The sequence below is a fragment of the Flaviramulus basaltis genome (assembly GCF_900114265.1).
GTDB lineage: Bacteria > Bacteroidota > Bacteroidia > Flavobacteriales > Flavobacteriaceae > Flaviramulus > Flaviramulus basaltis.
In genome coordinates, this window is the sequence record NZ_FPKV01000001.1 from 692,055 (window position 1) to 749,725 (window position 57,671).

The 57,671-nt window shown below is 31.0% G+C and carries 57 protein-coding genes and 1 pseudogene (2 of these 58 cut by a window edge); 27 read left to right on the forward strand and 31 right to left on the reverse strand.

What is annotated here, in order from left to right:
• Both BT151_RS03165 and BT151_RS03170 read right to left on the reverse strand, forming a co-directional pair.
• Positions 1–901, reverse strand: the 5' portion of a protein-coding gene (locus tag BT151_RS03165; RefSeq protein ID WP_072400299.1) for a PA0069 family radical SAM protein. It extends 173 nt beyond the left edge of the window; only the first 901 of its 1,074 coding nucleotides appear in the window; its start codon is at positions 899–901; the stop codon falls past the left edge of the window.
• Between the two features lie 196 nt (positions 902–1,097).
• A complete protein-coding gene (locus tag BT151_RS03170; protein WP_072400300.1) occupies positions 1,098–2,231 on the reverse strand; it encodes a protein involved in meta-pathway of phenol degradation in 1,134 nt (377 codons plus the stop codon).
• A gap of 172 nt (positions 2,232–2,403) precedes the next feature.
• Between BT151_RS03170 and BT151_RS03175 the strand changes: the two genes are divergently transcribed.
• The 4 genes and pseudogenes from BT151_RS03175 to BT151_RS18395 all read left to right on the forward strand — a co-directional run bounded on the left by BT151_RS03175 (position 2,404) and on the right by BT151_RS18395 (position 5,751).
• A complete protein-coding gene (locus tag BT151_RS03175; protein ID WP_072400301.1) occupies positions 2,404–3,675 on the forward strand; it encodes a sensor histidine kinase in 1,272 nt (423 codons plus the stop codon).
• A complete protein-coding gene (locus BT151_RS03180; RefSeq protein ID WP_072400302.1) occupies positions 3,665–4,366 on the forward strand; it encodes a response regulator transcription factor in 702 nt (233 codons plus the stop codon). The genes BT151_RS03175 and BT151_RS03180 overlap by 11 nt, the downstream gene beginning before the upstream one ends.
• A gap of 289 nt (positions 4,367–4,655) precedes the next feature.
• Positions 4,656–4,889: a hypothetical protein gene (locus tag BT151_RS18775; RefSeq protein ID WP_072400303.1), complete on the forward strand. Its 234-nt coding sequence runs from the start codon at positions 4,656–4,658 to the stop codon at positions 4,887–4,889.
• Positions 4,890–4,915: 26 nt separating this feature from the next.
• A pseudogene (locus tag BT151_RS18395) lies at positions 4,916–5,751 on the forward strand (pyridoxal phosphate-dependent decarboxylase family protein).
• A 284-nt stretch (positions 5,752–6,035) separates the two neighbouring features.
• Here BT151_RS18395 and BT151_RS03200 read toward each other — a convergent pair.
• A complete protein-coding gene (locus BT151_RS03200; protein ID WP_072400306.1) occupies positions 6,036–6,395 on the reverse strand; it encodes a winged helix-turn-helix transcriptional regulator in 360 nt (119 codons plus the stop codon).
• Positions 6,396–6,505: 110 nt separating this feature from the next.
• On the opposite strand from BT151_RS03200, the gene BT151_RS03205 reads away from it, so the two are divergent.
• The 3 genes from BT151_RS03205 (at position 6,506) to ygiD (ending at position 8,969) form a co-directional block, all read left to right on the forward strand.
• Entirely contained in the window at positions 6,506–7,138 is a 633-nt protein-coding gene (locus BT151_RS03205; protein WP_072400307.1) for a nitroreductase family protein, read from the forward strand.
• 2 nt (positions 7,139–7,140) lie between these two features.
• On the forward strand, positions 7,141–8,028 hold the full coding sequence (locus tag BT151_RS03210; protein ID WP_072400308.1) for an SDR family oxidoreductase: 888 nt from the start codon (positions 7,141–7,143) through the stop codon (positions 8,026–8,028).
• 110 nt (positions 8,029–8,138) lie between these two features.
• Positions 8,139–8,969, forward strand: coding sequence for a 4,5-DOPA-extradiol-dioxygenase (gene ygiD, locus BT151_RS03215; RefSeq protein ID WP_072400309.1), 831 nt, complete (start codon positions 8,139–8,141; stop codon positions 8,967–8,969).
• A gap of 126 nt (positions 8,970–9,095) precedes the next feature.
• Here the strand turns inward: ygiD and BT151_RS03220 are convergent, their stop codons facing one another.
• From BT151_RS03220 to BT151_RS03260, 10 genes are all read right to left on the reverse strand, one after another.
• Entirely contained in the window at positions 9,096–9,878 is a 783-nt protein-coding gene (locus tag BT151_RS03220; RefSeq protein WP_072400310.1) for an enoyl-CoA hydratase/isomerase family protein, read from the reverse strand.
• Positions 9,879–9,892: 14 nt separating this feature from the next.
• Positions 9,893–10,315, reverse strand: coding sequence for a copper resistance protein NlpE N-terminal domain-containing protein (locus tag BT151_RS03225; RefSeq protein ID WP_143144244.1), 423 nt, complete (start codon positions 10,313–10,315; stop codon positions 9,893–9,895).
• A 3-nt stretch (positions 10,316–10,318) separates the two neighbouring features.
• Positions 10,319–11,776, reverse strand: a complete 1,458-nt coding sequence (locus tag BT151_RS03230) for a sensor histidine kinase (RefSeq protein WP_072400312.1) — start codon at positions 11,774–11,776, stop codon at positions 10,319–10,321.
• Positions 11,777–11,974: 198 nt separating this feature from the next.
• Entirely contained in the window at positions 11,975–12,523 is a 549-nt protein-coding gene (locus BT151_RS03235; RefSeq protein ID WP_072400313.1) for a CopD family protein, read from the reverse strand.
• A 3-nt stretch (positions 12,524–12,526) separates the two neighbouring features.
• Entirely contained in the window at positions 12,527–13,876 is a 1,350-nt protein-coding gene (locus BT151_RS03240) for an MATE family efflux transporter (protein ID WP_072400314.1), read from the reverse strand.
• Positions 13,876–14,910, reverse strand: coding sequence for a ferrochelatase (hemH, locus tag BT151_RS03245; RefSeq protein WP_072400315.1), 1,035 nt, complete (start codon positions 14,908–14,910; stop codon positions 13,876–13,878). The genes BT151_RS03240 and hemH overlap by 1 nt, the downstream gene beginning before the upstream one ends.
• 22 nt (positions 14,911–14,932) lie before the next feature.
• The gene (locus BT151_RS03250) at positions 14,933–15,442 is read right to left on the reverse strand and encodes a hypothetical protein (protein ID WP_072400316.1); all 510 of its coding nucleotides are present in this window, start codon (positions 15,440–15,442) and stop codon (positions 14,933–14,935) included.
• 26 nt (positions 15,443–15,468) lie between these two features.
• Entirely contained in the window at positions 15,469–16,173 is a 705-nt protein-coding gene (locus tag BT151_RS03255; RefSeq protein ID WP_072400317.1) for a ThuA domain-containing protein, read from the reverse strand.
• A 4-nt stretch (positions 16,174–16,177) separates the two neighbouring features.
• The gene (locus BT151_RS18560) at positions 16,178–16,342 is read right to left on the reverse strand and encodes a hypothetical protein (protein WP_171946602.1); all 165 of its coding nucleotides are present in this window, start codon (positions 16,340–16,342) and stop codon (positions 16,178–16,180) included.
• A gap of 23 nt (positions 16,343–16,365) precedes the next feature.
• Positions 16,366–17,265: a helix-turn-helix transcriptional regulator gene (locus tag BT151_RS03260; protein WP_072400318.1), complete on the reverse strand. Its 900-nt coding sequence runs from the start codon at positions 17,263–17,265 to the stop codon at positions 16,366–16,368.
• A 188-nt stretch (positions 17,266–17,453) separates the two neighbouring features.
• Between BT151_RS03260 and hemA the strand changes: the two genes are divergently transcribed.
• The 8 genes from hemA to hemB all read left to right on the forward strand — a co-directional run bounded on the left by hemA (position 17,454) and on the right by hemB (position 25,010).
• The gene (gene hemA, locus BT151_RS03265; RefSeq protein ID WP_072400319.1) at positions 17,454–18,716 is read left to right on the forward strand and encodes a glutamyl-tRNA reductase; all 1,263 of its coding nucleotides are present in this window, start codon (positions 17,454–17,456) and stop codon (positions 18,714–18,716) included.
• Positions 18,709–20,286 carry a hydroxymethylbilane synthase gene (gene hemC, locus BT151_RS03270; protein ID WP_072400320.1) on the forward strand — a complete coding sequence of 526 codons (1,578 nt, stop codon included), beginning with the start codon at positions 18,709–18,711 and terminating at the stop codon, positions 20,284–20,286. Before hemA ends, hemC begins: the two co-directional genes overlap by 8 nt.
• Before the next feature lie 104 nt (positions 20,287–20,390).
• Positions 20,391–21,416, forward strand: a complete 1,026-nt coding sequence (gene hemE / locus BT151_RS03275; RefSeq protein WP_072400321.1) for a uroporphyrinogen decarboxylase — start codon at positions 20,391–20,393, stop codon at positions 21,414–21,416.
• Positions 21,409–22,173: an EI24 domain-containing protein gene (locus tag BT151_RS03280; protein ID WP_072400322.1), complete on the forward strand. Its 765-nt coding sequence runs from the start codon at positions 21,409–21,411 to the stop codon at positions 22,171–22,173. Before hemE ends, BT151_RS03280 begins: the two co-directional genes overlap by 8 nt.
• Complete coding sequence (locus tag BT151_RS03285; RefSeq protein WP_072400323.1) at positions 22,166–22,705, forward strand: GNAT family N-acetyltransferase; 540 nt, start codon at positions 22,166–22,168, stop codon at positions 22,703–22,705. The genes BT151_RS03280 and BT151_RS03285 overlap by 8 nt, the downstream gene beginning before the upstream one ends.
• Before the next feature lie 8 nt (positions 22,706–22,713).
• Positions 22,714–23,616: an oxygen-dependent coproporphyrinogen oxidase gene (gene hemF, locus BT151_RS03290; protein ID WP_072400324.1), complete on the forward strand. Its 903-nt coding sequence runs from the start codon at positions 22,714–22,716 to the stop codon at positions 23,614–23,616.
• Positions 23,617–23,625: 9 nt separating this feature from the next.
• Positions 23,626–24,015: a YchJ family protein gene (locus tag BT151_RS03295; RefSeq protein WP_072400325.1), complete on the forward strand. Its 390-nt coding sequence runs from the start codon at positions 23,626–23,628 to the stop codon at positions 24,013–24,015.
• A 5-nt stretch (positions 24,016–24,020) separates the two neighbouring features.
• On the forward strand, positions 24,021–25,010 hold the full coding sequence (hemB, locus tag BT151_RS03300; RefSeq protein WP_072400326.1) for a porphobilinogen synthase: 990 nt from the start codon (positions 24,021–24,023) through the stop codon (positions 25,008–25,010).
• Between the two features lie 64 nt (positions 25,011–25,074).
• Here hemB and BT151_RS03305 read toward each other — a convergent pair whose 3' ends face one another.
• On the reverse strand, positions 25,075–25,809 hold the full coding sequence (locus BT151_RS03305; protein WP_072400327.1) for a GLPGLI family protein: 735 nt from the start codon (positions 25,807–25,809) through the stop codon (positions 25,075–25,077).
• Between the two features lie 122 nt (positions 25,810–25,931).
• Here BT151_RS03305 and BT151_RS03310 point away from each other — a divergent pair, with 122 nt between their 5' ends.
• Genes BT151_RS03310 through BT151_RS03330 form a run of 5 tightly spaced genes read left to right on the forward strand, consistent with a single transcriptional unit; the run spans position 25,932 to position 29,916 of the window.
• On the forward strand, positions 25,932–27,017 hold the full coding sequence (locus BT151_RS03310) for a CNNM domain-containing protein (protein WP_072400328.1): 1,086 nt from the start codon (positions 25,932–25,934) through the stop codon (positions 27,015–27,017).
• Positions 27,017–27,490, forward strand: a complete 474-nt coding sequence (locus BT151_RS03315; RefSeq protein WP_072400329.1) for a methylated-DNA--[protein]-cysteine S-methyltransferase — start codon at positions 27,017–27,019, stop codon at positions 27,488–27,490. Before BT151_RS03310 ends, BT151_RS03315 begins: the two co-directional genes overlap by 1 nt.
• Positions 27,491–28,021, forward strand: coding sequence for a DUF4442 domain-containing protein (locus tag BT151_RS03320; protein ID WP_072400330.1), 531 nt, complete (start codon positions 27,491–27,493; stop codon positions 28,019–28,021). It abuts the gene before it with no gap.
• Positions 28,022–28,054: 33 nt separating this feature from the next.
• Complete coding sequence (locus BT151_RS03325) at positions 28,055–29,206, forward strand: serine hydrolase domain-containing protein (RefSeq protein WP_171946603.1); 1,152 nt, start codon at positions 28,055–28,057, stop codon at positions 29,204–29,206.
• Positions 29,203–29,916, forward strand: a complete 714-nt coding sequence (locus BT151_RS03330) for a 3'-5' exonuclease (RefSeq protein WP_072400331.1) — start codon at positions 29,203–29,205, stop codon at positions 29,914–29,916. The genes BT151_RS03325 and BT151_RS03330 overlap by 4 nt, the downstream gene beginning before the upstream one ends.
• A 54-nt stretch (positions 29,917–29,970) precedes the next feature.
• On the opposite strand, the gene BT151_RS03335 is transcribed toward BT151_RS03330, so the two are convergent.
• Entirely contained in the window at positions 29,971–33,375 is a 3,405-nt protein-coding gene (locus tag BT151_RS03335; RefSeq protein ID WP_072400332.1) for a M4 family metallopeptidase, read from the reverse strand.
• Positions 33,376–33,681: 306 nt separating this feature from the next.
• Here BT151_RS03335 and BT151_RS03340 point away from each other — a divergent pair, with 306 nt between their 5' ends.
• Complete coding sequence (locus tag BT151_RS03340; protein ID WP_072400333.1) at positions 33,682–35,355, forward strand: ABC transporter ATP-binding protein; 1,674 nt, start codon at positions 33,682–33,684, stop codon at positions 35,353–35,355.
• Positions 35,356–35,683: 328 nt separating this feature from the next.
• Here BT151_RS03340 and BT151_RS03350 read toward each other — a convergent pair whose 3' ends face one another.
• The 14 genes from BT151_RS03350 to trhO form a co-directional block, all read right to left on the reverse strand.
• The gene (locus tag BT151_RS03350) at positions 35,684–36,337 is read right to left on the reverse strand and encodes a CoA transferase subunit B (RefSeq protein WP_072400335.1); all 654 of its coding nucleotides are present in this window, start codon (positions 36,335–36,337) and stop codon (positions 35,684–35,686) included.
• Between the two features lie 3 nt (positions 36,338–36,340).
• A complete protein-coding gene (locus tag BT151_RS03355; protein ID WP_072400336.1) occupies positions 36,341–37,042 on the reverse strand; it encodes a CoA transferase subunit A in 702 nt (233 codons plus the stop codon).
• A gap of 90 nt (positions 37,043–37,132) precedes the next feature.
• A complete protein-coding gene (locus tag BT151_RS03360; RefSeq protein ID WP_245794709.1) occupies positions 37,133–39,847 on the reverse strand; it encodes a carboxypeptidase-like regulatory domain-containing protein in 2,715 nt (904 codons plus the stop codon).
• On the reverse strand, positions 39,828–40,529 hold the full coding sequence (locus BT151_RS03365) for a GLPGLI family protein (protein WP_072400337.1): 702 nt from the start codon (positions 40,527–40,529) through the stop codon (positions 39,828–39,830). Before BT151_RS03365 ends, BT151_RS03360 begins: the two co-directional genes overlap by 20 nt.
• 114 nt (positions 40,530–40,643) lie before the next feature.
• On the reverse strand, positions 40,644–40,859 hold the full coding sequence (locus BT151_RS18460) for a hypothetical protein (protein WP_143144245.1): 216 nt from the start codon (positions 40,857–40,859) through the stop codon (positions 40,644–40,646).
• Positions 40,860–40,927: 68 nt separating this feature from the next.
• Positions 40,928–41,683, reverse strand: coding sequence for a GLPGLI family protein (locus BT151_RS03370; RefSeq protein WP_072400338.1), 756 nt, complete (start codon positions 41,681–41,683; stop codon positions 40,928–40,930).
• A 118-nt stretch (positions 41,684–41,801) separates the two neighbouring features.
• Positions 41,802–41,969 carry a hypothetical protein gene (locus BT151_RS18565; protein WP_171946604.1) on the reverse strand — a complete coding sequence of 56 codons (168 nt, stop codon included), beginning with the start codon at positions 41,967–41,969 and terminating at the stop codon, positions 41,802–41,804.
• A gap of 396 nt (positions 41,970–42,365) precedes the next feature.
• On the reverse strand, positions 42,366–42,602 hold the full coding sequence (locus BT151_RS03375) for a hypothetical protein (RefSeq protein ID WP_072400339.1): 237 nt from the start codon (positions 42,600–42,602) through the stop codon (positions 42,366–42,368).
• Positions 42,556–43,215: a GLPGLI family protein gene (locus BT151_RS03380; protein WP_171946605.1), complete on the reverse strand. Its 660-nt coding sequence runs from the start codon at positions 43,213–43,215 to the stop codon at positions 42,556–42,558. The genes BT151_RS03375 and BT151_RS03380 overlap by 47 nt, the downstream gene beginning before the upstream one ends.
• 31 nt (positions 43,216–43,246) lie before the next feature.
• Positions 43,247–43,981 carry a GLPGLI family protein gene (locus tag BT151_RS03385; protein ID WP_072400341.1) on the reverse strand — a complete coding sequence of 245 codons (735 nt, stop codon included), beginning with the start codon at positions 43,979–43,981 and terminating at the stop codon, positions 43,247–43,249.
• Positions 43,982–44,741: 760 nt separating this feature from the next.
• Positions 44,742–47,078, reverse strand: a complete 2,337-nt coding sequence (locus BT151_RS03390; protein WP_072400342.1) for a transglycosylase domain-containing protein — start codon at positions 47,076–47,078, stop codon at positions 44,742–44,744.
• Positions 47,079–47,120: 42 nt separating this feature from the next.
• The gene (locus BT151_RS03395) at positions 47,121–47,615 is read right to left on the reverse strand and encodes a gliding motility lipoprotein GldH (protein WP_072400343.1); all 495 of its coding nucleotides are present in this window, start codon (positions 47,613–47,615) and stop codon (positions 47,121–47,123) included.
• Positions 47,602–48,843, reverse strand: coding sequence for a PSP1 domain-containing protein (locus tag BT151_RS03400; RefSeq protein ID WP_072400344.1), 1,242 nt, complete (start codon positions 48,841–48,843; stop codon positions 47,602–47,604). Before BT151_RS03400 ends, BT151_RS03395 begins: the two co-directional genes overlap by 14 nt.
• A 106-nt stretch (positions 48,844–48,949) precedes the next feature.
• Positions 48,950–50,023: an oxygen-dependent tRNA uridine(34) hydroxylase TrhO gene (trhO, locus tag BT151_RS03405; protein WP_072400345.1), complete on the reverse strand. Its 1,074-nt coding sequence runs from the start codon at positions 50,021–50,023 to the stop codon at positions 48,950–48,952.
• Positions 50,024–50,419: 396 nt separating this feature from the next.
• Here trhO and recA point away from each other — a divergent pair, with 396 nt between their 5' ends.
• From recA to BT151_RS03425, 4 genes are all read left to right on the forward strand, one after another.
• Complete coding sequence (gene recA, locus BT151_RS03410; protein ID WP_072400988.1) at positions 50,420–51,421, forward strand: recombinase RecA; 1,002 nt, start codon at positions 50,420–50,422, stop codon at positions 51,419–51,421.
• 103 nt (positions 51,422–51,524) lie between these two features.
• The gene (locus tag BT151_RS03415) at positions 51,525–51,935 is read left to right on the forward strand and encodes a hypothetical protein (RefSeq protein WP_072400989.1); all 411 of its coding nucleotides are present in this window, start codon (positions 51,525–51,527) and stop codon (positions 51,933–51,935) included.
• A gap of 29 nt (positions 51,936–51,964) precedes the next feature.
• Positions 51,965–52,507, forward strand: coding sequence for an RNA polymerase sigma factor (locus BT151_RS03420; protein ID WP_072400346.1), 543 nt, complete (start codon positions 51,965–51,967; stop codon positions 52,505–52,507).
• The gene (locus BT151_RS03425; protein WP_072400347.1) at positions 52,507–54,099 is read left to right on the forward strand and encodes a hypothetical protein; all 1,593 of its coding nucleotides are present in this window, start codon (positions 52,507–52,509) and stop codon (positions 54,097–54,099) included. The genes BT151_RS03420 and BT151_RS03425 overlap by 1 nt, the downstream gene beginning before the upstream one ends.
• A gap of 85 nt (positions 54,100–54,184) precedes the next feature.
• On the opposite strand, the gene BT151_RS03430 is transcribed toward BT151_RS03425, so the two are convergent.
• Positions 54,185–54,922, reverse strand: a complete 738-nt coding sequence (locus BT151_RS03430) for a lysophospholipid acyltransferase family protein (RefSeq protein ID WP_072400348.1) — start codon at positions 54,920–54,922, stop codon at positions 54,185–54,187.
• Positions 54,923–55,038: 116 nt separating this feature from the next.
• Here BT151_RS03430 and trpS point away from each other — a divergent pair, with 116 nt between their 5' ends.
• On the forward strand, positions 55,039–56,007 hold the full coding sequence (gene trpS / locus BT151_RS03435; protein WP_072400349.1) for a tryptophan--tRNA ligase: 969 nt from the start codon (positions 55,039–55,041) through the stop codon (positions 56,005–56,007).
• Here the strand turns inward: trpS and dprA are convergent.
• A complete protein-coding gene (gene dprA, locus BT151_RS03440) occupies positions 56,004–57,107 on the reverse strand; it encodes a DNA-processing protein DprA (RefSeq protein WP_072400350.1) in 1,104 nt (367 codons plus the stop codon). The two genes, trpS and dprA, sit on opposite strands and share 4 nt — an antisense overlap.
• A 104-nt stretch (positions 57,108–57,211) precedes the next feature.
• On the opposite strand from dprA, the gene BT151_RS03445 reads away from it, so the two are divergent.
• On the forward strand, positions 57,212–57,671 hold the beginning of the coding sequence (locus BT151_RS03445; protein WP_072400351.1) for an HU domain-containing protein. It continues 476 nt past the right edge of the window; the window shows 460 of its 936 coding nt (coding positions 1–460); the start codon lies at positions 57,212–57,214; its stop codon lies off the right edge, out of view.

Genomic DNA, 57,671 nt, shown 5'->3' on the forward strand with positions numbered 1-57,671 from the left:
TACCACCGTGACAACTTTCTATTTGATGCAATACTTTATCAGCTCTATCAGGCATTGTTTTTTTAATCCAATCAGAAAAAATTTCACCAATTGCACCATTAAGTCTAACAATAGTATGGCCTATTGATAACGCACCATTATCTGAAGCTGCTTTTGCTAATGGTAAAATTTCATGACTATTAATTGATGGAATTATAGGTGCCAACATCACATTTACTGGAATTTTATTTTCACTCAAAACCTTTACAGTTTCCAAACGTTTTTTTATTGAAGCTGTTCTTGGTTCTAAAATACGTCTGGTATTTTCAGACAATGAGGTAATAGATATATTTACACTTATTAAACTGTCTTTTGTTAAGGCTTCTAAAAGATCTAAATCTCTAAGAATTAATGCGTTTTTTGTAATTATAGAAACTGGATGTTTATACTTTAAAAAAACCTCCAAACATTGTCGAGTAATTTCAAATTCTTTTTCGGCGGGTTGATAGCAATCTGTATTTCCAGACATCACTATTGGATGTGCTTTCCAACTTTTCTTTTTTAATAAAGCTTCTAATAGTTTTGGCGAATCTTTTTTTACTAAAATGCGACGTTCAAAATCTAAACCAGCACTGTAACCCCAATATTCATGGGTGTTTCTAGCATAGCAATAAATACACCCGTGTTCGCAACCTTGATAAGAATTCATTGAGTATTGCATGCCAACATCTGGGCTTTCAACTTTATTGACAATTGTTTTTGGAAAAACAGGTAAATAAAGTGTTTTGTTTTTATCGACTTGCTCGTCTTCTTTTTGACAGAATTCTAAAAAATCGTCACGCATTTCATGACTTAATTGAAAGAAACGATTATGCACATTAAGTTGTGCTCCTCGTCCTTTTATGGTAGATTTTGGGTTCATTACAGTAAAACTAAAGGTTTTTGCTTTTGAGTAGCTCTTTAAAATTACTTATAATTTGCTTTTAAAAATGTTAAAATCAAAATGGGTTATTAACAAAAATCTGAATTATAAAAAAATGCCAAATAGTTTATATTTGGCATTTTTACTCAATATGAAAAAGAATTTACACCTCGCTACCACCCGAGGCTTAATATTTTTAATTAAGATTAATTATTGAAATATCTTCTTTTTTACTTTTATTTTTAAATCTATATGTAATACCAAAATTGATTAAATAATCTGCAAAAGCAGCATCTCCTTGTCTTTCTGTTCCTGTTTGCTGTTCGGTTTCAATATCTGTAACACTTTGTGGCCTCTCTCTTCTAACAGCTATTGGAACATTTAAGTTTAATGATATATTATCTTTCATAAAGGCAATTCCTGGGTCAATAGAAAGCACGTTTCCTGGTCTTCTAAATCCATCACTTTTTCCAATAACATCTTCTACAGGAATACCTTCAAACCTACCACCTAATGAAGCTGATAATGTTTGAGAAAGTGAATAGCTAAAACCACCACGCACTGAAAACTGATCGGTTACAGACATTATTGATTCGTTTTCTAGAATTGGACTTAATGTTTCCCTAAATGTTCTTATTCCATTTTTATTTCTTGGGTTAAATAAATAGAATCCACTTAAATAAGAATATAGCCCAGTGCTTACTTTTTGGTAAAATTGAAAATCTAGTGTAAAACCAAATCCGCCATCACCTGGTTGTATTGATTGGTCCACAGGGCGAATTTGAGGCTCACCGTTTGTTCCAACATTGTAAAATATATCCGTAGCGTTAAAATTTCCAGTTGGTAATTTAAGACCAAAGCCCATTGCTAAATTTCCGTTCATATGAGTTTCTGAATTAAAAAGCCAATAGCCTACACCCAATCTTACATCTCCAATACCTCTAGAAAACGATAAATGCCTTTCTGTTCTACCATGCTCATATAAAGAAGATCTAGTATTTATAACTGATGGAATCGTTATTCCTGCATACAATCGATCGGTTATACCATAATTTAATGTAAAGTCCCATGAATGAGAGTTATTTATAACTTCAGTGTTATTTGACACTCTATCAGGCTCTTCTTCTGTTCCTCTAAAGTGTCTAAAGGATTTAAAATATCGATAATTCATGCCTAACTGAAAATCGCCAGGTTGAAGCAGATTACTATCTAAATTATTACCTACACTACAAGAAAAATGTCTGATTGCTACACAACCTTGAGCCAGCATACTGTTTGTTGTTAAACAAAACAATATTAAAATTGCAACTCTTATTAAATGTATTCTCATATTTAGTTTTGCCTCTATATTGAACAAGAAGCATATTGCTAAAGTAGTTGAACACCTTATTGGTTTGTTTCAACAAAAAGTTAAAAACATTAATGAAAGATTAAGAAAATTAATAAAGTATTAATATGAGTTTAGAAGGAGTTTTTTTAGTATTATAGTATGATATTTAGAAATGAAAAGAAGATCTGTTTATATAGTCATATTTATTGTAGCCATTCTTGGTTTGTTTTTTATTCAATATAAATACCTGAAAATTGGCGTTAGTTTGGCTACTGTTCAATTTAAAAAAAACATAGATGTTGCAAGTAAAAATATTAAAAATGATTTGGCAGATGAAAATCAATTAACTTTTTTAGTTGGGAAAGCCATAACAAATGATGATACTAATTTTAAATTAAGTATTGATAGTATTCAAGATGCTTCAAAATACTTTCTTAAAGATTTTATAAGCTACAGACTAAAACTTAATGGAATTGACACTGATTTTTCATATAGATTAATTGCTAAAGACAGTAGCTTTTCACTAAAATCGCCTAATCAATTTAACACTAGCGAAAACCTACTTACGTTCCCAATACAATTGAAAGGTTACTTACCAGAAACAGCAGGTAAAGACACCCTTTTAGAACTACAATTCAAAAATATAAACTCATATCTTTTATCTCAATTAAATGGGCTCACCATACCAAGTTTGCTGTTTATGCTTATTATTATAATTATTTTTATTTGGTTTTTAAGATCTATTTACTGGCAAAGACAAGTAATTACAACAACAAACTCTTTTATAAATAACCTAACACATGAGCTTAAAACCCCTGTGTTTTCAATAAATCTAGCATCAAAGATGTTAGAAAAAGATTTAGACACAACAAAAAAACCTCTTTTAAAAATTATTAGGCAACAAACAGAGCGATTAAACAAACATATTGATAAGGTTTTAGAATTAGGGAAACTGGAGTTTCAGCCAAAATTGTTTAATTTAAAAAAAACAGACTTCAAACCTAATTTAATTGAAATTTGCCAAAATTTTGAAACACTTTCTAACCTCAACAATATTACGTTTACTTATAACTTAGAAGAGGGTAGTTTCTTAATTAAATCTGAAATTAATCATTTAGAAAATGCTATCAGTAATATTTTAGATAACGCTCAAAAATACTCAGAAAACCCAATTATAAAGTTAAATGCTTCTAAACATAAAAATCAATTACTAATTAGTATTTCAGATAACGGCGTTGGTATAAATAAAAAAGATAAGGATCTCATATTTAAAAAATATTACAGAGTTTCTAACGAAGATGTACACAAGGTAAAAGGTTATGGACTTGGTTTAAGCTACGTAAAAGAAGTCGTAAAAAAACATAAAGGAAAAGTAAAAATAGATAGCAACGTTGGAGTTGGCACAATTGTTACTATTTTTATTCCGTTAATTCATGAAAAATAATAAGCAAAATATAATCCTTATTGAAGATGACCCAACTTTGGGTTATTTACTTACTGAGTATTTAAAAATGAACAATTTTGAAATATCTTGGGCAAAAACTGGTGTTGATTGTTTAAAAATGTTAGAAATGAACATTTACGATTTAGCCATTTTAGATGTTATGCTCCCAGATACAAATGGATTTGATTTAGCCACAAAAATTAAAAACTTACACCCTAATTTACCATTTATATTTTTAACTGCCAGATCGTTAAAAATTGATGTTTTAAAAGGTTTTTCAGCAGGTGCAATTGATTATTTAAAAAAACCGATTGATGAAGAAGAATTGGTTGTTAGAATTAAAACTCTACTTTTTAGATTAGAAAGTCCAAAACAAAAAACAGATAATGATGACACCTATAAATTAGGCACTTATGTGTTTAACACATTAAAACAAGAGCTTATTTATAATGACCAAAAAACGGATTTAACAAACAGAGAAACCCAGTTATTATTATACTTAGTAAATCATAAAAATAACCTTTGCACTCACAAAGATATTTTAACAACTTTATGGGGTGAAAATGATTACTTCAACAAAAAAAGCCTGAATGTTTTTATAACGCATTTGCGTAAATATTTAAAAAACGACTCTTCTCTAAAAATAGAAAACATTCACAACCGTGGGTTTATATTAAGAATTGACGATTAGTGATTTGTGTTTAGTGTTAAACTTGACTTTACCATAAAAAAACGATAACTTCGTTAAACACTTGTGATACAGAATGTTAAAACAATTCTTTATTAATTAGTTGTTGTAACATATTAAAAAAGCAACAATATGTCAAAAATCAGGAAATCATCCCTAGAAATAGGTAAAGAAGAATTTTAAAAAATTGGATATCAATTAATTGATGATATTTCTGATTTTATTGAATCAATAGATCGAAAACCTGTTATTCCAAATGAAAGCCCGAGCCAATTACAGCAGCTATTAGGTAATGCTTCCACCTGCTACTGAGCTAATTACTAAAGCAACTGATTTATTATTCAATCATTCCTTACTTAATGGACATCCTAAATTTTTTGGGTATATTACTTCTTCAGCGGCTCCGATTGGCACATTGGCAGATTTACTGGCGTCATCAGTCAATCCAAATGTTGGCGCACATATTTTAAGCCCAATAGCTACTGAAATTGAAAAAAAACCATTAAATGGTTATCTGAATTTATAGGTGTCTCACCAAACCATGGAGGCATATTGGTTAGTGGTGGTAATATGGCAAATTTCACTGCATTTTTAGCCGCCAGAACAGCGAAAGCACCTAAGAATATTAAAGAAGATGGGATTTCAAACTATTCAGAAAAACTTACTATTTATTGTCCCAAATCGACACATTCCTGGATTGAAAAAGCTGCCATTCTATTTGGATTAGGCACAAAGTCTGTAAGTTGGAAACCACAATAAAAAAAGATCTAAAAAATAACTGCAAACCAATAATGGTAATTGGCACAGCAGGTGATGTAAGCACGGGAGCTGTTGATGATTTGAATGCTATAGCAAGTATTTGCAAAAAATACGATTTGTGGTTTCATATTGATGGTGCTTATGGCACTCCTGCCGCTGTTATTCCAAAACTCAGTTATTTATTTGATGGCATTAAAGAAGCCGATTCTATTGCTCTAGATCCACACAAATGGTTATACAGCCCAATTGAAGCAGGTTGTACATTAGTAAAAAACCTTCAACATTTAATTGATACTTATAGCTCACATCCAGAATATTATAACTTTAGTAACACTGAAGACGAGATAGCTCTAAATTTTTATGAATATGGATTTCAAAACTCACGAGGTTTTAGGGCTTTAAAAGTATGGCTAACATTACAACAAATAGGAAGAAGTGGCTACGAAAAATTAATTAGTGAAGACATAGAACTCTCAGAAATGTTATATAACCTAGCTAAAAAACATCCTGAATTGGAAGCTATTTTTCAAAATTTAAGCATTACTACTTTTAGATATATTCCTTTAGACACCACTAAAAGTAAAGATTTTATAAATGAATTAAATAAAAATTTATTGAATATGCTTTAGACTGGAGGAGAAGTTTTTTTGTCAAATGCCATTGTTTCTGAAAAGTATTGCTGGAAAGCTTGTATAGTGAATTTTAGAACTTCCCAAAAAGATATTGAAGAAATTATTGAAATAATAATAAGAGAGGGAAGAAAAGTTTATTTAAAACTTTCTCAGAAATTAAAATAGATAATTAGTCAAATGTATTTAATATTAAACTTCTCTTTATAAAAATTAAGACATTTATATAAATGCAGTTAGACGAAATTTGAACAAAAAACACTGAGTTTAATAACTAATTTAGTTTACAACTCTAAAGTTCTTTCTCTATGTTCAACAGCCCATTCTACCATAACATCTAAAACACTGTGAAATGTTTTTCCAGATTCTGTTAATTCATATTCAACAGTAACTGGAGTTGTATTATAAACTGTGCGTTCAACAACACCATTGTTCTCCAAATCTTTCAACTCCTTAGATAGCATTCTTGGAGAAATTTTATCAATATTTCGTTCTAATTCTTTAAAACGTTTTTTTCCATACATTAAACTTCCAATTATAGGTAGTTTCCATTTTCCGTTAATTACATTTAATGTGTCATTAAGAGCCAGAACATATTGTACTGAACATCTTTTTACTTCATCTATTTGATTTATTATTTCCATATGTTTTTATTTACACTATACTTTTGTATACTACTATACAAAGGTATAATACTTACTTATGTATATCAAATATATGTATTTTTGTTTTACAATTCTAAAAATATATAAAAATGAGTTTAATAGAAGATCTAAATTGGCGTTATGCTACAAAAAAAATGAATGGGAATATTGTTCCTCAAGAAAAATTAGAATACATATTAGAAGCCGCTAGATTAGCACCCTCATCGTCAGGATTACAACCATATCAAATATTTGTAATATCTAATAAAGATTTACAAGAAAAAATAAAACCTATAGCTTTCGACCAAAGTCAAATTATTGATGCTTCGCATATAATGATATTTGCCGCTTGGGATGGTTATACATTAGAAAAAATAGAAAAAGTATTCAATAAAACTATGGAAGAAAGAGGCCTTCCAAATGATACAATGGATGCATACAAAAATCAACTTTGGAGTATGTATGAGCCGCTAGGACAGGAATGGCAAGCAAACCACGCCGCAAAACAAACTTACATTTCTTTAGGAATGGCAATGGCTGCAGCTGCAGAACAAAAAGTTGACGCAACTCCTATGGAAGGATTTATACCACCACAATTAGATCAATTGTTAGGTTTAGATAAACTTGGTCTAAAGAGTAGCTTAATACTTGCCTTAGGTTATAGAGAAGAAGCTAATGATTGGCTAGTTAAAATGAAGAAAGTACGCACGCCAAAAGAGGAATTTATAACTGAAATTAAATAATCGTGAAAGGAAATATATTAATTACTGGAGCAACAGGTAGTTTAGGGAAATCTGTTTTAAACAATTTATTAAAAGATTTTCCTTCAGATAAACTATCTGTGTTGGTAAGAGATGATAATAAAACAACCGAGTTTAAAAACAAAGGAGTAACAACATTTGTTGGCGATTATGATAATTACAATAGTTTAGTTTCTGCATTTAAAACCATTGATAGTTTATATTTTGTATCAGGTAGTGACATTGCTAACAGAACAAAACAGCACGAAAATGTTATAAACGCAGCAAAAGAAGCAGGAGTGAAACATATAGTTTACACAAGTTTTGTTCGTGAAAATGAAACACAAAACTCTCCTATTGCTACAGTGGCTGAAGCACATTTAAAAACTGAAAAATGGTTAAAAAACTCAGGTATTGATTATACTATTTTAAAGCATACAATTTACATGGATTTTATTCCAATGTTTTTGGGTGAGCAAATGTTAGATACTGGCGTTGCATATTTACCTGCTGGTGATGGAAAAAATTCTTTTGTCACCCGTAATGATATGGCAGAAGTTGGCGCAAAAATTCTTACTTCATTAGAAGATCACAAGAATAAAGAATACGATATTATTAATGAAAACACTATTGGTTTTAAAGATATAGCATCTCAAATATCAGAAATTACTGGAAAACAAATTCAATACGTTTCACCAAGTCAAAAAGAATATATAGAAACATTAACAAAAGCAGGAGTTCCACAAGAGTATATTGGTGTTTTTGCTGGTTTTTCTGAAGCTTTTAAACAAGAAGAATTTATTAAAACAGGAACTACGATAAAAGCATTAATAGGTAGAAAACCAACAAATATAAAAGAATTTTTAACTCAAGCATATTCAAAAAAACAATAAAGAGTTAGAATGTTTTGAAAAACTTAAGGAATTTAGATTAACCATAATTTTAGCAGAATGAAGTATTATAAGTTTTAATTTTATAAGAATTAGCTTTTACTAATCCAAATATGAATTCATTAAACGATTTAAAAAAAATATCAGATACCCTACCTCTTTCTCAAAGAATGCCTGTTCTATTTTTAGGCCATGGGAGTCCAATGAATGGTATTGAAGAAAATCAATTCACTAAAGGTTTTCAAAACATTTCAAAGACATTGCCAACACCTAGTGCTATAGTTTGTATTTCTGCACATTGGTATACAAAAGGAACAAAAGTTACTGCTATGGAATTGCCTAAAACCATTCATGATTTTGGTGGATTTCCGCAAGAATTATATGAACAACAATATCCCGCAAAAGGGAATCCTGATTTAGCAAAAGAAACTAAAAACCTGCTAAAACCAACACTTGTAGAATTAGATGAAAAATGGGGCTTAGATCACGGAACTTGGACAGTTTTAAAGCATTTATTTCCAAAAGCAGATATTCCTGTAATACAGTTAAGTATAGATTACACAAAAGATCCAGTTTATCATTTTGAACTAGCAAAACAATTAAATTCTTTAAGAAACAAAGGTGTTTTAATTATTGGAAGTGGAAATATTATTCACAATTTAAGATTGGTAGATTGGAAAAATTTTAATGAAGATAATTATGGCTACGATTGGGCTATTGAAGCTAGAGAAACCATTAACAATTATTTACTTGAAGGTAATTATAAACCTTTACTTAATTATGAAAAACAATCAAAAGCATTGCAATTAGCCATTCCGTCCCCAGATCATTATCTCCCTTTAATTTACACCTTAGGTTTGCAACAAAAAAATGAAAATAGTATACTTTTTAATGACAAATTACTTGCGGGTTCTTTAAGTATGACATCATTAAAAATAGGTTAAAAATTTCACTTAACTTAAGGCATGTTAGATTGAATTAATGGGTTTTGGTATTTAGTAAAATCCGATAAATCCTAAACCTATTCGATAGCCATTTTATTAATTAAACCTCTATCATCTATCTGTCCTTTATTCCCCAGGAAAGTCGGCTTTTCTCTTTTGTAAAAAAGCTGTTGTGCCTTCTTTAAAATCTTCGGTACCAAAGCATTTTCCAAACTGTTTTATTTCTGCTTTATAACCATCTACACCATCTTTATAATTAGCATTTATAGCTTTTATGGCGCCTTTTATAGCTACTGAAGAATTACGCATAATCTTTTCTGCAATTTTCTCACAAAAAGGTAATAACTCTTCTAGAGCAACAACATGATTTACTAGTCCATAATTTAATGCTTTGCTGGCATCAATCATTCCTGCTGTCATAATCAATTCCATAGCACGCCCTTTACCAATTAATTGTGGCAAACGTTGTGTACCACCATATCCTGGTATAACACCTAATGATACTTCTGGTAAACCTAATTTAGCATTTTCGCTAGCTACTCTAAAATGACAAGCCATAGCTAATTCTAAACCACCACCCAGCGCAAAACCATTAACAGCTGCAATTACTGGCGTTGATAAATTTTCTATAAAATTAAATAGCAAATCTTGACCTTTTTCGGCTAGTTTTGCGCCTTCTTTTATGTTGAAATTTGCAAATTCACTAATATCTGCTCCTGCAACAAAAGCTTTTTCACCACTTCCTGTTACAATAATAACCTTAGTATTTTTATCCTCATTAGCTTTATTAAAAGCATCATGCAATTCTTCAATAGTCTCCTTATTTAAAGCATTTAATTTACTTGGTCGGTTAATAGTGATAGTTGTTAAACTGCTGTTTTTTTCTGATAAAATATTATTGTAACTCATGATTTTTATAAATTTTAAATATCTTTTTTAAATAGTTCCAATCCTGTGATTTCAGACAGTTCTGAATCATAAAATCTTATAGATGTTTTTACAACTCTATCCGATTTATCTCTTGGTGATTTACTTGTAATTCTGGCTTTAGAATTATTTAAGTTTTTAGTGTATTTGCCATCAAAATCTTTTGATTTATTAGCAAAAAAATAAACTAATTTCCCTTTGGATTCCCATGTTCCTTTTCCATAAAAATTTTCTTCAGGGTTTCTCTCTCCTACAATATCTCTAAAAAAATGATATATAAATGTTCCATCAGAATTTAATGAAAGTGTCCATTTTATTTTTGTTCCATCTGTGTTTTGAGGCTCTAATGTATATACTCCTGTTTGAGCAAATAAACTCAAACTAAACATAAAGATTAATATAAAAAATGTGTGTTTCATAATTTATCCTTTAGGAAAAACTACTTTAAATGTTGTGCCTTTATCTTTTTCTGAAACAAATGTAATAGTTCCTTTATAGGTTTCTACTATATTTTTCACCATAGCCAAACCAAGCCCCATACCACTACTTTTGGTCGTAAACTTGGGCTCGAATACTTTTTCTATATTTTCTTCTAAAATCCCTGAACCATTATCTGCAACTGTTATAACAATTACCTCATCATCAGTTTTAACATTAACACCAATTTTGGGTGTTCGGTTATCTGGAATTGACTGGATACTATTTTTAACTAAATTAGTAACAACACGTATAAGTTGAGTTCTATCAAGTTTAGCAATAATTTCTTCTTTCTCAGCCGTAAAAACTATATAATCTTCATTAAAAATATCAAGCGCTAACTTAACAATTTTAACCACATTAAGCATTTCATTTTGTTGCGCTGGCATTTTTGCAAAGTTTGAAAATGCTGAGGCTATGGAACTCATCGTATCTATTTGCTGAATGAGTGTTTTACTATATTCATCAACTTTTGAGTGTATATTTTCATCATTAGGATCGAATTTACGTTGAAAGTTTTGCACCGTTAAACGCATAGGCGTTAACGGGTTTTTTATCTCGTGAGCTACTTGTTTTGCCATTTCTCGCCATGCCTGTTCGCGCTCGCTTCTGGCAAGTTGTATGGCACTTTCTTCCAACTCGTCAATCATACTATTATAAGAGTTTACTAAAGTTGAAATCTCTTCGCTAGTATCATTAATTTCTATTTTCTGATTTCGCTTTTCTAAACGTGTCGTATTAATTTTATCGCTAATGGTTTTTAATGATTTTGTAATGTATTTAGACAACAAAAACGAAATACTTATCGCCATTAATAGCACTAACATAAAGGCATATCTTAACCGCTCTAAAAACTCTTCCAACTCTTTAGCAAGAAAATCGTCTTTTTCTAAATATGGTAGATTTAAAATAGCTAGAGGCTTAGATTTTTGATCTGTAATATATATGTATGACGATTGAAATATTTCTCCATTCTCTTCATGTTTATCAACATATCTATGGTCAACCGTATGCGAAATAGCATTTAATATTTCGGCATCAATACACCTTTCGGCTTGGTCTGGTTTTAAATTAGCTTTTGAAGAAATAAGCATCGTGCCTTCTAAATCGTATAAATTGATTTGAAGTTTATGAATGTGAGCAATTCTATAAATTTCGTCTTTAAAAATTAACGGAATATTTTCGGTTTTAACCTCCCAAGTATTTTGTCGTCCATTTAAAACCGTAGTGATATGGGTTTTAATGTTCTCTTCTTTACGATTTAAACGCCCAGTGTGATAGTCTTCACTTTGCTCTTTATATTGATAAATAGCAACTAGAGATATTAGCACTGAAGCTAATAATACCAGAAGTATCATTGAAATAAAAATACGAATACGTAAAGAGAGGTTTCTTAATTTCATCTAATATTATAATCGACTAAATATAACAATAATCGAACCAAAGACGCTAATGGCTATTTAAAAATAAACCTCTTCGTTAAAAGTTGATTATTATAGTTGCTACCTGCGTTAGGGATAGAAAAGGAAATCCTTTTTGAAAGGCACGAGCAAAAAGATTGTATTGGATAGCCCGACCCTTTTGGGAAACGCCCAAATAACTTAAGCTTCTGGATTTTTATCTCTAATGTTCTTATAAATTTTAAAACCTAGCATAATAAGAACCCCTAAAACTATAATTCCAACAACACCCCAAACCCAGTTAATGGCACTTTTTAAAACCACTAAAAAAACTACTACAAAAAGAATAAACGTAGCGCCTTCATTCCAAATACGCATAAAACTTGAGGTTTTTTTAACCACATCGTTTTGTAATTGTTTAAAATATTGATGCGTTTTTAAGTGATAAATAATGAGTAAAACTACAAACGCTAACTTAACATGCATCCAAGGTTGTTGCAACCAATAAGGTTGTAAAATAAGCAACCAAACAGCAAAAAGAGTTGCTAAAATAGCTGATGGCCAAGTAATGATATACCATAGCCGTTTTGCCATAAGTTTAAGCTGTTTACCAAGAATTTCCTTGTCTGGCGATGGTTTATGAAATGCTTCAATTTGATATACAAACAACCGAGGAATGTAAAACAACCCCGCAAACCATGTTATTACAAAAATGAGATGAAACGATTTTATATAATTGTAATATTCCATAGCCTAACTATTTGTAACTAAATTACGTTTTACTTCTCTATTTAAAAAATAGGCTGTTATTATGGTTGCTAACGTATCAGAAATTGGGAAAGACATCCAAACACCTAATTCTCCATAAAATTTTGGAAGAATTAAAATGAGTGGAATAAAGATAAAACCTTGTCTTGTTAGTGTTAATAAAAGTGCGGGTATAGCTTTACCAATAGCCTGAAAATAAGCAGCACCAATAAGTTGAATAGCTACAATTGGTGTTGCTGCAAATACCCATCGCATATCGCTTGGTGTTTGTTTTATAACCTCAACATCTGTAGTAAATAATCTTGTAATAGCTTCTGGAAATAACATAAGCATAATAAATACTAAAGTTGCTAAACCTGAGGCATATTTTAATGCTGTAAAAATAGTTTTTTTAACACGTTGATATTCTTGTGCGCCATAATTAAAACCTGCAATAGGCAAAAAGCCTTGTGTAACACCAAAAACTGGAAATAATGCAAACATTAGCATACGACCAACAATAGCATAAGCGGTGACAGATGTTTCGCCTCCTAAGTTGTATAAAATATTATTCATGAATAAATAAGTTATACTTACGACTGCTTGTCTTGCAAGAGTAACAAACCCCAAAGAACTTATTTCTGAAACTATAGATTTGTTTAAACCAAAGTGTGAGATATCTATTTTTAATTCAGAGTTTTTTGATAAGAAAAACCACAAAATGAATGCAAAACAGAAAAGGTAGGATATCGTAGTTGCCCAAGCGGCGCCTTCCATTCCAAAATCTAAAACGTTTATAAAAATATAATCCAAAACTAAATTCCCAACGGATGGAATCATCATCGCATACATTGCAAATTTAGGTTTCCCTTCCGCACGTATTACAGTATTTCCCATCATACAAAGTGCTAGAAAAGGCACGCCATATAAAACAATTCTGTAATAAATTTTAGCAGGTTCAAAAATGGCACCTTTACCTCCAAATGCAGGAATAATATCATTAATATAAAGCAATCCAAAAAACACCATGGTTATAGTTAATAACAACGTAAGTGTTATTTGATTACCAAAAGTTTTTAAGGCTTTTATATTGTTATTTGCACCTAATGCTCTTGAAATTATAGAAGAACCTCCAATACCAATACTCATTCCTAAAGCGGCAATAAAAAAAGATACTGGAAGCACAACATTTATGGCTGCTATAGCTGTTGAACCTATCCAGTGTCCAACAAAAATAGTATCTATAAGTATATTAAGCGACATTACTAATATTCCTATAGATGCTGGAACAGCTTGTTTTATAAGTAGTTTACCTATGGGTTGCGTACCTAAGTCTTGGGATGATATTTTTGCCATTATGCTAAAATGGATTCAGATGTTGCCCATTTTTTTACCCATTTTGAAAGCAATGCTACCCATTCGTCATCGTCATTTAAACAAGGTACTGTGGTGAAATATTTACCGCCAACTTCATGAAAAATTTCTTCGCCTTCCATAGCTATTTCTTCTAAAGTTTCCAAACAATCACTCACAAAAGCAGGTGTTACAATAGCCATGTTTTTAATGCCTTGTTTACCTAAACGCTCAATAGTTCTATCTGTATAAGGTTGTAACCATGGATCGAAACCTAATCGTGATTGAAAGGATGTTGAAAATGAACCTTCTTCTAACTTCAATTTTTCTCCAACCAATCTGGTGACTTCTTTACATTGATGTCTGTAGCAAAACTCATGCGCTTTGCTAGCAGTTGCACAACAACTACCATCTATTTTACAATGTGATTTTGTGATATCACTTTTTCTAATATGACGTTCTGGAACACCATGATATGAAAACAATAAATGCTCGTAATTTTTCCCTTGTAAATGCCTTTTAATAGAATTTGAAAGTACTTCAATATAGTCTGGTTTATTATAAAATGCTGGAACAGACTCTATATTTAAGTTTGGAAAGTATTCTTGCTGAATTTCTTCGGCTAAAACTATAATAGTCTCTGTTGTAGCCATAGCAAATTGTGGATATAATGGAAATAACAAAACCTCTTCTACACCTTTATCTACTAATTCTTGAAGACCTTTTTTAATAGTCATACTTCCATAACGCATGGCTAAAGCCACTGGCTGTTCAACTTGTTTTTGTAATTTATTTTGAAGTCTTTCTGACAATACAATTAAAGGCGAACCTTCTTCCCACCATATTTTTTTATATGCTGCTGCAGAAGCTTTTGGGCGCGTATTTAAAATAATACCTTTTACCAATAAATTTCTTGCCCAAAGCGGAACGTCAATTACCCTTTCGTCCATTAAAAATTCGCCTAAATATTTTTTCACATCTTTTGGTTCTGGACTGTCTGGCGAACCAAGATTAACAAGTAAAATTCCTTTTTTCATTAATTTTTATTCCTTAATTAATTTAAAACTCTTTAAAGTAAAAGCAGTTTGCGGTAAAATAAAATTTGCTTCCGCTTGTTAGCTTATTTGCATAATCAAATTTATGTGTCATCGCTTCCTTAAGTACGGCTAGAATTTCTGAACCGCTTAAAAAAACCTGTTCTTTTGGAAAATAAAGCGCACAAGAAAATACTTTATCACCCGTTTCATCAATATTATATACTATTTTAAGATTTATACTTCTTTCTGCTTTAAAAATATTTTCTTTTTTTTCTGAGAGTACAATTTTAAAAAACGTATCACTAAAACCACTTCCTTTTCTATATTTTGCTTTTATATGAGCATCAGCGATTCTTATTTTTAAACTTTTAGACTGACTTTCAATTTTACTTAAAAAGTCTTTATGATCGTTAGTCATAAAAACTATATAACCATCTTCTTCTGCGACTTCAACTTGTATGTCTTGAGCAATAATTAATTTGGGTATGGTTATTAAAAAAACAAAACAAATACATGTTTTCAATGCTCTCATTCTCTTTTATAAACTTCTAAATAAAATTATCTTTTCAAACAATACAGTATTCCACCAACTAAATGTTTTTTAAATTCTGGCTCAGAATACGATTCGTTGGTGTGACCCAATCCTGTGTAAAACATGCGTCCTCCATCAAATTCTTGATACCAGGCAATAGGATGAATCTCACCATTTTTTCCGCCTTTATAGGTTGATTCATCTAAAGTTAACAATACATTAATAGCATTACTTATAGATTTAAAATTATACCATTCATCATGTCTAATCCATTCTTCCGACAAATGTTTTGTAGATTGATGGTTATTGTTAATTGTTTTTACGGTAGCTTTACTCTGTTCTGGGTGACCATCAAAATAAGCGCCTACAAGTTTATTGTACCATGGCCAATCATATTCAGTATCTGTAGCCGAATGAATTCCCATAAAGCTTCCTCCATTTTCAATAAAAGTTTTAAAAGCTTTTTCTTGATCATCATTTAAAACATTACCTGTTGTGTTTAAGAAGATAACCAAATGGTATTGCTTTAAATTTTCATCTGTAAAAACCTCAGAATTTTCAGTGTGAGTAACTTCAAAATCATTTTCTTCTCCTAGCTTCTTAATAGTTTCAATACCTGTTTCGATAGATTGATGTCTGTAACCTTCTGTTTTAGAAAATACCAAAACCTTATCTGAAGCTTCAGAAAAATTTGTTATAAACACAAATAGGACTATTAAAATTGCTTTCATAAAACTAGTCTTTAATGTTTTCTGAGTTTTGTTGATGATATAATTTAGGCCTTTCTTCATTGTAATTACAATCTTGAAAAATACCACAAGAAATATTAGACCGAACTAAAGATTTAGCATTGTCAGCATTTTTGGATAAAGCTTCAATTTCTGGAGTTAAATGTTTCATATTATTAGAGTTTAATATGTGATCTAATTTAAAGAAACTACGTATTTTTTTGGTGTTGTACCGTACTTCTTTTTAAAGGCTGCTATAAAATGACTAGATGTGCTGTACCCTACTTTTAACCCTACTTCATTTACATTATCATTTCCTGCTTCTAGTAGTTTTCGTGCAACTTCCATCTTGTAATCAAATAAAAAACTAAAAACTGAATCGCCATAAATTTGCTTAAAGCCTTCTTTTAGCTTTTTTAAATTTAATCCAATTTCATCAGATAGTTCTTGTAAACCTGGTGGCTCTGCCATTCGAGAAATAATAATATCCTTGGCTTTTCTTATTTTAATAACATTAGTTTCATCTACTAAAAAGGGGCATTGCTCCACATCTGCATCTTCACTTCTATTAAAATACAAGCTTAAAAGCTCATAAGCTTTACCTTTAAAATATAGGCTTTTTATAGATTGATTTAAATTATAATTTATAAGCTGATTAAGCACAATGGCCATTGATGGAGAAATAGCACCATCTTTATAGTATTTTTTGTCCTTATTATCATCACTCAAAAACGTAATGTAACCAGCTTCTTGCGAAAACAAACCATGAAACTTTTTAATAGAAATTAAAACTGAAACAATCCAAGAATTTGGGTCTGTTTTAAGGTTTATTGGGAGGTCGCGTTGTGGATTGTATAGCAATAAAGAGTTTTCCTCTAAGATGTTTAAAGTGTAACGGCCATCGTTAAAAATAAATTCACACGATCCTTTTAAACAAAAATGAAATTGAATGTAATCGCTATTTATTTCTTTAACAATGCTTTGCGTTTCACTTTTATCATTCTTATAAGTTAAAATTAAAAAACCATCATCTACTTGGGTTTCTTTAAATGAACTTTGAGCGACATTTTTTTGCGAACTTTCTGCGTTATTCATAGAGCCTTTATTTAGATTGGTTCTAAATAGATTTAATCAAAACACTTGATTCTACTGCAAAAATATGATATTTATCATTCATTTAAACAAAAACACATTAAAAAACTTGAAACGATACTAAAAGTTCTTTGAGCGTTACTTTTTTTATAAGTATCAATATACTTTTGCTTCACATTTCAGGTATAAGCATGCAGAAGTACAATATTTCTAGAAGTAATTACTTTTATGCCATTGGTTTAAGTTACAAAAAAGCCGATGCGGATATAAGAGGTCGTTTTAGTTTGGATGAAAATTCTAAACAATCACTATTGAATCAAGCCAAAGAAAATGATATTGAAAGCTTGATAGTAACTTCTACTTGCAACAGAACTGAAATTTATGGTTTTGCACAACACCCTTTTCAACTAATACAATTGCTTTGCGATAATACTCGTGGCACCGTTGAAGAATTTCAAGAAGTAGCTTACATTTATAAAAATAACGATGCCATTGCTCACATGTTTCGTGTAGGTTCTGGTTTAGATAGCCAAATTCTTGGTGATTTCGAAATTATTAGTCAGTTAAAAACAAGTGCTAAAATTTCGAAAAAGCATAATTTACTTAACCATTTTACAGAGCGGTTAATTAATGCTGTTATTCAAGCTAGTAAACGTATTAAAACAGAAACCGATATTTCATCAGGTGCAACTTCAGTATCGTTTGCATCGGTTCAATATATTTTCAATTCTGTTGAAGATATTTCTAATAAAAATATTTTACTATTCGGAACGGGAAAAATTGGTAGAAATACTTGTGAAAACTTAGTAAAACATACCAAAAACGAGCATATTACTTTAATTAATAGAACTAAAGATAAAGCAGAACAAATTGCTGGGAAATTTAATTTATTAGTTAAAGATTACGCTAATTTACAAGAAGAAATAAGCACCTCTGATATTTTAATAGTAGCAACAGGCGCCCAACGCCCAACTATTGATAAACATATTATTCAATCTAAAAAACCGCTTTTAATATTAGATTTATCTATTCCTAAAAATGTTAATGAGAATGTTAAAGAGCTTGACAATGTATCGCTTGTTCATTTAGATGATTTATCTAAAATTACCGATCAAACTTTAGAAGCTCGAAAAAAACACATTCCATTTGCAGAAGCTATTATTGAAGAAGTAAAAGCAGAATTTAATAGTTGGTTAGAAACTAGAAAATTTGCACCAACAATAAAAGCCTTAAAGCATAAGTTAAATGGTTTTGCTTCTGCTGAATTAGATGTGCAACGCAAAAAACTAACTGATTTTAACGAGGCACAAGCCGAATTAATCAGCAATAATATCATCCAAAAAATAACCAATCATTTTGCACATCATTTAAAAGATGATAACATTTCTACAGACGAAAGTCTTGAACTTATTAAAAAAGTGTTCCAGTTAGAACCTTCCAAAAAAAATGTCTAAAATTATAAGAATTGGTACTCGCGATAGTGAATTAGCACTATGGCAAGCCAAAATAGTACAAAGTCAACTTGAAAATTTAGGTCATAAAACCGAACTCGTTCCTATAAAATCTACAGGCGATTTGGTTTTAGACAAACCACTTTATGAGTTAGGAATTACCGGTATTTTTACTCGCACTCTAGATATAGCCATGTTAAATCATGATATCGATATTGCTGTACATTCGCTTAAAGATGTCCCAACAGTTTTGCCAAAAGGTATTGTACAAACTGCTGTTTTAAAACGAGGCAATGTTAATGACACACTTATTTTTAATGACAATGAGGAGTTTTTAGGATCTAAAGAAGCCGTAATTGCAACAGGAAGTTTACGAAGAAGAGCACAATGGCTTAACAGATTTCCAACGCACACTATTGTAGATTTAAGAGGTAACGTAAATTCTCGTTTACAAAAACTTGAAGAAAGTGAAACTTGGAACGGTGCTATTTTTGCTGCCGCTGGTATTGGTAGAATTGGATTAAGACCAGAAGAAGCTATTAATTTAGACTGGATGATTCCTGCGCCCGCACAAGGTGCAATTATGATTACAGCACTAGAAGATGATGAATTTGTTAGAACTGCTTGTGCTGAATTAAATCACGAGGAAACCGAAATTTGCACCACTATTGAGCGCGAATTTTTAAATAAACTAGAAGGCGGTTGTACTGCGCCAATTGGTGCTTTAGCTTATATTAAAGATGGTGACATCAACTTTAAAGGTGTTTTATTAAGTCCAGATGGTACAAAAAGAATTGATGTTACTCGAGTTAAAAAACTTGGTGAGCATAACGATATGGCTCAATATTGTGCCGATTTTATTATTGAACGTGGCGGGAAACGCTTAATGGATAACATTAAAAACTCAACTAGAAAAACAAATGTATTTTCTACGAAATCTTTTACCGAAGACCAACGTTTATTATTTCATGAAAAAGTAGTTGCAGACAGCAGCGATTTTATCAAAATAAGTTTGAATAGAATTCATCCACGTTTCTTAAGAAATGAAATTCAAAATGTTATTATCACCAGTAAAAATGCTGTGGAATCGTTAACAACAAACTATTCAGCAACCGAATTACAATTTAAAAATATTTACTGTGTTGGTCGCAGAACAAAACGCCTCATTGAAAAAAAGATTGGCAAAGTAAAACACATTGAAAAAAATGCTGAAAAGCTTGCTAACTATTTAGTTGAATATATGGAAGGCGCAGAAGCAACATATTTCTGTAGTGATATTAGGTTAGATGTGCTACCAACAGTTTTAGCAGAAAACAATATAAAAGTTAATGAAGTTGAAGCCTACCAAACAAAATATGATGGTGTAAAAATTGATGATTCTGTTGAAGGCGTCATGTTTTATAGCCCATCAACTGTTGAAAGTTTTGTTCAAAAAAACAAAGCAGAAATTATTGCGTTTTGTATAGGAGAAACAACAGCTACAGAAGCTAAAAAACACTTTAATGATGTTAGAGTAGCAAAAGTGCCAACTGTTGAAAGTGTGATTGAGTTGGTTAATGAGTATTATATTTAATATTTTAAACGTCATTACGAGGAACACAGATACGCGATAATCTATTGATAATAAGAAGATTGTCCCAAAAAACAAATTTACTTCCTAATGACAAATAAAAAGGCATGATAAAAAACGATTTATTTTTAAGAGCATTAAAAGGAGAAACTGTAAATCGCCCACCAGTTTGGATGATGCGTCAAGCAGGACGTTATTTACCAGAATTTATAGCAATACGTGAGAAATACGATTTCTTTACGCGTTGTCGTACTCCGGAATTAGCAAGCGAAATTACCGTGCAACCTATTCGTCGTTACGGAATGGATGCTGCTATTTTATTTAGTGACATCTTAGTCATTCCTCAGGCCATGAATATTGAAGTGCAAATGAAACCAAATTTTGGACCTTATTTACCAAATCCTGTACGCACTCAAAAAGATGTAGATAATGTTATTGTTCCAGATGTTACAGTAGAATTAGATTATGTTTATCAAGCTATAAAAGCAACCAAAGAGTTGTTAAATGACGACATTCCTTTAATTGGTTTTGCGGGATCACCTTGGACTATTCTATGTTACTGTGTGCAAGGTCAAGGCAGTAAAACCTTTGATAAAGCTAAAGAATTCTGTTTTACAAATCCTTTAGCAGCACATCAATTACTGCAAAAAATAACGGATACTACAATTGCATATTTAAAAGAAAAAGTAAAAGCTGGTGTTAACGCCGTTCAGATTTTCGATTCTTGGGGAGGTATGTTATCACCTGTTGATTATCAAGAATTCTCATGGCAATATATCAACCAAATTATTGAAGCTTTAAAAGATGATGCGCCAGTAATTGCCTTTGGAAAAGGGTGTTGGTTTGCACTTGGTGATATGGCAAAAAGTAACGCATCTGCATTAGGTATAGATTGGACATGTTCTGCTAGAAATGCGCGTTATTTAACTGGAGGAAACATAACACTTCAAGGTAATTTTGATCCGTCTCGCTTGTTATCACCGCCATCAGATATTAAAAAAATGGTACACCAAATGATTAATGAATTTGGTAAAGATAAATACATTGTAAATTTGGGTCATGGTATTTTACCTAACATCCCACTAGATCATGCAAAGGCATTTATTGATGCCGTAAAAGAGTATAATGCTTAAAAACATTTCCATAGGAATCAAAGCATATTTCGGAGCTTTTAGTTTAATCTCTAAACTTAAACTCTGGAAATTCTTTGTGATTCCTATGCTAATCAGTTTTGTAACTGCTACTTTTTTTATTTGGATTGCTTTTACTTATTCGGATAATATTGTTGACTATATCACAAGCCTAATTCCTGGATGGAATACTACTATCAATATTGGTTGGGTTTCTAAAATTTTTTATTTTTTATTTGCTATAGTAATTTTAGGAGTTGGGATTATTCTTTATAAACACATTATAATGGCATTATCAGCGCCATTTATGAGTCCTGTTTCCGAAAAAATCGAAGTTCATTTAACAGGAAACACAGCGCATTCACATAGAAACACAAGTTTTATTGAACAACTTTGGCGAGGTATTCGAATAAATGGTAGAAACTTAATCATGGAATTGTTATTAACCATTCCCATTTTACTTTTAAAATTTATCCCAATCGTCAACATTTTTTCAACCATTTTACTATTTTTAGTACAAGCCTATTATGCAGGTTTTGGTAATATGGATTACACGCTAGAACGTCATTTTAAATATAAAGAAAGCGTTAAATTTGTTCAAAAAAACCGAGGTTTAGCCATTGGAAATGGTATAGTTTTTATTCTATTTTTATTAATTCCAATTGTTGGTGTTATATTAGTGCTACCATTATCGGTAACTGCGGCAACGTTAAAAACCGTGGAGGCTTTAGAATTAAAATCTGATATTAAAAATGTTTAGTTTTAGTAACTATAATATTGAACCTATTCAACTTCAAGACGCTTGGAGTATATGTGATTTCATGATTGCTAACGAAGACCGTTTAAAAAGATATTTCCCTAAAACTTTAGAAGAAAATCTCTCTCCAGATTTATCAAAAATTTTCACTGAAAAAAAAGTAAAACAATTCGAATTAAAAGAAGAGCTTCTTTTCACTATAAAGGAAAAGGAAGAAAATAAATTAATAGGCTTAGTTTATATAAAAGAACTCGATTGGACTAAAAAACAAGGCGAATTGGCTTATTGTATTGGCTATGAGTTTGAAGGAAAAGGCATAACAACAAATGCCATACATATTTTATCTGATTTTGCTTTTGAAAACATCGAATTAAAAACGTTACAAATTATAGCTCACAAGAGTAATATTGCTAGCATAAAAGTAGCCGAAAACTGTAATTTCATTTGGATTAAAACCCTTAAAAATGAACATACGCCTCCTGGAGAATCCCCTTTAGACATGGAATTATACGAATTGTATAAAGAATTTGAATAGACAATATAATGAAAGATACATTTTTCAACTATATACATAAATTGCAAGATACCATCACTTCTAAACTTGAAGAAATTGATGGAAAATCGAAATTTAAAGAAGATGTTTGGGAACGACCTGAAGGTGGTGGTGGACGCACGCGTGTTATTGAAAACGGAAATGTATTTGAAAAAGGTGGTGTAAATATTTCTGGAGTTCATGGTAAATTACCAAAATCGATGCAAAACTATTTTAAAGTAGGTGAAGTTGATTTTTTTGCATGCGGTTTAAGTTTGGTACTGCACCCTAAAAACCCAATGGTGCCAACCGTTCATGCTAATTGGCGTTATTTTGAAATGTATGATGATAAAGGAAAAATAATTGATAGCTGGTTTGGTGGCGGACAAGATTTAACACCTTATTACCTATTTGATGAAGATGCAAAACACTTTCATCAAACCTGTAAAACAGCTTGCGATAATCATAATCCTGAGTTTTACCCAAAATATAAAGCACGTTGTGATGCCTATTTCTACAACACACACCGAAACGAAGGTAGAGGCATTGGCGGTTTGTTTTTCGATTATTGTAAAGCTTCAGAAACCATGAACATGCAAAATTGGTATAATTTTGTTTCCGAAGTTGGTAATAGCTTCTTAGAAGCCTATGTTCCTATTGTTGAAAAACGAAAAGATTTACCATATACTGAAGCACAACGTAATTGGCAGGAAATTCGTCGCGGTCGTTATGTAGAGTTTAATTTAGTACACGATAAAGGCACCCTTTTCGGATTAAAAACTAACGGACGAATAGAAAGCATTTTAATGAGTTTGCCACCTCATGTACAATGGGTTTACGATCATCATCCTGAAAAAGAAAGTGAAGAAGAACGTTTAATTAAAATATTACAAAACCCTATAGATTGGGTTTAATTAAACACTATGAATTGCTACTGCGGAAACCAAAAAACCTATTCCAACTGCTGCGAAAAAGCACATAAAAACATGGGCGAAGCTGAAACTGCAGAACAACTTATGCGTTCTAGATATAGTGCTTTCGTATTAGCTAATGGCGATTATTTAATGCAAAGCCACCATACATCTACACGACCTTTAAAAGAGAAAAAAACTATCGTAAAATGGGCAAAATCTGTGCAATGGATTAAACTTGAAGTGACAGAAAAAGTTAAAGGAACAGAAAACGATACTGAAGGAACCGTAACTTTTAATGCTTACTTTTATGAAAAAGGAAAGGTAGAAATGATTCACGAAAAATCAACATTTGTAAAAGAAAACAACACGTGGTATTATTTAGGTTATGCCAAAAATTAAAAAATATGTATCCATTAAGAAGAAATAGAAGACTAAGAACTAACGAAGCTATTCGTTCATTAGTTCGTGAAACCATAATATCTCCAAACGATTTTTTAGTACCTCTTTTTGTGGTTGAAGGCAAAGGCATAAAGGATGAAATTCCATCTATGCCAAACTACTTTCGTTATAGTTTAGATTTATTAGAAAACGAGGTTAAAGAACTTTGGAAACTAGGCTTAAAATCTGTGTTGCTTTTCGTTAAAGTTCCCGATAATTTAAAAGATAATAAAGGTACAGAAGCTTTAAATCCAAACGGATTAATGCAACGCGCCATTAAAACCGTTAAAAATGTGTGTCCAGATATGTTAGTAATGACAGATGTGGCATTAGACCCATACTCAGCTTACGGACATGATGGCATTATAGAAGACGGACAAATTCTAAATGACCAAACTGCTGATGTTTTAGCAGAAATGAGTGTTTCGCATGCACAAGCAGGCGCCAATTTTGTTGCGCCTAGCGATATGATGGATGGGCGTATTTTAACCATTCGTGAAGCATTGGAAGAAGAAGGTTTTATAAATACAGGCATTATGAGTTATTCCGCAAAATATGCCTCTGCTTTTTATGGTCCTTTTCGTGATGCATTAGATTCTGCTCCGGTAGATTTAATTGACATTCCTAAAGACAAAAAAACATACCAAATGGATTATGCAAATCGACTTGAAGCCATTCGTGAAACCGAAATGGATATTGACGAAGGCGCAGATATTGTGATGGTAAAACCAGGATTATGTTACTTAGATATTGTTCGTGAAATAAAAAATGAGGTTGATGTACCATTAGCGGTTTATCAAGTTTCTGGAGAGTATGCTATGCTAAAAGCTGCTGCCGAAAAAGGTTGGTTAGATCACGATGCTGTTATGATGGAACAAATAACAGCTATAAAACGTGCTGGAGCAGACATCATTGCAAGTTATTTTGCTAAGGATGTTGTGAAATTAATTTCTTAAGTCAAGAAAAATAGTCAAAAAAAAGTAAAATTAATGCTTTCTATAATTTTGTGGAATTCTTTAATTATAACCTAAGTATGGATTTGCCCCATTTTTTAAATTCTTCTTCAGTTATGATCTCGCCTTCAATTGGTTCTTCAATATCTTCTACTTCAGAAGTATTAAAATCAATTTTATCCACTTTCCAATTATACTTTGCTTTTTGTCCTCTTTCAATTTCAAGAATCAAACCCGGAAGTCCGTTAAATCCTTTTGGACCATGTTTAACAGGGATTTTTGGTGTATACCATGCTTTAATTTTTTCATCATTCTTTTGAAAGGCCAAATAACATAAATATCCATTTACTACCTTTGTCTCTTCTGTAATAGTCCATTCTTTAGGCTCTCCTTTAATTTTTTTGGTAGAACCCATAACATCGGTTTGATTAATAGTATAATTTCTAGTCCAATCTGTATAATAAATCGACTTTCCGCCTGCCATAATCCATGTTAAATTTACACCACTAGGTGTTAATATAATTTTCCCGTTTGTATTATTCCACTCAGGAGTTTCTGTATTCTTCTCAACCATGTAAGTAGATATGCTATCATTAAATATAAGATACGCTTCAACGGGTGAAGCATTTTGAATTAAATATAAAACCTTGTTTTTCTCTTTAGTATTTAATGGATTATCATGAGGTTTTTCTATGCTATCTTTTTCTATAGTAACTATATAAGTTACTTTCCCTTTTGTTTGAGAAAACAAGGTTAAAGTTAATAGTAAACTAAAAATAAGTGTGCAAAATATTTTTTTCATTCTTAAATTTATGAAAATTATTTTATTTAATACAATTTTAAAAATACCTTTATTAGGAATCTAAATGCTTTAGTTGTTTAAGTATGCATTTTGTAACTTAGCATTTAACAAAATCCAATTTAATGAGCACATTAATTTTTTGGGCAACCATTTCGATTTTCTTTTCTTTTTTATGTTCTATTCTTGAAGCCGTTTTGTTAAGCGTTACGCCAACGTTTATAAATGTTAAAAAACAGGAAGGCAAAGAATATGCTTTAACCTTAGAAACTCTTAAAAAAGATGTAGACAAACCATTAATTGCAATTCTTACTCTTAACACTATCGCACATACTTTAGGCGCGATGATGGTAGGTATTGAAGCCGAAAGTTTACCTTATAAAATTGAACTTTGGGGTATAAATACTGTTGGGGTAGTTTCAGCAATTATGACATTTTTAATTTTAGTAGCCTCTGAAATTATACCAAAAACTATTGGTGCTACTCATTGGAAAAAGCTGGCTAATTTCACTTCAAAAGCGTTAACCGTTTTAATATTTCCATTAAAATGGTCAGGTATTTTATGGCTCCTTCAATTAACAACAAAACTTATTGGTGGCAAAGGTCATGGTAGTGTTTTAAGTCGTGAAACTTTTATGGTAATGACCGATATGGCTCATAAAGAAGGTGTTTTTCAAGAAAATGAAAGTAAAATAATAAAGAATTTATTAACCTTTAGAGAGATTTTTGCTAAAAACGTAATGACGCCACGAACCGTAATGCAAACTGAAAATCAAAATACTACTGTTGAAGATTTTTTCAATAGAAATTTAAACCTTCGTTTTTCAAGAATCCCTATTTACGAGGATAACCCAGACAACATAAAAGGACTCGTTTTAAAAGATGAGATTTTTAAAGAAATGGCACTTGATAATGGCTCCAAAAAATTATCAGAATTAAAGCGAAATATTATTATTGTTGACAGAGATTTACCTATTCCAAGTCTTTTTGAGCAACTTGTTGAAACTCGAAACCATATGGCTTTGGTTGTTGATGAATACGGCTCTGTTAGTGGTTTAGTAACTATGGAAGATGTTATTGAAACACTTTTAGGGTTGGAAATTATGGATGAAAGCGATAATGTTTCAGACCTTCAACATTTAGCTAGAAAAAGCTGGGAATCACGTGCTAAAAAACTAGGTATTTTTGAAGACAAAGCTCCTGAAAACTAATGGAAACTTGTATTATCAAATCGCCCTTGGGGTTCACTAAAATTACTGGTGATGAAGATGGCGTTGCATCGGTTACCGTTTTAAATTCTGAAGAAAAAATAACTGATGTTATTCCTGTCGAATTAGAAGACTGCATCATTCAACTTAATGAATATTTTGAAGGAAATCGCAAACAATTTGATCTTAAGCTAAATCCACAGGGAACCGATTTTCAAAAGAAAGTATGGGATGAACTCCTTAATATTCCTCATGGAAAAACAACATCCTACCTAGAACTTTCAAAACAATTGGGTGATGTAAAAGCTATTCGTGCAGTTGCTAATGCTAATGGTAAAAACCCTATTTGGATTATTGTGCCTTGCCACCGAGTTATTGGTAGCGACGGTAGTTTAACTGGTTACGCTGGTGGTTTACATAGAAAACAATGGTTATTAGAACACGAAAGCCCATATAAACAACAATCACTTTTTTAAATGTATAGAACCCTTACCAATATTGCAAAACGTTTCTTTACCAATGCTCAAGTTTATAAATATGGTTTTAATTGGTCGCCAATGTACAGGCGTTCTACAGGAAAATTAATTGAGGTTTCAGAAGATTTGTTATACGTTAAAATAAAAATTCCGTTAAGTATAAAAAACAGAAATTTTGTTGGTTCTATTTTTGGAGGTAGTTTATTTTCTGCAACCGATCCTATTTATATGATTCAGCTTATGGATATTTTAGGAGACAATTATGTGGTTTGGGATAAAGACGCTACCATAAAGTATAAACGTCCAGCAAAAGAAACAGTTTATACTGAATTTGTTTTCACCAAAGATGAAATTGAAAGTATTAAAAATGAGGTTTCTAAAAATGGTGAATTTAATTTAGTAAAAACACCTAATATTGTAAACAAAGATGGCATTGCTATAGCAGAAATTAGTAAAACTATTTATGTTGCAGATAAAGCTTTCTATAAAGAAAAACGCAAACAAAAAGAAACAAATAAATCTTCTATTTAATTACTATATTTATTTTCTACTAAACTTAACTTTATGAAATTCATAAAAAAACTCCTTAAATGGATTGTTGTTCTTTTCGGATTATTAATTATAATCCTTTATATTACAGATACAGACTACCTTATTAAAGCCGTAAGAACTATATATCTTCAAGGTTACACTACTGCTTATTTAGAAGATTACAAGAAATTTGATAATCAGCCTATTGAAAATGGAACACCTCAACCTTGGCCAAATCATAAAGATTATAACTCTGTAAAAGAGACTGAAGGCCTTAATGAAATAAATAAAGCTAATGGAACCATTGCCTATGTTATTATCAAAAACGATAGTATTTGGTTTGAAAATTACTATGATGGTTTTAATGAAAACTCTAAATCTAACTCTTTTTCAATGGCGAAAAGCTATGTCTCTGGTCTCATGGGAAAAGCTATTAAAGATGGTTATATTAAAAGCTTAGACCAACCCGTTAGTGATTTTTTACCAACATTTAGTGAAGGTTTAGCTGCTAAAATGACTGTTGGTGATTTATCAAGTATGTCCTCTGGAACAAATTGGGATGAAGCTTATTATTCTCCATTGTCAATTACTACACGAGCTTATTTTGATGATGATTTAGAAAAAGTAATGCTTGGTCTAAAAGTAGTTGATGAACCTGGAACCAAATACAAATATGCTAGTGGAGATACTCAGCTTTTAGCTATGGTTATAGAAAAAGCAACTGGTAAAAAAATGTATAACTATTTAACCGAGAGTTTTTGGAATCCATTAGGATGCGAAAACCCCACTCTTTGGCAAGTAGATAGTAAGGAACATGATTTAGTTAAAGCTTATTGCTGTATAGCTAGTAACGCAAAAGATTTTGCCCGATTCGGAAAATTATATAAAGACCATGGAAAATGGAACGGAAAACAAATTTTAGATTCTGCTTTTGTTGCAAAATCCTTAAAACCGCGCTTTCCAATAAGTCCAGAATATGGTTATGGTTGGTGGTTAAAAAAGCAAAATGATAAAGAATTTTTTATGATGCGAGGACATCTTGGACAATATGTTATTGTAGAACCTACCGATAATATTATCATCGTACGTTTGGGGCACTCTAAAGGACCAACAGATAAAATTGCAACATTCACAGACGATATCTCTGTATATATAGAAGAAGCCTATAAAATGTTAGAAAAATGATAAGCAAGCTAAATCTTGAAAATATTTTATTCCTGGATATTGAAACGGTTCCAGAAATGCAAAATTTCTCTGATTTGGATGAAACCAAACAAGCCTTATGGGAACACAAATCGCAATACCAGCGTAAAGATGATTTTACTGCAGAAGAATTTTATGATCGGGCAGGAATTTGGGCAGAATTTGGAAAAGTAGTTTGTATTTCGGTTGGTTATTTTACATTTCAAGGAGGCTTAAGAAAATTTAGAGTGACTTCCTTTTATGGTGATGAAATTAAAATTTTAAAAGACTTTAAAAATCTTCTTATTTCTCATTTTAGTCAAACAAAACATTTGCTTTGTGCTCATAATGGAAAAGAATTTGACTTTCCATACATTGCTAGACGCATGATTATAAATAATATTGAATTACCACATAAGTTAAACCTTTTTGGAAAAAAACCTTGGGAAGTTCCGCATTTAGACACCTTGGAATTATGGAAATTTGGTGATTATAAAACATACACATCATTAAAATTATTAACTAACGTTTTAGGCATTCCATCACCTAAAGATGATATAGATGGCAGCGAAGTTTATCGGGTTTTCTACAAAGAGAATGAAATTGATAGAATTGTTATCTATTGCGAAAAGGACACGATTGCGGTTGCTCAAATATTTTTAAGACTTCGTGGCGATTCCATTTTAACTGATGATGAAATTATTCATATATAAAAAAGCCCAGATAAATATATCTGGGCTTTTTCTATTAGAATATTAAATGTTTCTTTATTCTTTAATGAATCTTTTAGTCATTATTTCATCTCCATCATTAACCTCAATAATATACATGCCTAATTGTAAATTAGATATATTTATTTCTTTTTCAGTTAATTGACCTTGTTTTACTGTTTGTCCTAGTAAATTAACAATTCTATAGGCTATCAATTCTTCACCTGCTACTTGAATATTTAAAATATTTTTTGTAGGATTTGGATATAATCTAAAATCACCTTCAAAATTATCAGGTTCAACTGAAAATGATGCAAATCCTGAATTACCACTTCCTAGAGGTGATATAGAGTTTGGAGCAAATCCAGAACCAATTATACCCTTAATCGTTACTTGATCTATATAAATATAATCTGAATTATTTGAGGCATCACATTGAAATCTAAATTGAGCATTGCTTGCAAAATTATAGTTTGTAGCATCTAAAGTTACTGTAGCAGTATAGAACGTATTGTTATTAAAACTTGTTCCACTAGCATATGCAGCAACTGTTGTCCAAGTTGAACCATTGTAATAACGCAACCAGAAGTCTTCACCATTTTCCATACTATACGCATAGAAATAAAACTGAACTTCAACAGTATCATACTGTGTTAAATTAAACGATTGAGACGTCATTGCAGAAGCAGTACCAGAATTATCTCTTAACTGTATAGAATAGCTACCTTCATAAGAACGCGAACCTGAGTAACGAGCAACATCACTTCCTCCGTCAGACCAACCATCCCATCCAGATTCAAAGAAACCTTCGTGTAATACTGTTGTAGATCCAGAAGAAGCCTCGTTAACAACTATTGTTCTATTTGCAGATGCTAAATTTCCTGCTGCATCACTTACAGAATATGTTACTGTATATGTTCCTTCTGAATTTGTATTTACAGTTCCTGAAGTTACAATACTAGAAGTTAAGTTTCCATCAACATTATCTGTTGCTGTTGCTCCTAATTCTGTATAAGTATCGCCAACAGTTAAAATAATTGTTGATGCACCATTTAAAGTAATAACTGGTGGCGTTGTGTCTGGCGTTGGAGTTCCATCACCTAAATTAACTGTATAATCTTCTACTTCACCATAGTTAAACGTTTCGCAAGATGTTGGCACTCCATTATACTTCATTGAAACACGCATTCTTGTTGTACCATTAATTGCAGAAGATGACACCGTAAAAGTTCCACTTACTGGTGTTGTTGATGTAGCAGATTGAGACCAAACTTGTTCTCCAGAATCTCCAAAATCACCATCTTGATTATAATCTATCCAAACAGAATAACCTTCGTTATATACTGTGCCTGTCCATGTTGGTGTAACTGTGATAGTATAAGCATCTCCTTTTGTAAGGTCTGTGGATATACTTGTGAAGTCTGAATAAAATTGACCAGAAGAAGCATTATTTATAGTTCCTAATTGTACTCTTCCAATATATTCGTCATTAATATTTGTACTTGCTGAATCACAATATGATAAAGGAGCCGTGCCTGTAGTTGTAACGCTAATAGAACTTGATGTTCCACTTCCTCCTGTCGAACAGTTAGCTACAACAGAAACTGAATAGGTAGTTCCTGGCAATAATCCTGAAGAAGTATAAGAGGTTCCTGAAACCGTTGTAGTTGTTCCTCCTATTGTGATGTTGTATGCTACTGCTCCTGAGACAGCAGTCCAATTTGCTGTTAAACTATTATCAGAAATAGATGAAGCTGCTAAACTAGTTGGCGCATTCAATGCACAAGTTTGTACAAATTCTGATCCAATACCTACAGCATAAAATGCATTTGTTGTAGCTATAACTTCAGCACTATTTATACCATATAAATCTTCTGCAGCTTGTATCCCACTTGTTCTTGCATTTGAATATTGTGAATTTGATGATAAATACACACTTTCTAATCGGTAAGCTATAGCTGCTGCTTTATCAATTCCAATACCAACAACACTGTAAGAATCACTATTGTCATTAGTGCCATTTTTACCCACAGTTAGTATATAAAACCAATGGTTTAAAACACCACTATTATAATGTACACCTCCACTATCACCAGAACCTGTATACCAATTTGTCCCTAAATAAGTATCCGGTTGACCATGAGCTTTTGGATTTGATAATGAACGGATTGGGCCTCCAATTTCTTCACCTAAAACCCAAGTGCTTTTAGTTGGGTCTGCATAGTATTCTACAGATGCTGCCCAAATATCTGAAAACCCTTCATTCATGGCTCCAGACTGGTAAGAATAAACTAAGTTCGCCGTGTTTTCACAAACGGCATGACCTATTTCATGAGCAGCAATATCAATTGAAGTTAATGGGTCAAAACTTGTGCCATCTCCATAAGTCATTACACTCCCGTTCCAAAATGCATTATCTTGATTTGAATAGCCATATTCAACTAAATCAAAATGAACATAACTCTTAATAGCAGCTCCATTATTATCGTAGCTATTTCTATTAAAAGTTTGCATGAAATAATCATATGTTTTTTCTGCTCCCCAATGCGCATCTAAAGCTGCATTATCTTTATCTGCATTATTATGTTCAGCCGCTGTCCAGTTATTATCATTGTCAGTAAAATCTATTGCAGAATTATAATTTATTCGCATTTCCATATTATAAGTTTCAATTCCATTTCCTCTAGAACTTCCTCTTAATACATAATTTCCGCCACTTGATGTTGTTTCTATAGCTTGTGATCCACTGTAACGCGTAGCTGCAGTTCCTGTAGCAAATACATCTTCTATTGAAACTGTTTTTTTAGATGCCTTTTTTAAATTATTCCCTTCAAACTTATCTAAATGTTTAATTATAGGATTTTTGAAAACAACTTCTCCTGAGTGAGCATCTACATATATATAATCTCTGCTTATTGGTTTTGTAGCATACATATCAAATTTATATACTAATCGCGCTTTATTTTGTTGGATTATTTCACCAGGGAAAATTAAAAGCTCTCCAGATGGCTTTTTATAATTATCCATAATTTTAGCCTCTTTTGGACTTTCCCACAAATACTTTTGTGCACCAATATAATTTAAAGCTTTATTAAAGGCAGCCACATTAGACAATTTTGGAGACAAATCTAATTTCCCTGCAGAAAATAATTCCCCTGTCATTGTTTTTATTTTGCCATTCTTTGCGTGAACCGTATAAGTTGCAAATTCAACTTTAACACCTTTAATATATTGTTGATATTTTTCGTGTGTAATGCCTAGTTTATCTGTTTCAGATTGTATTTTAGTTAAATCATTATCTGATGATAATTTAAGTTGGTTTTTAATAACTTGCTTGGCATCAGATAATCTATAATTTGAAGACTCTTCAAATTTTAAATTTTTAATTTTATTAGGTTGTTGGGCAATAGCTACTATTGAAAATAGTGCAAATGCAATTAGAAAGGTAATTTTTTTGTTCATTCTAAAATGGTTAAGGTTAGTAATAAAATATTTATAGTATTTGTAAAAAATTTAATATTAAAATCATAAGTAAATATTTATATTTTGATATTTAACGAAAAGCATTTAAACAAATAGATTTTATGAAAATATTATTAATAAAGTTAATTTCAAGTATAATTTTTAGTGTTTTCGACGAAATACTGATTATTTTTAAATTTCTGTGGTTTTCCAGTAATTTATTTGAGGAATTGGACTACACTTTAAATTAGTTTAAATTTTAAATCTATTAAATTCAATATCTTTGAAACTATTACCTAAAAAATTATGTCTCATATCTTAAAAATCAAAAATTTATCTATTTCATTTGGTGAAAACGAAGTGATTCATAACATTTCTTACGAACTAAATAAAAATGAAATATTAGGTATTGTTGGTGAATCGGGTTCTGGAAAATCGGTTTCTTCATTAGCCATTTTAGGATTACTTCCAAAAAAAATATCAAGAATTACATCGGGCTCAATTAATTACAATGATGAAGATTTAACGCTATTTTCACCAAAAGCATTACAAACAGTTCGCGGTAGTAAAATAGCTATGATTTTTCAAGAACCTATGAGTTCTTTAAATCCATCAATGACATGCGGAAAACAGGTTCAAGAAATATTATTACAACATACAAACCTATCTAAAAAAGACTCAAAAAATGAAACCATTTCACTATTTGAAAAGGTAAAACTTCCTAGCCCAGAAAGAGTTTATGACGCTTATCCGCATGAAATATCGGGCGGACAAAAACAACGTGTTATGATTGCCATGGCAATAGCTTGTAAACCCGATGTGTTAATTGCAGATGAACCAACAACAGCATTAGATGTAACCGTTCAAAAAGATATTATTAAACTCTTAAAAACGCTTCAGGTTGAAACTAGAATGAGTGTTATTTTTATTACGCACGATTTATCTTTAATTTCAGAAATTGCCGATAGAGTTTTAGTCATGTACAAAGGAGATATTGTTGAGCAAGGAAAAACATCAACTATTTTCAAAACACCTCAACACATTTATACCAAAGCTCTAATAAATTCGCGTCCATCCTTAGAAACAAGATTAAAAGTATTACCAACCATTCAAGATTATTTAAATAACACAACAAATAATGATATTATAACTGGTGAAGAACGCCTAAAAAGACACTCAAAATTGTATAATAAACCAGCATTATTAGAAATAATAAATGTTGAAAAAGAATATGTTTCTAAAAGCGGATGGTTTAGTAAGCCTAAAACATTTAAAGCTGTAAATAATGTGAGTTTTAAATTATATGAAGGTGAAACTTTAGGTTTGGTAGGTGAATCTGGTTGCGGAAAAAGCACCTTAGGAAATGCTATCCTTCAATTAGATAAAGCTACTGCTGGTAAAATATTATATCAAGGTGTAGATATCACCAAGCTTCCTAATTCTGAAATAAAAAAACTCCGAAAGGATATTCAAATTATATTTCAAGACCCTTATTCCTCATTAAACCCTCGAATTCCAGTAGGTGAAGCTATTATGGAACCTATGAAAGTCCATAAGCTTTATAATTCTGATAAAGAAAGAAAAGAAAAAGTGATTGATATTTTAAATCGTGTTGGTTTATCTGAAGATTATTTTAATAGATATTCTCATGAATTTTCTGGTGGGCAAAGACAGCGCATTGGTATAGCCAGAACCATTGCTTTACAGCCAAAACTTATTGTTTGCGACGAATCGGTTTCTGCTTTAGATATTTCTGTTCAGGCACAAGTTTTAAATCTTTTAAATGAATTAAAAGAAGACTTTGGTTTTACATACATATTTATTTCGCACGATTTAGCTGTAGTAAAATATATGTCTGATCAACTACTTGTAATGAATAACGGTAAAATTGAAGAATTAGATGATGCTGATGTTATCTATAATAATCCAAAAAAAGATTACACAAAAAAATTAATTCATGCTATACCCAAAGGGTTATAGCATGAATATTTTTTTTGTTAGATAAAACAAACTTTTTAAAAATTGTAAATTCTCATTTACAGTTTCTTTGAATTTGCTTTCATCATTAGTAGGTAATTCAGGTAGATTTGTTGCAATATTCATAATTCTAAATTTTTGGTAGATTTGGGGGAAATCTATTAATCTGTTTTGGTTTCTTTGGGCTCTGCTAATATCAAATTTATTTTCAGTTAATCGGTTAAAAAACATAAAAATTCGATGAAATACATTTTTATTTAACATTTGTCAAGTTTTTATTATAGTAAACTTGATTTTTAGATAGCTATTTAATTTGAAAGTAGAATAAATATTAAATGTCCATTTCTGGAATATCCCCATTAATAGTTAAATGTCCTTCAGTCGCATTTTTAATATCTTCTACTGATACGCCTGGAGCACGTTCTAAGAGTTTAAAACCTCTATCTGTTACTTCAACTACTGCAAGATTAGTTACTATTTTCTTAACACAACCAACACCGGTAAGTGGTAATGAGCATCTTTTTAATAATTTAGATTCTCCGTGTTTATTTGTATGCATCATAGCCACAATAATATTTTCTGCACTTGCAACTAAATCCATAGCGCCTCCCATACCTTTAACCATTTTTCCAGGTATTTTCCAATTGGCTATATCTCCATTTTCAGAAACTTCCATAGCACCTAAAATGGTTAAATCTACATGCTGTCCTCTTATCATTGAAAAACTTAACGCTGAATCAAAAAAACTTGCTCCAGGTAAAGTTGTTATGGTTTGTTTACCCGCATTAATTATGTCTGCATCTTCATCTCCTTCAAAAGGAAAAGGTCCCATACCTAGAACTCCATTTTCACTTTGAAACTCTACTTCAATATCATCTCTAACATAATTAGCAACCAAAGTTGGAATACCAATACCTAGATTAACATAGTAACCATCTTGAACTTCTTTTGCAATACGTTTTGCAATACCGTTTTTATCTAGCATAATTTAACTTCTTTGTCTTACTGTACGTTGCTCAATTCGTTTTTCATATCGTTCACCCTGAAAAATACGTTGTACAAAAATTCCGGGAATATGAATTTTATTGGGATCCAAAATACCAAGAGGTACTAATTCTTCAACCTCAGCAACTGTTATTTTTGCTGCACCACACATATTAGGATTGAAATTTCTAGCTGTTCCTTTAAAAATTAAATTTCCAGCAGCATCTCCTTTCCATGCTTTTACAAAAGCAAAATCGGCTTTAAAAGCATGTTCTAAAACATACATTTTTCCATCAAACTCACGTGTTTCTTTACCTTCTGCAACTTCAGTTCCATAACCTGCAGGTGTATAAATAGCTGGAAAACCTGCTTGAGCTGCTCTACAACGTTCGGCTAATGTACCTTGAGGAATAAGTTCCACATCTAACTCACCAGAAAGCATTTGGCGTTCAAACTCATCATTTTCGCCCACATAAGACGAGATCATTTTTTTTATTTGTTTATGTTGAAGTAGTAAGCCTAAACCAAAATCATCAACGCCAGCGTTATTTGAAATACACGTTAGTCCATTAACACCAAGCTTTACCAATTCAGCAATAGCATTTTCAGGAATACCACTAAGTCCAAAACCACCAAGCATAAAGGTCATATTACTAGTAACCCCTTTTAAGGCATCTTGAACATTAGATACTTTTTTATTAATCATTATTAATCAGTTTTTGCTTTATAAAATTACGAATAATTGAATGATTTGATGAAAATAATCACAAATAAAAAATAGTGAGAAATGAAGTGATCAAAGTTTGTAAATTAATTTAAACATGATGAATCTTGGTAGAATAAATGTTTTGTTATCACTTATTAAAAAACTATTGAAAGAGTTTTGCTGTTTGAATTTTACATTAAGAAGATTGGTAGCATTTACTTCAAAACCCCAAGGACTGTCTTCTTTTTGGTAAAATAAAGAAGCGTTCGCCGTATCAAAGGTATTTGTTATGCCATTGTTTTTATTTTTATAAGCATCAAAACTATAATCAGCTTTAAAAATAAAATCTTTTAAAAAATCGTATTCTAGGTTTATAAAGTATTTATCGTTTTCGAAATTATTGATATTGCTTAATGAACGATAATTACTAAAATCCTTGACATAACCCAGCTCAATATTAGGATGATTTTTAAAAAAGGTTTCGACACTAAATGTAGAAGAGACAGATTTTGAAATATTTAAATGGGTTTCATCGTTTAAAATTTGGTAAAAATCACTGTAGTTGAAACTGCTTCGCAAATTATATCTTATTTTATTTATTTTCTTAGAAATCCCTCCTCTAACAGACCAATTGTATTCTGGGTTATCAAATAAAATTTGAGTAGTAAACTGATTAATTCCATCTAACTGAGTCACATTTTTAAAATGCTTCACTTTTTTATTAAAACTCATGTTTAGATTAATGTTTAAGTTTTTAAACAGGCTGAACTTATAGTAGTTTAAACTAACGGAATGATACAATTGATTTTCTAAAGTGGTATCACCTTTAAATACACTATTAAAACTAGACAATATAAAATTATTTGCTAAACGCTCGATACTAGGGAAACGGGCATTTAAAGCATATTTGAAATTTATTTTTTCGCTATTGTTGAACTCAATTTTAGTAGTAAATTGCGGTAGAAGTAACGCTTTATTATTTGAATATTTATCATCAAATTGCTTTGTATTCCAGTTGTAAAAATGATAATAAAGCATGGGTTTAAAGGCTGCAATACCTATTTGAAACTTATATTCTAAACCCACAAACGTATCTATGAAATTATAACCAAAGTCATTGCCAAAATCATTACTGTTAAAATTATTAATACTGCCATTGGTTAGTTGTTGGACATCTTGGTTATAAAAAGTACTAAAAACACTACTAAACCCAACGCTTGTATATATATGGTTAAAATTGTTTAGCACCCAATAATCTTTTATAATGGTATTAAAACTATGTGAATTCGATTTTTTGGTTTGATTGATATTGTAAAAAGTATCATCAACCAAAGGAATAAAGCCTTGCAAAATTTGTCTATTGGTTAGCCATTCTGTAATGGGTTTGTCGTTTTGGTAACTGTAAGTAGCCTCTAAAGTGGTGGTATGGTCTTTTGATAATTTTCGGCTATAACTTACATTTTGTTTTAAGTTTATTCCTGTAACATCCGTAAATGTAGTAATGCTATTATCTTGAGTTGGGTTTAAAGTGGTGATTAAACCATTACTATCATTGTTGGTAAGCTTTACAAAAATATCATAAGTTAAGTCTTCTTCAAAACTTGGATTATATTCTAAAGTAATTTTACCAATGGTGAAAAAATTATTCAAACTGTTGGTAACGGTTCTATCTTCTTTAAACGGCGTATCAAAATTTAAGTAGTCGTTTAGGGTATTGCTTTCCGTTTCGGTTTTGCTTTTGGAAGCAATAACGTAACCACTAATATCAGTTGCAGTATTAACAGATTGCCTAATGTTTAACGCCCCAAATTGGTTGGTATTGGCCGTATAATCTTTATTGTTTAAATATTGAGCAAAATCGCTGTTAAATAAGCTAAAATAACTGCCGGCATCATTCATTAGTTTACCAAAACCACCTTCAAACTCTAAATAATCCCGAAAGCTAAAACTTTTAATACCTTGGTTGTTTAGGTCGCCAATAAAATTCACATTGGTTTTTGGGCTGTAATAAAATAGGTTGGGATGAAATAAATAACGGTCTTTAATGCCTGCACCCACCTCAACATCGCCAAAGGCAAATTTCTTTTTGTCTTCTTTTAGCTTAATGTTCATGGCCATGTCCTCACTATCTTGGAGGCCTTTTAACATAGCCACATCATTATAATTATCAAGAATTTCAACCTTATCAACCGCATCGGCAGGTATGTTATTTACAGCTAGTTTACTGTTACCCGTAAAAAAAGTTTTGTCTTCAACCAGTACTTTGGTTACTTTTTTACCCTGTACTGTTACATTACCCAATTTATCAACTTCTACACCAGGAAGTTTTTTAAGTACCTCTCGCAGTTTACGTTCTTCGCCTGTTGCAAAAGCATCCACTTTATAAGTAATGGTGTCTTTTTTAACGGTTATGGGTGGTGTATAGTTTAGGGTAACCTCATCTAACTGGTCTGGGTTTTCCAGTAATATAAAATCTTTAATGAGGTCTTGATTGGATGTGGTTATGCTAACAACTTGCTGTTTAAAACCTAAATAGCTTACCGTTACTTTATAGCTTTGGTTTTTACTCAAGCCTAATTTGTAAGTGCCGTTTTCTTGGGTTATAGCAAAGGTAATAACTTCATTATCGCTTTCTGGAATTGCGAAGATGTTCGCATAACTTAATGGGGTTTGTAAAGAATCTGTTATTTTGCCAAAAACTTTGATTTGTTGGGAGTAAGCTTTGTGAAAACCCCAAATTAAAGCTATAAAAAATAAAATAGTTTTTAAAACAAAATGAATCTTATTACCCTTTTCTGTTTTCAAATTTTTCTGAGACTATTTCATTATACTCATCTTCTGTAACTTCCTTCCCCTTTGAAGGGTAACTAATTTTTATGATTTTATCATTAAAAAAATTTATTTTACTAACAGTGGTTAAAATACCATTATTTTCTAATTGAAGTATTAATCCAGGTAATCCACAATACCCATCTGGTCCATATAACAATGGTATATTTGGAGTATACCATGCAGTGACTAGTAACTTGTGTATGCCCTCTGAGTTTTTTATTGTTCGTAAAGTTGTCGCTTTATAACATAAATAATTGTCAATTCTTAAAGTATCACTAGTTAGTGTCCATTTTATGGTTTTCTTATGAATTAAAAAAGAACTTCCTGAAAATTCTTTTTTATGAATAGTAGTTTTTTTTATTGGGTTATGGTAAACTTCACCTGAAAATTCTGAGATTGATTGAGCAAATGATTCAACTATTAGATTGTTCTCTATACTTAATTTCTCAACTTTCTTATATAGTGAACCATCTTTATTATATGATAATTCATATTCTTGAATTTTTAAAAGTATTGATGCTTGTTTAAAGTAACCTTCAGAGCTTTCTTCATTTGCAGATATCAATTGCTTTTTGTAATAAATACAACCACTTTGCGCAAAAACATTAACTGAAATTGTAAGCACAAAAAACATAATCACTTTTTTTAATTTCATAATTTAAATTTAAACTAAATCATAACAGTCAAAACACTATAAAATTTCAACTGTTATAATAAAGAAAGTTAACTAAACTTATAGTATTTATGTATACTATAATAGTAAGTTAGATTAATTTCCCATGCAACCGTCGTATGCTGCTTCCCAAACATTATATTCATTTTCATGAGTAGCAATTCTACGTAATTTAAGCATATGACCTCTAAAATCCTGAACGGTATCATCTGCAACATCCCAACATGTATAAGGGTCTGTTTCTGATTTAGCATTCGAATTAATACTACTCATAAAAAGAGCTACAAAAAAGATACCAAATTTTATTCTCATAATTTCTAAAATTTTAAACCAGTTTAGTTAATAATTGGTTGGTTAAACTAAATGTGTGTTCAGTCTATTCAGTCTATATTTATTTGATTTTTTTTAGTATAGTATTCCATTCTATTTGAATTTACTTTCTTAAGAAATTCAATGTATTCATTTTTTGTTATTAATTCACCTTCTGACGGCATATTGATAACTAATTCTTTTTTTGAAAAATTTAATTCATCTATATACGTCAATACTTTATTTTTTTCCAGTTGAAATATTAAACCTGGTAGACCACAGTAACCTTCAGGTCCGTAGCTGAAATTTATATCCGGACAATACCAAGCAACTATTGTATTGACTACTTTACCTTTTCTTGTTTCAACTGTATCCTTAGTAATTGCTTTGTAACATAAATAGTTTTCTATTAACTTAGTACTATTTTCAAGAACCCACTTTTTTGAATCAATTCTACTTGTTATCAGAAACTGTTTGCCTGCTGAGTTTTTTTTGTGGATTGTCTGTTCATCTAAAGAATTGTAGTACATTTTACCAATAAACCCAGCGAAAACTTTCGCTACATCATATTTTAAATCTTTATCAATATTGAGTTTTTTTTCCTCTTCATAAACTGCATGAGTCTTATTAAATATTAGCGAATAAGTAAATTCTTTGATGTAATTGTCAACATTTTTTGTTAATTCATTAATTTCAGAATCAATATTCTTATTTTGAATTTTATATTCAGATGTTTTCTTATAAATAACTTTTCCAGATTTAATCTGAGAATTACCAGTATTCAAAAAAAAATGAATAATCAATAAAAGAATAAATTTTCTTGTCATAACCTTAAAAGATGAATTTAACTTACTTAGAATATAAAAATTATATTCTAAGTAAGTTAATATTAATTTTGTTCCATACAAACATCAAAGAAGTATTGAAATAGGGCGTCTTCTCCTTCTACCCTAAACCACCAAGCGTAGCTAGTGTTACAGCCATGTAATCTGCTGCGCGAACACAACCTATAACATCTGTAGATTCTTCATATGATTCTTTAATTTGTAAACCATTTGTGCTAATACTCATAAACATAATACTTATGGTAAGTATACTTAATAATTTTCGCATAATCTTAAAATTTTAAACCAGTTAAGCTTATATAATAACTGGTAGGTTAAACTAAATACGTGTTCAGTCTATTCAGTCTAAAATTTTTAGTCTATGAATTCAGTCTATCTTTTTAGTTTAAGCAGTCTAAAACCTAAACCTGTAAGCCGTTATTTAATTTTAAGGGAGAATAAAAATAATCAGCGCTGATTTGTTGCAACTTTTTGCCCAAAAACATCATTTTGTATAGACTGAAACAAAACTTTGCTTCTAAGCCTTACAAATATGAAAAAAAAACATAATATGCAATTTTTTCGTACAAAATTTATAAGAATTTTCATTTTTACGGGATTCCCGCAGTTTTTCGAAAAAAAATATTACTTTTTCGATTAAACTTAATTTATAAACGCCTCTATATTAGTCTATAGCAAAGGCAACTTCTTCATTATCATTTTCTGGAATGTCTAAAATATTAGCATAACCTAATGGGGTTTGTAAAGTATCTGTAACTTTACCTGAAATAACTACTTGCTGAGCAAAAGAAGAAAATCCTGCTAAATATAGCAGGATTAAAAGTTTAAAATATTTTTTATTTAATTGATCTGATTTACCTGTCGTTGAAAATTCCTTTAAAACGCTTCTTATAATCTTCATAAGTAATTTTAATTCCTTCACTAGGTTTTTCAATATTTTTTTGTTTTTCTGAAAGCTTAATTTTTGTGGCTTTGAAAGAAACCTGCTTTGTATTTAATTCTAAAATTAAACCAGGCAATCCATTATAGTACTTCGGTCCAAAGCCTAGAGGAATATCTATAGTATACCAAGCAATAACATCACTTATTTTTCCATCATTTAAAGCAATGGCCTTGTAACAATTGTATTTACCTATTTTTCTATTTTCTTTAGTTAATTTCCAATTATACTTTTTTTGACTTATGAGGAATAATTCATCGTGCCCTTTATTATTATAAAGATTTTCGTTTGTTGTTAAGTTAAAATAAAATACATTATCAGCTCCTGCAGCAATTTTGGTTAGATTTATTGACGGATTCACATCATTGTCCATAACTTTTATTTTTTGATATATAGATTCATTATTATTGAATACTAAACTATAATCCACATCAACAGAATTCTTAATTAACTCTTTGGTTTTTGAACCATAAACTCTTGATTTAAGTTTATTAAAACTTATTGTATATGTAACTTCTCCTGATTTAAATTGAGAATCTTTTACATTAAAAAAAATACTGAAAAGAATAAACAAAAAATTTAAACAAGTTTTCAAATAAATTGAGTTATTTTTTTGATATTTGCTCAATAAAATCTTTTAAATAGGTACTGTAGGCTTCTTGGGTTATAACCTTTTCTTCTTCTGTTAATGGTTGTATTATATTGTTACTATTGAATTTAATTGATGTAACATAATACACGTTTCTACCAAGTTCTAACTCTAGTATTAAACCAGGGAGACCTTCAAAATGTATTGGCCCAAAAGGGATAGATATTTCAGGTGTATACCAAGCTTCAATAACCATATTTTTATTATAACCTAATAACTCATTACTATATATTAATTGTGCTTTAAAGCAATTGTACCTATCAATTTGTTTGGTTTCGTTTAGTAATTTCCATTTGATTTGATTTAATTCACGTTTTATTAGTGATTTTTCACCACCAGATATAGTTTGGTATAATATTTTTTTTTCGTTAATATTTTTGTAATATTTTTTTTCACCCTCATTTAGAATTATTTTTTTTAAGGAATTATCTTCAATATCATGAAATAATCCTGAAATAGAATCACTTAAAAAAAATAACGATTCATTTTTATTAAAAAGCAATGTATAACTTAGTAAGTCATAATTCTTATACCTATTGTTAATAAATTGCTTTTGCTTAGCAGTATATTGTTCTGGCAGGTTGTTTAAATTTATAATTCTTTGATAGGTAACTTCTGTTACTTTATTTTGAGAATGACTAAAATTAAGACTAGAAATAAGAAGGTATAATGCTAAAAAAAATTTATGCATATCATTGTAAAATCATTAAAATATAACCTCACAATATAACTTATGAGGTTAATTTATTGTTAATCAATATAATAATACAGATTAAGGTATACTAGACATATCCCTTTCGAGTTCATTAATCGCATCATCCATACAATCATAAAAAGCTTGCTCAGCACTTTCTGAATCACCTGTTATTTCATAATCCATTGCCGCATAATCGTCACAATCTTCTACAGGGCCTTCATCGCAATATTCTGTTATAAAATTATTAGCTTACAAATGGGAATAATTGAATATAATCATCCCTAGCACTAATAAAAGACTAAAAACCTTTTTCATAATTTCTAAATTTTTAAACCAGTTATTTACTAAATGGTTGGTTAATAAATATATTATTAAGCCGAATTTTAAAGCCGAAAAAACAGTTAAGTCGATTGCATTAAAATAACAAAAAGCCATTGCTATTTTAAGTACGCCATTTTTAGTTTAAGTGAGAAAAAACTAGCGCTAGTAAAGATTAATCTTGTTGCCCTCAACTTTTTTCTATCGGCTTAATGTTAGAAATTGGTATCAGACATTTCAAACATAAAAAAAAAAAAAATGATAATATACAAGCTTTTCTTACAATTTTTAATAAAAGTATGATTTTACGGATTTTCCATAGCAAAATTGAAGATAAGTATTACTTTTTAAAATTATTGTTCATTATCAATCGAAATATTTTCAAATATGTCAATTCGATTTATTTATAAAAAATTGTATCGAGACTATTTTAGTTTCAAAAATCTAAATCATCTGGAGTATCTTTTTCAGAATCATTATCAGTGGCTGTATTTGCTTCTTCAGAACAATCTATATTAATGGAAAGATTTCCTGGTGCTACAAAGTCTTCTTTTGAGATATTTAATTCTTCATCAGCATAACAGCTTTTCATGTATAAACCCCAAATAGGTAATGCCATAGCTGCTCCTTGCCCATAAGTAATACTTGCAAAATGTGTTGCTCTTTCTTCTCCACCAACCCAAACTCCTGTAACTAAATTGGGCACCATACCCATAAACCATCCATCACTTTGGTTTTGTGTGGTACCTGTTTTACCTGCTATTGGATTTGTAAACTCATAAGGGTAGCCTGTTACAATTTCTCTGTAATCTGCTCTATAAGAATCTGCACCTTTACCTCTTAACCTAACTCCAGAACCTGTTTGCGTAACACCTTCCATAAGTTTAACAGTTACATATGCTGTTTCCTCACTTATTACATCACGTGTTTCTGGTTTAAATTGATAAAGAATGGTACCATTTTTATCTTCAATATTTGTAACCATAACAGGCTTTGTGTAAACACCTTGGTTAGCAAATGATGAATAGGCTCCAACCATTTCGTAAACACTAATATCTGGTGTTCCTAATGCTATTGAAGGCACCGGAAGCATTTCAGATTCAATTCCTAATTTTGTTGCTAAATCAACTACTGTTTGCGGCCCAACTTTATCAATTAGTCTAGCAGTAATTGTGTTAACCGAGTTTGCTAAAGCATTCTTTAACGTTCTTTGTCCACCATAACTTCCTCCTGCGTTTTTAGGACACCATTCTTCTGGGTTACCAAACTTACCGGCTTCAATACAAAAAGGTGTGTCTGGGAATTTATCACAAGGTGATAAGTGTAATTGATCTATTGCTGCGGTATAAACAAAAGGTTTAAATGTAGAGCCTATTTGGCGCTTCCCTTGTTTTACCATATCATATTGAAAATGTCTATAGTTTATACCTCCAACCCATGCTTTTACATGTCCTGTTTGTGGATCCATAGACATCATTCCTGTTCTTAGGAATGATTTATAATATCTCATAGAATCTATGGGCTTCATAATAGTATCAATCTCTGATGCTTTTCCATCTTTCCATGCAAAAACAGACATTTGAGATGGTTTATTAAATGAGTCTTTAATTTCTTTATCAGACTTTTTTAAATCATACTTCATGTGCCTCCATCGCTCAGATTGTTTCATGGAGCGGTTTAGCAAATCATTTATTTCACTTTGCTCTAAATCTAAAAAAGGTGCTGTTGGATTTCTTTTAGGTGTATTCTGAACAAAAAATTCCGCTTGCAACCTTGGCATATGTTGTTGCACAGCATCTTCAGCGTATTTTTGCATGCGTGAATCTATGGTCGTGTAAATTTTCAAACCATCATTATATAGATTCCATTTTGTGCCATCTAGTTTTGGATTATCTTTAATCCATTTTTTCATAAAACCATCCAAATAACCTCTAAAATAAGTAGCAATACCATCACGATGAGATTGTGGTGTATAATTTAAATCGAGGTCTGTTTTTTGAAGCGAATCTTTAATAGTTTCATTTATAAAATCATATTTTTCCATTTGATACAACACCACATCACGTCTGTTTTTTACTCCTTCTGGGTTTCTTCTTGGATTATATAATGATGAATTTTTAAACATACCAACCAACATAGCAGCTTCTTTTATGTCTAAATCAATAGGTTCTTTATCAAAATAAATACTTGATGCACTTCGAATACCATCACCATTATTACCAAAATCATAAATATTAAAATACTGTGCTATAATTTCTTCTTTGGTATATTGACGTTCTAAACGTATGGCAATAATCCATTCTTTTGCCTTTTGCAAAATACGCTCTATGATGTTTTCTGAACCTTCACCATGAAATAATTGTTTTGCAAGCTGTTGAGAAATAGTACTTGCACCGCCTCCACTACCTAGTTTAAATACGGCTCTTAAAGTTCCTCTAGCATCAATTCCAGAATGTTTTTTAAAACGCGCGTCTTCTGTAGCAATTAAAGCATCAACTAAAAAGGGTGACAAATCATCATAACCAACAGGTGTTCTATTATCATTAAAATAAAATTTACCTAAAGTTTTTCCGTCGGAAGAAATAATTTCAGTTGCTAAATTAGTTTTAGGATTTTCTAAAACAGTATGATCGGGCATTTCCCCAAATGCTCCCCAAGATGCAAGCATAAATAATAATAATAAGGCTAATATACCTCCTAAAAACACCATCCAAAACCAACGGATGTATTTTGAAAAATCTTGGACTGTTGTTGTTTGCTTTTTTGTTGCCATCTGCTATGTATAAAACACTTAAAAAGTGTTTAGTTTGACAATTTATTTATTATTAATATTTTCTATTCTAAAGCCAATATCTGTGACACCTTCAAGTTCTATAACGCCATTAACTTTGCCATTTTCACGCATAGCGTGTTGAATATTAACAGTGTATTCTCCTGCTTCTTTAAAAATAACTTGTTCTTTGTACCACAACTTGTTTTCTTTAACATCTGTATAACCAGCACCTAAAAGTTTCCCATTAGGCTCTGCCATTTTATATTCTAAAGTGTCTTTTACTGTTTTACCGTGTGGAAAAACCATTTCGACAATTAAAAACAAATTATTGTATTTGTATGCATTAGTGTTTCTAAAATTAACAAACAAATTATAAGCATTTGTAGAATCTGGAGGCGTTATCTTAAAAGTAACAATAGAATCTTTATGCCATTTATTTGGAATAGATTTATAGGTATCAAAAACACGATTAGAATCGCAAGATGCTAATACAAAAGAAAACATTATAAAAAATAACAAGACTCTATTTTGCAGCATTTTTACTGTTTTGAGGTTTTCTCCTATTGTTTTTGTTTCTGTTATTCTGCTTAGAATTATTATTATTTGGTGTAGCATTTTTATTGCTTTGTCCTTGATTACCTTTCTTTCTATTGTTTTTACGTTTATTTGAAGGTTTTGGACTATCGAACCTTGTTAAACTATCTTGACCTACAACGTTCTCAAACTCCGTTTTAGTATCTTCTATAAGGTCTGAAGCATATTCTTCAAGGCTAGCAACTTTTATGTTTTTTTTGTTTTGTTCAATAATTTCATTGGCTTGTTCTGTAGTTATTTTGTGCCAATTCATCCATTCGCCTTCATAAGCATACCACATGTGCCCTTTAAAAATATCTGTTTTTTGGCATACTGCAGTCCCTTTTTCGGTTTGTAATTTTATATCTGTTTTAGGAAAACTTTTTAAAGCATCAAGATAGGTGTCTAACTCGTAATTTAAACAGCATTTTAATTTACCACATTGTCCCGCTAGTTTTTGCGGATTTAATGATAATTGCTGATAACGTGCCGCCGATGTACTTACCGATCGAAAATCTGTTAACCAAGTAGAGCAACATAATTCGCGCCCACAAGAACCAATACCACCAAGTCTTGCTGCTTCTTGACGAAACCCTACTTGTTTCATTTCTATACGAGTTCTAAATTCTCGCGCAAAAACTTTTATAAGTTCTCTAAAATCTACACGGTCTTCTGCTGTATAATAAAATGTGGCTTTGCTTGCATCACCTTGAAATTCGATATCAGAGATTTTCATTTGCAACTTCAAATCTATTGCAAATTGACGAGCTCTAACCTTCATTGGCTCTTCTTTATCGCGAGCTTCAGACCAAATATCAATATCCTTCTGGCTTGCTTTTCTATATATTTTTAGAGCTTCCTCTAAGTTTTCGGGTATGTTTTTACGTTTCATTTGAATACGCACCAATTCTCCCGTAAGAGTAACCATACCAATATCATGACCAGATTTTGCTTGAGTTGCAACAATATCGCCAATGCTAAGCGTTAAATTTTCGGTGTTATGATAGTATTCTTTTCTGCCATTTTTATAACGTACCTCAACCCAATTAAAGGGTTTTTCGCCATTAGGAAGCGACATATTCGCTAACCAATCAAAAACAGTTAGTTTATTACAACTATCTGTCCCACAAGTACCATTATTTTTGCAGCCTTTTGGAGAGCCGTCTTTCGTTGAGCAACTTGCACAAGCCATAAATTATATATATTGATTCCGATTAAACCTAACAGTTTAACGGAAGATGATTAAATTATATTGATTGTAAATATAAGATTATTTAAAAGACTAGAAGCTATTTAAACTAAATGCTTTTTTTCTGTAAAACATCAAAAATGTTTCTTAAGTCCTTTTTGTAAGGTAAATGATTTGCACGTCCTTTTTTGAAAATATCATTGCTATTTCCTTGTCCTTTTCTAAGCTCTTTTTGCTCTTCGTGGGGGAGCCTGTTTATTTCCATACAATTGGTAGAACAGCAATTTTCCATGTCGCGTTTACAATCATCACATTGTATAAATAATAGATGACAAGCTTCGTTTGCACAGTTAGTATGAACATCAAAAGGATTTCCACATTGGTGGCAATTAGCTATAACATCTTCACTTATTCGTTCTGCACGCCTATCATCAAACACAAAATTTTGACCTAAAAACTTATTCTCTAAATTTTTCTCGTTTACCTGCCTAGTGTACTCAATAATACCGCCTTCAAGCTGGTATACATTTTTAAAACCTTTGTGTTTAAAGTATGCACTAGCCTTTTCGCAACGAATACCTCCAGTACAATACATAACCAGGTTTTTGTCTTCTTTATGGTCTTTTAAATCGTCTTCAATAATATCTAAAGAGTCTCTAAACGTATCTACATCTGGTGTTACGGCATTTTTAAAACGCCCAATTTCACTTTCGTAATGGTTACGCATATCCACCAAAACCGTGTTTTCATCTTCAATAAATTGATTAAACTCCTCTGCTTTTAAATGAATTCCTTTGTTTGTAACATCAAAAGTGTCATCGTTTAAACCATCGGCAACAATTTTATTACGCACCTTTACTTTTAGTTTAAGAAAGGATTTGTTGTCTTGCTCTACAGCAATGTTTAATCTAATATCTTTTAAAAAATCTATAGAATCTAAGTGATTTTTAAATTCGTTGAAACGATCTGCGGGAAGTGATAATTGCCCATTAATACCCTCGTGAGCAACATAAATTCTACCAAGAACATCTAAAGCGTTCCAAGTAATAAACAAATGGTCTCTAAAAACTTGCGGATTGCCAATTTTGGCATATTGGTAAAAAGAAAGTGTTAATCGATTTTTTCCTGCTTTATCAATTAATTCTGCTCTTTCTTTTGCGCTTAACTTATTGTACAGTTGCATGCTATACTAATTTTTAAGGTTAAAAAATATTTTAAGCAGCAAAAATACAATTTTTAAAAAGAACCACAATTTATGGCATAAAAAAAGCACTTTAGTAAACATAAAGTGCTTTTTCTTGACTAATCCGTAGTTAATATTACTTTAATTTTTACCTAAAATAATATCTCGGATTTAGCCACCATCGGCTTTACAATTGCTATTTATTAGAATAGTAACTGAAACACCTAATGCCTTAATTAAAATTGTTTGTTTGAAAAATTTCATAACTTTTTCATAGCAAAATTTTTCCTCTTTTTATATTAGATGCAAAATGTGGAAAAAGGTTGCGTGATAAAATTGTATTGTGCCAAAAGTTGTAGTATTTTAGCATACAATTTTTTAGAAAAATATAGAAAAATGAGCAGCGAAAAAGAAGCTAAATTAAAAGCATTAAAACTTACATTAGACAAGCTAGATAAAGCCTACGGAAAAGGAACAGTAATGAAAATGAGCGATTCTGCAATTGTAGATGTTGATGCTATTCCATCTGGCTCTTTAGGTTTAGATATTGCATTAGGCGTTGGTGGTTACCCACGCGGACGTGTTATTGAAATTTATGGCCCTGAATCTTCAGGTAAAACTACATTAACTTTACACGCTATTGCCGAAGCTCAAAAAGCAGGCGGCATTGCAGCATTTATTGATGCAGAACATGCTTTTGATAGATTTTATGCTGAAAAACTAGGTGTTGATATTGATAACTTAATTATTTCTCAACCAGATAATGGAGAACAAGCTTTAGAAATTGCCGATAACTTAATTCGCTCTGGCGCTATTGATATTGTTGTAATAGATTCTGTTGCGGCTCTAACGCCTAAAAGTGAGATTGAAGGCGAAATGGGTGACTCAAAAATGGGTTTACATGCACGATTAATGTCTCAAGCATTAAGAAAGCTTACCGCTTCAATTAGCAAAACCAATTGTACAGTAATCTTCATTAACCAACTACGTGAAAAAATAGGCGTTATGTTTGGTAACCCTGAAACAACAACAGGTGGTAATGCATTAAAATTTTACGCTTCGGTTAGATTAGATATTAGACGTTCTACTCAAATTAAAGAAACTGATGGAAACGTAATTGGAAATAAAACTAGAGTAAAAGTCGTTAAAAACAAAGTTGCTCCTCCTTTTAAAATGGCAGAATTTGACATTATGTACGGTGAAGGTGTGAGTAAGGTTGGTGAAATTTTAGATTTAGCTGTAGAACATGAAATTGTTAAAAAAAGCGGATCATGGTTTAGTTACGATGAAACCAAACTTGGACAAGGACGTGATGCCGTTAAAGCATTAATAAAAGACAACCCCGAACTCATGGATGAGTTAGAGGGCAAGGTTAGAAAGGCCGTGTCAGAAAAATAATTAAAAATCCCGTTAATTCGGGATTTTTTTTGTTTCATACGCAACCTTTCTATTAATGTTGCATCTACAAGTAGAACATGTAATTAACCCTAAATTGTTTGCTATGAAAAAATTTATTGTTTTTTGCTTAACCTTGGTGGGTTTAGCATCATGCAGTATTAATGAAGATTCTCCAAAATATACTTCTGAAGCTTTGCCTGTTGAAAGTGTAGACATTCCTGATGAGTTTGAGTTAGGAGAAACATATCCTATTACAATTTATTATTTTAGACCTACAACTTGTCATAACTTTAAAGAGTTTTATTATTACAAGGAAAATAATGAACGCACAGTAGCTCCTATAAACTATGTTTTTGAAAGCAATAATTGTCAACCACTTGAAGACGAGTTAGTAGAAGCCACTTTTAATTTTACAGTAACAAGTAACGGCTCTTATATTTTTAAATTTTGGCAAGGCGAAGACACCGAAGGAGAATCACAATATTTAATTATTGAAGTTCCGGTTACAGGATAATTTAAATATTAATTAATACATGTTTTAGTTTGAGTTTAAATCAACTCATAGAAAATTGTAAAATTGATGATACTAAAGCGCAAGGTGAATTGTATAAGCTCTTTTCGAGCAAACTATTCGCTATTTGCTTAAAGTATTCACGAAACTATGCAGAAGCAGAAGATAATTTGCAAGATGCATTTTTAACTATTTTCAAAAAAATTGAACAATATAAAAGCAAAGGTTCTTTTGAGGGCTGGTTAAAACGTATTACTATAAATACCGCTTTACAACGCTACCGGAATGAAAAGGTTTTTGATATAATAAATGAAAATACCATAGAAGAAGTTGAAATAGAAATTGAGGAAGATTCCATTTCAATCGATTATCTATTACAAATTATTCAACAATTACCAGACAGATATAGATTGGTTTTTAACCTTTATGTATTGGATGGTTATTCGCATAAAGAGATAGCAAATATGCTTAATATAAATATAGGAACTTCAAAATCTAATTTGGCTAGAGCTAGACAAATTTTAAAACAGACTATTGAAGACTATAAAGCAGCAGAACATTCACAATTACTATAATGAGTGATAAAAAACATATAGACAGATTATTCCAAGAGGGCCTAAAAGATTTTGAAGCCACACCTAGAGATGCTGTTTGGGAAAACATTGAAGCAAAATTAAACAAGAAAAAGAAAAAAAGGCTTGTTATTCCAATCTGGTGGCGTTATGCGGGTATTGCAGCTTTATTATTGCTGCTTTTAACTATTGGTAGTGTTTATTTTAAAACTCCTGATAATTCTAATGATAATCAAAAAAATCAAGTTGTAGAAACTGAAAATAATGCTTCAGAAAAAACAAATACTCAAAGCAAAACGCCTTTAGAAGATTTAAATAGTGCTTCTGAAACAAAAACCGCTGTTACGGATAATTCCAACTCAAAAGAAGACATAAAAACATCAACTAAAGACGCTAATTTTAAATCCCCTTTAAATAATTTAACACCTTCAAATGAGTCATCAGTAGCGGAAAATTCAGCTACAAAAAATAAAAATGAAAGCAAAGCAAAGCAAATTTCAAATAAAACACAAAATGCTAAAAACACATTATTAGATTCTAGTAATAATAAAGCAGTCGCTAATCATTATAATGAAAATACTAGCAAAGAAAATCTTCAAAATAAAAAAGAAAACAGCAGTACTACTGCATCTTCAAATGAAGAAAACGCCTATTCCGATAAAAAAGATGAGTTGCTAATCAATAAAGATAAAGCTCAAGAGCTTATTAATCATTCAAAAAACAACACCGCTATTACAGATGTAAAAGATGAAGAAACAGAAACTTTAGCGGATAACAAAACAGAAGAAAAAACACTTACAATTGAAGATGCTTTAGAAAAAAACAAAGATATTATTGAAGAAGAAGAGGAAACCCAAAACAGGTGGAGTATTGCCCCAAATGCTGCGCCTGTTTATTTTAACTCCTTAGGAGATGGCTCTTCTATTGATCCTCAATTTAATAAAAACTCTAAATCAGGAGAGCTAAATATGAGTTACGGTATTGCTGCTAGTTATGCTATAAATAATAAACTCACTATTCGCTCTGGTATAAACAAAGTGAATTTAGGCTATAATACCAATGATGTTATTGTTTTTCAATCTACAGGAATAAGATCAAGTAGTGGTTCGTTGCAAAATGTTAATGCTTCAACAGCTAATATAAATAGTGATATATCACAAGATGTAGTTTCTATTACAAATAGTTTTGAAAGCTTAAATACTGCAAAAATTCCTGAATCTTTTGAAACTACCAACACATCAATAAATCAAGCTTTTGGTTACATAGAAATTCCATTAGAAATTCAATACACGCTTTCCGATAAAAAACTAGGTGTTAATGTAATTGGTGGATTTAGTTCATTCTTTTTAAATAATAATGAAATATTTTCTGAAGCAGAAAATGGTAGCAGAACCTTTTTAGGTGAAGCTAATAATATAAATAAAGTGAGTTATAGTGCTAATTTTGGATTGGGTTTAAATTATAAAATGTCTAAAAAAATAGATTTGAATTTAGAACCAATTTTCAAATATCAAATCAACACATTTAAAAATACTTCCGGCAATTTTACACCTTTTTTTATAGGTGTTTATACTGGATTCGCCATTAAGTTCTAGGTTTTTGGTTAGATCTGGATGTGTGTTTTCAATTAAGCTCGAAAATGCATATCAAATAAAACTGCTCATTCCCCGAGCAGTTTTTTTATTTATTAAAAGCCTGTAATTGTTTTAGAATAATATCTCTTGCTTTATCATTTAAAACTTTAGTCTCTTTGATAGTTAACCCTTTAGTCGATAAAAACTCATGAATTTTTACACGCATTTTACCAGGTCCTCCACTAAAAAATGTATAAGAAAAACGCTTTTTATTATCGGCAAATGTTAACGGCACAATAGGTATTTGATGGTTTATCGCTAACCTAAACGCGCCATCTTTAAATTCATCTAACATAATATTTTCTTCTGGCACACCTCCTTCAGGAAAAATACAAATACTAACCCCAGATTTTAATCGGCGTTGCGCTCTTAAAAAAACAGCTTGTCTACTTTTTGGTGAGCTTCTATCTACCAAAATACAGGTTCGTTTGTAGAAAAATCCAAAAAGCGGAATTTTAGTCAGCTCTTTTTTACCAACAAAAACAAATGGTCTTTTAACCGAAACTAACATCAGCATAATATCTACCATAGACGTATGGTTAGCAATAAACATATAGCTTTTGTTCTTTTCAGGAGTTTGTTCCCGTTCAATTTGATAAGCAAAACCCATGCCTATTAAAATAGTTTTAGACCAAATTCTAGCAAGTTTAAAAAATAATGGATACCAAGATTCTTTTAATATAGAAATTAAAAGCAACGGAAACATAATAAGAATTGGCAACGCTACAAGGATGTAAAACCAAATGCGGTACAATACCCAGAAAATATATTTAAATACTATCATAAAATCCAAAAATACATAATTGTATTGAGCAATTCTATTAAAAAAATTACCTTTGCTCGAAGAAGAAAATTTAAGATTAACTTTAATGAGATTTCCTCTTTCATGGGAATAAAATTATGGCAAGAATACTTACAGGCATACAAAGTACAGGAACACCACATTTAGGAAATATTTTAGGAGCAATTATTCCAGCAATAAAAATGGCTGAAAAGCCTGAAAATGATTCTTATCTTTTTATTGCAAATCTGCATACGTTAACGCAAATTAAAAATGCCGAAACATTGCGTACTAATACATATTCTACTGCTGCAACCTGGTTGGCTTTTGGTTTAGACATAGAAAAAACAGTATTTTACAGACAAAGTGATGTGCCACAAGTAACAGAACTCTCTTGGTATTTAAGTTGCTTTTTTCCATACCAGCGTTTAACATTAGCACATAGTTTTAAAGATAAAGCCGATAGATTAGAAGATGTAAACTCTGGTTTGTTTACTTACCCAATGTTAATGGCAGCTGATATTTTGCTTTATGATGCTGAAATTATTCCTGTAGGGAAAGATCAAGAACAACATATTGAAATGACACGTGATGTCGCCTCTCGTTTTCATGCAAAAGTTGGAGAAACCTTTGTTTTACCCAAAGCAGAAGTACAAAAAAACACAATGCTTATTCCTGGTACCGATGGCGAAAAAATGAGTAAAAGTAGAAATAACATCATCAATATATTTTTAGATGATAAAAAACTACGTAAACAAATAATGGGTATTCAAACCGACAGCACGCCTCTTGAGCAACCTAAAGACTGGAAAACTTGTAATTGTTTTGCTATTTATAGTTTGTTAGCTAATGATGAACAAATAGCTACAATGAAAGCGAATTACGAAAATGGTAATTATGGTTACGGACACGCAAAACAAGCCTTATTTGAATTGATAGTTGAAACATTTGCAATACAACGCGAACGTTATAATTATTATATGAATAACCTCTACGAAATTGATACGGCTTTGGCTGTTGGCGCCGAAAAAGCGAAGTTGATTGCCAATGATGTTTTGGATAGAGTTAGAGAGAAAGTTGGGTATTAAATAACCTCAAACAACTTTCCAGGCAAAGGCCTAATAACTCCTTTTAATTCCATAGTCAATAAAACACTCGCTACTTTAAAAATAGGTAGATTGCAATTAATTGCAATACCATCTAATTGTTGCTTTTCGTTTTCTTTTAGGTAATTATAAATCACCTTTTCGGTAGCATCTAGCTCAACAAAAAGTTGCTTTTGTATTGCTGGTTTTTTATCATTTTCTAACTGCCAATTTAAAATATATGGTACATCTAATGGAGAGCTCAGCATATGTGCTTTTTGGTGCTTTATCAAATTATTACACCCAACACTTTGTAAATCGGTTGTACGCCCAGGAACTGCAAATACATCTCTGTTATAAGAGTTTGCAATATCGGCAGTTACTAAACTTCCTCCTTTTTCAGCAGATTCAATAACAATTGTGGCTTCACTTATACCTGCAATAACCCTGTTTCTCTTTAAAAAATTATTCCTATCTAATTTATCTGTGCTCCAAAAGTCGGTTAAAAATCCTCCGTTTTTTTCAACTTCAACCATATACTTTTTATGCACTTGCGGATAAATAGTGTTTAAACCATGTGCTAAACAACCAATGGTTTGTAGGTTATGTTTCATAGCTGCTTTGTGAGCAGTAATATCTGTTCCGTAAGCAAATCCTGAAATAATTACAGGGTTATAAGGCACAAGTGCTTCAACTAAAGATTCGCAAAATGCTATACCATTGCTCGTTATTTTTCTTGCGCCTACAATACTTATAATATGTCTATTCTCTAAATCTATGTTGCCCGATTGAAATAATAAAATAGGTCCATCTATACAATGTTTTAGTTTTTCAGGATAATTTTTATCGTTAAAATAAAATGCTTTAATATTATTCGCTTTAATAAAATCAATCTCTTTTTCGGCTTCCTTTAAATAACTTTTTTTAAATAATGCCTCTAACATAACCGCTCCTATACCATCAATTTTGAGTAGATTTTGTTTTTTCTCTTTTAAAACTTCTTCTGCAGAACCACAATGATTTATTAATCGTTTTGCTGTAATATCCCCAATATTTGGTACTTGTTGAAGCGCTAGAGTATAAAGCAAATTGTTTTCTGTCATCTTAAGTATTTGATTTTGAAACCGCAATAAAAGCATTTTTGAAGTGTTAATAAATAGTTATGCCAAAATTTTATTGGAAAGCATAATTTTTTAACTTTGTTTTTATGCAATTAGAAACCTACATAAGCGATTTGCTTTACAGATACGAATGTGTTACCATCCCAGATTTTGGTTCATTTTTAACACAAAACACTTCTGCATCTATTGATGAAACATCAAATACATTTTATGCGCCAAAAAAAATGGTGTCTTTTAATGAGCAAATTCAAAAAAATGACGGCTTATTAGCGCATTATATTGCAGATATTGAAAAAGTACCTTTTGAGGTTGCTAATAAAAAAATTGCTAAACGTGTTAAATTATTAAAATCGTATTTAACACAAGGCGAAACACTTTCGTTTAAAAATATTGGTGATATCGTTTTTAATAATGAAGGCAAAATTTTATTTGAGCCTACTTATCATTTAAATTATTTAACCGATTCTTTTGGATTATCTCAGTTTGCATCATCAACAGTAACTCGCGAAGTTTATAAAGAAGAAGTTGAAACTATTGAAAAAGTAA

Excerpts from the sequence above, each read along its gene's own strand:
- BT151_RS03365 (WP_072400337.1), bottom strand. The coding sequence starts at position 40,529 with ATGAAATTAAAAAAAGTGATTATGTTTTTTGTGCTTACAATTTCAGTT.
- trhO (WP_072400345.1), bottom strand. The coding sequence starts at position 50,023 with ATGCAACTGTACAATAAGTTAAGCGCAAAAGAAAGAGCAGAATTAATT.
- BT151_RS03425 (WP_072400347.1), top strand. The coding sequence starts at position 52,507 with ATGAGTGATAAAAAACATATAGACAGATTATTCCAAGAGGGCCTAAAA.
- BT151_RS03225 (WP_143144244.1), bottom strand. The coding sequence starts at position 10,315 with ATGAAACACACATTTTTTATATTAATCTTTATGTTTAGTTTGAGTTTA.
- BT151_RS03400 (WP_072400344.1), bottom strand. The coding sequence starts at position 48,843 with ATGGCTTGTGCAAGTTGCTCAACGAAAGACGGCTCTCCAAAAGGCTGC.
- hemB (WP_072400326.1), top strand. The coding sequence starts at position 24,021 with ATGTATCCATTAAGAAGAAATAGAAGACTAAGAACTAACGAAGCTATT.
- BT151_RS03325 (WP_171946603.1), top strand. The coding sequence starts at position 28,055 with ATGAAATTCATAAAAAAACTCCTTAAATGGATTGTTGTTCTTTTCGGA.
- BT151_RS18775 (WP_072400303.1), top strand. The coding sequence starts at position 4,656 with ATGCTTCCACCTGCTACTGAGCTAATTACTAAAGCAACTGATTTATTA.
- BT151_RS03200 (WP_072400306.1), bottom strand. The coding sequence starts at position 6,395 with ATGGAAATAATAAATCAAATAGATGAAGTAAAAAGATGTTCAGTACAA.
- BT151_RS03315 (WP_072400329.1), top strand. The coding sequence starts at position 27,017 with ATGGAAACTTGTATTATCAAATCGCCCTTGGGGTTCACTAAAATTACT.
- BT151_RS03220 (WP_072400310.1), bottom strand. The coding sequence starts at position 9,878 with ATGAGTTACAATAATATTTTATCAGAAAAAAACAGCAGTTTAACAACT.
- hemH (WP_072400315.1), bottom strand. The coding sequence starts at position 14,910 with ATGAAAAAAGGAATTTTACTTGTTAATCTTGGTTCGCCAGACAGTCCA.
- BT151_RS03170 (WP_072400300.1), bottom strand. The coding sequence starts at position 2,231 with ATGAGAATACATTTAATAAGAGTTGCAATTTTAATATTGTTTTGTTTA.
- BT151_RS18560 (WP_171946602.1), bottom strand. The coding sequence starts at position 16,342 with ATGAAACATTTAACTCCAGAAATTGAAGCTTTATCCAAAAATGCTGAC.
- BT151_RS03305 (WP_072400327.1), bottom strand. The coding sequence starts at position 25,809 with ATGAAAAAAATATTTTGCACACTTATTTTTAGTTTACTATTAACTTTA.
- BT151_RS03415 (WP_072400989.1), top strand. The coding sequence starts at position 51,525 with ATGAAAAAATTTATTGTTTTTTGCTTAACCTTGGTGGGTTTAGCATCA.
- trpS (WP_072400349.1), top strand. The coding sequence starts at position 55,039 with ATGGCAAGAATACTTACAGGCATACAAAGTACAGGAACACCACATTTA.
- BT151_RS18565 (WP_171946604.1), bottom strand. The coding sequence starts at position 41,969 with ATGCGAAAATTATTAAGTATACTTACCATAAGTATTATGTTTATGAGT.
- BT151_RS03255 (WP_072400317.1), bottom strand. The coding sequence starts at position 16,173 with ATGAAAGCAATTTTAATAGTCCTATTTGTGTTTATAACAAATTTTTCT.
- BT151_RS03330 (WP_072400331.1), top strand. The coding sequence starts at position 29,203 with ATGATAAGCAAGCTAAATCTTGAAAATATTTTATTCCTGGATATTGAA.
- BT151_RS03250 (WP_072400316.1), bottom strand. The coding sequence starts at position 15,442 with ATGAGAGCATTGAAAACATGTATTTGTTTTGTTTTTTTAATAACCATA.
- BT151_RS03350 (WP_072400335.1), bottom strand. The coding sequence starts at position 36,337 with ATGCTAGATAAAAACGGTATTGCAAAACGTATTGCAAAAGAAGTTCAA.
- BT151_RS03230 (WP_072400312.1), bottom strand. The coding sequence starts at position 11,776 with ATGAAATTAAGAAACCTCTCTTTACGTATTCGTATTTTTATTTCAATG.
- BT151_RS03335 (WP_072400332.1), bottom strand. The coding sequence starts at position 33,375 with ATGAACAAAAAAATTACCTTTCTAATTGCATTTGCACTATTTTCAATA.
- BT151_RS03340 (WP_072400333.1), top strand. The coding sequence starts at position 33,682 with ATGTCTCATATCTTAAAAATCAAAAATTTATCTATTTCATTTGGTGAA.
- recA (WP_072400988.1), top strand. The coding sequence starts at position 50,420 with ATGAGCAGCGAAAAAGAAGCTAAATTAAAAGCATTAAAACTTACATTA.
- BT151_RS03260 (WP_072400318.1), bottom strand. The coding sequence starts at position 17,265 with ATGAATAACGCAGAAAGTTCGCAAAAAAATGTCGCTCAAAGTTCATTT.
- hemA (WP_072400319.1), top strand. The coding sequence starts at position 17,454 with ATGCAGAAGTACAATATTTCTAGAAGTAATTACTTTTATGCCATTGGT.
- BT151_RS03395 (WP_072400343.1), bottom strand. The coding sequence starts at position 47,615 with ATGCTGCAAAATAGAGTCTTGTTATTTTTTATAATGTTTTCTTTTGTA.
- hemF (WP_072400324.1), top strand. The coding sequence starts at position 22,714 with ATGAAAGATACATTTTTCAACTATATACATAAATTGCAAGATACCATC.
- BT151_RS03355 (WP_072400336.1), bottom strand. The coding sequence starts at position 37,042 with ATGATTAATAAAAAAGTATCTAATGTTCAAGATGCCTTAAAAGGGGTT.
- BT151_RS03280 (WP_072400322.1), top strand. The coding sequence starts at position 21,409 with ATGCTTAAAAACATTTCCATAGGAATCAAAGCATATTTCGGAGCTTTT.
- BT151_RS03390 (WP_072400342.1), bottom strand. The coding sequence starts at position 47,078 with ATGGCAACAAAAAAGCAAACAACAACAGTCCAAGATTTTTCAAAATAC.
- BT151_RS03235 (WP_072400313.1), bottom strand. The coding sequence starts at position 12,523 with ATGGAATATTACAATTATATAAAATCGTTTCATCTCATTTTTGTAATA.
- BT151_RS03385 (WP_072400341.1), bottom strand. The coding sequence starts at position 43,981 with ATGCATAAATTTTTTTTAGCATTATACCTTCTTATTTCTAGTCTTAAT.
- BT151_RS18460 (WP_143144245.1), bottom strand. The coding sequence starts at position 40,859 with ATGAGAATAAAATTTGGTATCTTTTTTGTAGCTCTTTTTATGAGTAGT.
- dprA (WP_072400350.1), bottom strand. The coding sequence starts at position 57,107 with ATGACAGAAAACAATTTGCTTTATACTCTAGCGCTTCAACAAGTACCA.
- BT151_RS03295 (WP_072400325.1), top strand. The coding sequence starts at position 23,626 with ATGAATTGCTACTGCGGAAACCAAAAAACCTATTCCAACTGCTGCGAA.
- BT151_RS03375 (WP_072400339.1), bottom strand. The coding sequence starts at position 42,602 with ATGAAGATTATAAGAAGCGTTTTAAAGGAATTTTCAACGACAGGTAAA.
- BT151_RS03285 (WP_072400323.1), top strand. The coding sequence starts at position 22,166 with ATGTTTAGTTTTAGTAACTATAATATTGAACCTATTCAACTTCAAGAC.
- BT151_RS03310 (WP_072400328.1), top strand. The coding sequence starts at position 25,932 with ATGAGCACATTAATTTTTTGGGCAACCATTTCGATTTTCTTTTCTTTT.
- BT151_RS03320 (WP_072400330.1), top strand. The coding sequence starts at position 27,491 with ATGTATAGAACCCTTACCAATATTGCAAAACGTTTCTTTACCAATGCT.
- BT151_RS03240 (WP_072400314.1), bottom strand. The coding sequence starts at position 13,876 with ATGGCAAAAATATCATCCCAAGACTTAGGTACGCAACCCATAGGTAAA.
- hemE (WP_072400321.1), top strand. The coding sequence starts at position 20,391 with ATGATAAAAAACGATTTATTTTTAAGAGCATTAAAAGGAGAAACTGTA.
- BT151_RS03180 (WP_072400302.1), top strand. The coding sequence starts at position 3,665 with ATGAAAAATAATAAGCAAAATATAATCCTTATTGAAGATGACCCAACT.
- BT151_RS03175 (WP_072400301.1), top strand. The coding sequence starts at position 2,404 with ATGAAAAGAAGATCTGTTTATATAGTCATATTTATTGTAGCCATTCTT.
- ygiD (WP_072400309.1), top strand. The coding sequence starts at position 8,139 with ATGAATTCATTAAACGATTTAAAAAAAATATCAGATACCCTACCTCTT.
- hemC (WP_072400320.1), top strand. The coding sequence starts at position 18,709 with ATGTCTAAAATTATAAGAATTGGTACTCGCGATAGTGAATTAGCACTA.
- BT151_RS03430 (WP_072400348.1), bottom strand. The coding sequence starts at position 54,922 with ATGATAGTATTTAAATATATTTTCTGGGTATTGTACCGCATTTGGTTT.
- BT151_RS03205 (WP_072400307.1), top strand. The coding sequence starts at position 6,506 with ATGAGTTTAATAGAAGATCTAAATTGGCGTTATGCTACAAAAAAAATG.
- BT151_RS03370 (WP_072400338.1), bottom strand. The coding sequence starts at position 41,683 with ATGACAAGAAAATTTATTCTTTTATTGATTATTCATTTTTTTTTGAAT.